Below are 56,172 nucleotides of genomic sequence, written 5' to 3'. Positions count from 1 at the left end.
CGAGCGTCATCTCCTCGTTGCCGGTCAGATACAGCAGCGCGTAGAGCAGCATCGACCCGTGGCCGGCCGACAATACAAAGCGGTCGCGGTCCGGCCAGGCGGGCGCGGCCGCATCATATTTCAGCACGCGGGTGAACAGCACGGTGGCGACGTCGGCGGCGCCCATCGGCAGGCCGGGATGACCCGATTTCGCCTTTTCGACGGCGTCCATTGCGAGCGCGCGGATGGCATTGGCCATGCGGGAGTGATCGACCTGCGTCATGCTGGAATCCGTCCAAACGTGAAATGCTGATGACAGGAGAGCCGCCGGTATCGCTGGCGGGCCGGGATTTTGCGGCTGATTAGCACCTCAGTTCCGGGAATCAAAGGCAATGCAACGTCCCGGGCGTCCCAAAAGTTGCTTAGTAGTGCATAGTTTCGGCCGAGCGTTGCGCTTGGCTCGCCCAGCACGTAAGATTCTCCCCCTAAGCGCTTGCCGGACAGCGGCTTTTGTCGCAATCCGGGCGTGGTGGAAGGGCCTCGCATCCGTGTCATGAACGATCACCCTGCCAATCTTGCCGGCCAGGTGGAACCCGGCGCTGCCGATCTGGAGGCGGCGACGCGGCGCCTCATGACGGCGCTCGACGCGCTGGAGAGCGCGGTCGAGCGGCGTCGCGAGGCCGATCGCGACGAGGACGAACTGGCGACGCGGATCCAGGCGCTCGGCGCCGACCGCTCGCGCCTCGCCGACGAGCTCGACGGTTCCCTGATGAAGACGCGCCGGCTGGAGCGCACCAACCGCGAGATCGCCGAACGGCTCGACACCGCGATCGGCACCATCCGCGCAGTGCTCAATGGCGCCGGGCAGGACGGCGCTCATGACGACGAGGATGACGAATGAGCCACATCAACGTCACCATCAACGGCCGCCAATATCGCATGGCCTGCGAGGAGGGCCAGGAGCTGCGGCTGCTCAAGCTCGCAGAGAGTCTCGAGACGCGCATCACCAATCTACGCGGCAAGTTCGGCGAGATCGGCGACGCGCGGTTGACGGTGATGGCCGCGCTCACCGTCTGCGACGAACTGATCGACGCCAATCAGCGTGTGCAGACATTGGAGCAGGAGCTCGAAAGCCTGCGCAACGTTCGCAGCCAGTCCGCCGACCGCGCCCGCGCCACGCAGGTCGCGGTGGCGAAGGCCCTGAACGCCGCGGCCGAGCGCATCGAGCGCACCACGCAGGTGCTGAACCGCACCATCGGCGGTGGGGTGGCGATCGGGTAGGGCAGGCGAACTAATAAATCTTGGTTTTGCGCGATCTCTGTCGACTTGCTCCGTCATTGCGAGCGCAGCGAAGCAATCCAGGGCCGAGCAAGGACTCTGGATTACTTCGCTGCGCTCGCAATGACGATCGTAGTCAGAGCTGCGCCTCGATCGCTGCCTTGTCGATGACCGACCACACTTGCGCGATCCTGCCATCGCGGAATTCGTAGAACACGTTCTCGCTGAAGGCGACGCGCCGGCCGTTCACGGGCAGGCCGAGGAATTCGCCCTTCGGCGTGCAGTCGAAGTCCAGCCGGCTCGCGATGCGCGGCGGGTCGGACAGCAGCAGGCCGATGTTGAAGCGGAGATCGGGAATGTCGGCGAAGTTGCCGATCAGCATGTCGCGATAGCCGGTCAGTCCGAGCTCTCGGCCATTGTGGATGACGCGCTCATGCACGACATCGCCAAGCGCCGGCCAGGCCTGCGCATTCAGGCAGACGATATAGGCGCGATAGTAATTGGCGAGCTCGGCTGCGGTCATCGGCTGCGCTTCATTCGGAACGAGAATGGGCCAACCTCTCGCAAGGGCAACGGTTCCGGGGACGTGATCAGAGACCTTCCAGGATCAGTGCGATCAGCTCCAACGGAAATGCTGCGGCCAGCGCGCCGATGACCAGGCCGACAAGGCCCAGCACCACCGCGCCGATCCAGCCGCCGGAGTGAAGGCCAACGGCGACGCCCACGAATGCTCCGGTGGCCACCGCACACACAGCCCAGATCGCGTGAACGACCCGTCCGATCGCCTTCAGCATGCGTGACCTCGCGTAGCAGCGGGCCTCACCCGTCCCCCAATCATGGGTCTTGCCACACGGCGATTGTGCAGCAGCGAATGCGATCACATCGGCGCGATGCGTCGTGTTGCGAGCGCTTGTCGTTCGCTGCGTGCTGCCCTACTCCTGAGGCAGGCGGACATCGTCGAATCCCGTGACCACAAGCGGGATCGTGTCCGCCTCAGGGAGGTGCTCTTGAACAGACTGATCCTCGCGGCGGCCGCCGCGGCCGTCACCGCGCTCGCCACGCCGCTCGCCGCCGCGCCGCTGCCCGAAGCCAAACCGGACGAGGTCGGCTTTTCGCAATCCGGCCTTGCCCGCATGGACGATTTCTTCGCCCGCGAGATCGCGGCCAAGCGTGTGCCCGGCGCGGTCGTCGCGATCGCCCGTGACGGCAGACTGGTGCACTACAAGGCCTATGGCCAGCTCGATCCGGTCAAGGGCACGCCGATGCCGCTGGACGCGATCTTCGCGCTGGCGTCGATGACCAAGCCGATGGCGGCGGTGGCGGGGCTCACCCTGATGGAGCAGGGCAGGCTGCCGCTGCAGGCGAAGCTCGCCGACTACTATCCCGCGTTCACCGACATGAAGGTCGGCGTGGTGCAGGAGAACGGCGCGCTGCAAATGGTGCCGCAGGCGAGGCCGATCCTGATCCACGATCTCTATCGCCACACCTCGGGCCTGATGTATGGCGGCCGGCCCGACAGCGCGAGCCCCGTGGCGCGGCTCTATCCAGACGGCATCGCGCCGGCGATCGAGGGCGACACCCAGGCCTTCATCGAGCGCCTGACCAAACTGCCGCTGGCGCATCAGCCGGGGACGCAGTTCGAATATGGCTTCTCGATCGACGTGCTCGGCGCCGTCGTCGAGAAGGTCAGCGAGCAGCGGCTCGGCGAATATCTGTCGAACAACGTCTGGAAGCCGCTCGGCATGCAGGACGCGACGTTCGCGCCGACAGACGCCCAGCGGCCGCGTCTGGCGCGGCCGTTCCCGAACGATCCGCTGACCGGCAAACCGCAGGCGATCAGGCTTCTGGACGTCACGACGAAGTCGGACTGCGGCGGCGCCTGCTCGTTCGCCACCATCGGCGACTACATCCGCTTCGGCCAGATGCTGCTCAATGGCGGCGAGCTCGATGGCGCGCGGATCCTCAGCCCGAAGACGGTGCACCACATGACCTCGAACCATCTCGGGCCCGAGATCAAGAACACGGTGGCCAACATCGAGCCGCATCGCGCCGGCTTCGGCTTTGGACTGAGCGTCGCCGTGCGGACCAGCGAAGGCCTGTCGGCGGTGCCCGGCAATCCCGGCGAGTTCAGCTGGAATGGCGCCTTCGGCACGCAGTTCTTCTGCGATCCCAAGGAGCGGCTCGTGGTGGTGGTCGGCACGGCCGCTCCCGGCGATCTGCGCAAATATTATCGCGAGCAGGTGCAGGACATCGTCTACGGCGCCATGGTAAAGTAGCGCATGCTCACCGTACATCATCTCGGCAAGTCCCAATCCGAACGCATCGTCTGGCTCTGCGAGGAGCTGGAGATTTCCTACGAGTTGAAATGCTACACGCGCGACGCCAGGACCATCCTGGCGCCGGCGGAGTACAAGGCGCTGCATCCGATCGGCGCCGCGCCGGTCATCACCGATGGTGATCTCGTGCTCGCCGAATCCGGCGCCGTGGTCGAGTACATCCTCGCGAAATACGGCCAGGGCCGGCTGCGGCCGGGGCCCGAGGATGCGAACTTCGCGGCGTATCTCTATTGGTTCCACTTCGCCAACGGCACGTTGCAGGCCGCGATGGGGCGCGTGATGATCCTCAACCGGCTCAACCTGCCGGACGACAATCCGCTGCTCGGCGCCATGCGCGCACGGCTCGGCCTCGCCTTCGCCGCCGTCGAGACCCGCTGCGGCGAGGCCGACTATCTCGCGGGCGACGCGCTCACCGCCGCTGACATCATGTCGGTGTTCTCACTCACCACCATGCGCTACTTCCTGCCCTACGATCTCGGACCCTATCCCAACATCCGCGCCTACCTGTCGCGGATCGCCGCCCGCCCGGCCTATCAGCGGGCGATGGCGAAGGGTGACCCGGGGATGGAGTTGCTGTTGAGCTGATCGAGCACGGCCGCACCTCGCTTCTGCACGGCGACTATCTGTGACTCTTTCTTGCAGGGCGACGCAGAGCGCGGCACGACCGGTCAGCTCCCTCTCCCTGTGAAGAACGGGGAGAGGGAGCTGACTGCCCGAGCCGCTGTTACCGTCTACTCCTCACTTCTGCCGCTTGCGGCTCCATTCCAGGAATGAGCGGTACAGCTCCTCCTTCTCGGCCTTGGAGGTCGGCGCCTTCGCCTGCGAGGCGAGGAAGGCTTCGAAGCGCTCCTGCTGCGCGAGGCTGCCGGGCGCGGCCGGGGTGAGGCCGACATCGGCTTCCTTCCGCATCCGCTCCAGCACGGTGTCGACGTAAGGATAGCGCTGCCAGCCCGGCACCTGCGCCTCGAGATTGAGGTCCTTCCAGCCGGGATGGAACGGCGGCTGCTGCAGCCGCGTGAGGTTGGTGAACAGCGTGTCGACGAAGCGGTTGACGCGGTCGGCGCGGTCGCTGCCGGGCTTCCAATTGTACACCGCCAGCACCGAGGGGACGGCGATGGTCTCCACCGCGGTGTCCGGCGCCACCAGCCCGGGATAAGTCTCCGCCTTGATACTGGTCGGATAGTAGAAGTCCGCGAACTGCTGCGTATACGGCACCGGCACGAAGTGGAATCCCGGATCGGACTTCTTGCCGCTGAACAGCTCGCCTGGCTTGGAGGCGACATACACCATCGCGGCGATCTCGCCCTTGTGCAGCTTTTCCAGCGCGACCGGACCGCCGACGGGCACGGTCTCGATGTCGATGCCGAGCCGCCGGAAGATCAGCGGTCCGGTGTGCGCGGCGGCCACCCCCGAGGTGCCGACCGCGATCTTCTGGCCCTTGAGATCCTGCAGCGTCTTGAACTCCTCGCGCGCATAGATGTGCACGTCGGAGATGAAGAAGCGCAGCACGTAGCGGATGCGGTCGTTGATGTTCGAGAGCCCGGCCTGCTTGGCATAGAAGTCGAAGGCGTCGGCATAGGTGATGCCGACATCGACGCCGCGCAGATACAGGAGGTCAGCGATGTTCGACGTCGTCCCGCGCGTCACCATCGGGATCAGGCGCATGTTGTCGCCGTCATCCATCGTCCGCGCCATTTCGCTGGCGAAGCGGACGAAGCCGCCGTCCGGCAGGCCGGCGGCGAGTCCCACGGTCCATTGATTCATCCGCGCCTTGATCGCGACCTCGTCCGACGCGCTGCGCGGCTCGGCCGCGCGGGCCTCGATGATCCGCGGCTCGACGGCACGCCGGTCCGGCGCGCGCGCGGGCTTCAGCGACAGTGGCGCCGCAGGCTGGTCCTGCGCGAGCGCGACGGTCTGGGCGGTGAACAGGACAGCAGAGGTCATTGCCAGCGCCATCAGCGCTGGGCCAGCGAACGTTCGACGCATGATGTTAGTCCCCGATCGCGTCTGCCCCCGCGAGCAGACTGGCTTTAGATTTTCAATCTAAGGTCGTATATCTGTGCGACATAAACCTGGCGGATTTGGGGCGACAACTACCTAGGGTTTCAGGTAGCTCCAGCCGCTCTCCTGCAGCTCCATCAATCGCACGGCGCCGGACGGCACCAGGCTCGCCTCAGAGACGATCGCGATCGGATGCCCCTCGCGCTTCTCCATGCCGCGCTTGGTGATGTTGCAGGCGGAGAACCTGATCTTGGCGGGAAAGCTGAGCTCGGCGATCTGCTTGACCCGGTCTTTCACCGGCGACGTGTCTTCGCGCAGCATGTTCAGGCCGGGTCCGTAGGTGACGAGCTCGATCTCGACCTCCTCGCCCTTCTCCTTGAACGTCTCCATGATGTTGGTGGCGTTGTTGAGCGCCAGATTCATCACCGCGGGATCGTTCTGATCGACCTGAATCGCGACGCGGTGAATCTTGACGTCGGCAGCGGGGCTCGCACCCGCCGATGCGATCAGCAGCACGCAGGCCGCCGTGAGAGCTTTGAGTTCGAAGCGCATGCCAGGACTCCAGTGTACGCAACAGGAATGCACGATAACAGGCATTGGATGTAGTTAAGATTTTCTACAACCTCCGCTGCCAACCGATGAGCCCCAATCATGGCGAGACTATGCGCAATCGACGCGGCGTTGCCGCGTGGGCGCCGCGATGATGCTGGCGGGTGATCACGCGCGATTGCCCAGGGCTGGGGAATGTCGTGTGTGCCACCGCCCTCGCCATGCACACGCTGTCGTCAAGGCGGGCGCAGGGACCCATATCCACCGCTATTAGTTGGCTGCACTCAACGACTGCCATCGTGCCATTATGGATGGATTCCGCGGTGATCCGGCGTTCGCCGGGATGACGGCGGAGTGTTGGAATCCGTCATGGACGATCAATGCACGCAGCTCATCTCCCGACGGCCCGTCGGGCCATCTGCGCATGTCGGTCATGCGCCAACTGCCCGTCGCGTTACGATGTCGCAGCCGGCCTCACTTGTCGTGTCGGGCAAATCAGGTCGATGCTCTCGCTCGTCCTGCTGTCGCATGAGGGGCGTGTCGCGACCGTCACGAGACGTTGGCAGTGGGATGCGATGGGCGTGGGTCGACGCAGCGTGAAGCGATTTGCGCGGACGAACGGCGAGGCACGACCGGTCAAGTCGCGTGGTCCTGACACCCCGATGCTGGTGTCCAGCATGATGCGCGTGAGCGCGTCGTGCGACATGGTGGCCAACAAGCCCGGCGCACCAGGGAGATCGCGAAGCAGCCGTTCAACCATCGCGCAGGGGAGGCCGGGCGAGTCCGGCTGCACCTGTGGTACCTGCCGCCTGCATTTTTTTCGCAGGCGGGCCATGGGCGTCAGCCGACGCCCGGCCTTCCCTGCGCCCTCTGTTGGAAGAGGGCGATCTCGATGACCCACTCGGACGCAAAGCGCCGCGAGAGTGCGAAGCCATGCCTGAAGCGGTCATTGGGATGTGCCCGTCGGAGGACGCGGAGATGATGAGGTCGAACGGTTTCGCCCAGTCCAGTGCCCGCGCCAGCGGGGCCTCATGGTTCGAGACGCGCCGCCGCGGGCACCTGTCGCGAGGCGGGCTACGGAGCACGGCGCTCCTCACCATGAGGGTCTGGCACCCAGCGGCGTCCTGCACACCGACCATGAACATGCCGAGAGAGGCGTTCGTGGACAGCCGCGTTATTCGGTCTCATGCTCCTTCGTCCCGCACGTTCTTGACCCTCACCCTGAGGAGCCCGCCGGAGGCGGGCGTCTCGAAGGGCGAGGCCCACGTCGTGGCCTCATGGTTCGAGACGCGCCGCAAGGCCGGCGCTCTTCGCCATCACGGGCAAGCGGTGAGGGCGGCTGTCGCCCCTCCATCCCGTCCCGTGGCTTCACAGAAGCTGGCAAAATCACCGCACCATGGTTACATTGCCCCGGCGAGGCTGCGACGCGCGTCCGGAACCAACATATCCCCGGGGCCTTATCGATCCTTAAGGGAACTGTCCCTGGCCAGGTCCGTGGACCTGGACATATGGTGCCCACCTACTTTCGTAGGGAACTCCGGGATCGAGCGTTTCAACGGCGATTGCGGCTTCGCTCTGATCTCTTGTCCAGTCCTCCCCGGTTGCCGACCTGCCGCGTTTGACGACAACGTCCGAATGCCCGCGCCCGCGCGTCCCAACGGAGGTCGCCTCGCATGCCGATGAAGGCCGCTCAGCATACCAAGCAGCAGCTTCGCGCGGCCGCCCTCGCCGCGCGTGACGCGCTCAGCGAGGAGGCCAGGTCCGCCGCCGCGGAGGCCATCGCCGCTCGCGGCCTGCCGTTCGCGCTCAAGCCGGGCGCGGTGGTCTCCGGCTACGCGCCGATTCGCAACGAGCTCGATCCGATGCCGCTGATGCGCGCGCTGGCCGGGCAGGGGGCGCGGCTCGCGCTGCCGGTGGTGCTGGCGCGCGGCCATTCGCTGTCGTTTCGCGCCTACGCGCCGGGTGACCGGTTGACGCTCGGCGCGCTTGGCATCCCCGAGCCGTCACCCGTCGCGGCCGAGCTGGTGCCGGACATCATGCTGGTGCCGCTCGCCGCGTTCGACCGCACCGGTCATCGCATCGGCTATGGCGGCGGCTATTACGATTACACCTTTTCGCACCTGCGGAAGTCGCATCACGTGATCGGCGTCGGCCTCGGCTTCGCCGTGCAGGAAACCGAGGAGGTCCCGGCCTTGGCCCACGACGCCGCGCTGGATTATGTGCTAACCGAGCGCGAGACCTTGGATTTCCGGAGCATTTGAGTTGCGCATTCTCTTCGTCGGCGACGTCGTCGGCCGGGCCGGCCGCAGCGCCGTCACAGACCATCTTCCTGGCCTGATCCGTGACTGGCGGCTCGATCTCGTCATCGTCAATGGCGAGAACGCGGCCGGCGGCTTCGGCATCACCGAGGCGATCTATCAGGAGCTGGTCGATGCCGGCGCCGACGCCGTCACGCTCGGCAACCATTCCTGGGACCAGCGCGAGGCGCTGGTGTTCATCGAGCGCGCGCCACGCCTGGTGCGGCCTGCAAACTATCCGCCGGGGACGCCCGGCCGTGGTGCGGCGCTGGTCGAGGCCAAGACCGGCGCCCGCGCGCTGGTGGTCAACGTGCTCGGACGCGTGTTCATGACGCCGTTCGATGATCCGTTCGCGGCCATCGCGCGCGAGATCGGCGCCTGTCCGCTGCGCGAGGCGGCCGATGCGATCGTGGTCGATGTGCATTGCGAGGCCACGAGCGAGAAGCAGGGCTTCGGCCATTTCTGCGACGGCCGCGTCAGCCTCGTCGTCGGCACCCACACCCACGTGCCCACGGCCGATCACCAGATCCTGCCGGGTGGCACGGCCTACATGACCGACGCCGGCATGACTGGAGACTACGACTCCATCATCGGCATGCAGAAGGACGAGCCGCTGCGCCGCTTCCAGTCTGGCATCCCGTCGGCACGGTTCGAGCCGGCGATGGGCGAGGCGACCTTGAGCGGCGTCGCGGTCGAGACCGACGACAGGACGGGCCTGGCGGAGAGGATCGCGCCGGTGCGCATCGGCGGCCGGCTGTCACAGACCAAGCCGTCGTTCTGGGGCGCCTGAGGCAGTGCGAGCGAGGCGTGGGACCGATGCTTCGCCTCGTCTCACAATTTGTAGGCGGTGCGGAAGCCGCCCCAATGCCGGCCGCGGATGCGAATGGGGACATCGATCTCGCGCATCATGACGGTGTTGCCGTTGCCCATGTCGCGCGCGTAGCTCTGGATCAGATAGGGCCGCTGGTTGCGTCCGGCCGCAAGGCCCGCGGGATCGTTGAAGATGCGGCGGTTGCGGCTGTTGGCGGTGTTGAAGGCGACATCGCCCGGCCGCTGCGGATGCGAGTAGATTTTGTTGTGCACCGGCAGATAGCCGTTGCGATCGATCGCGACGCAGAACGCCATGCGCTGATCCCGGGCCAGGAACGCCTCCTGGAAGGCGGGCAGCGCGCGCTCGGCCCAGTCGAGGATGCGGCTGCGGTGCTGCTGCGGATTGGTGCCGGCGATCTCGACATAGTTGGTGTCGAACATGTCCTCGAGCGTGATCTCGCCGCGCGCGACGGCGCTCTCGAAGATGCGGTTGAGCTCGGTGCCGGCCTCCATGGCGCGGGCGACGAACTCGTTGTTCTCCTCGTGCAGCGCCCAGAGCTTGTCCTCGATCTTCTCGCGCAGCTCCGCGCCCGGCGCATCGAACCGCGCCTGCGCGCCGGCCTTGACATGCTCGGTGATAACAAGCCGGCACGGACCGACATCCTCCAGCACGGCGTCGAACCGTTCGTTCACGGGCAATCGGCTCGCCTCGGACCCGGTGATCAGCACGCCGTCATTGGAGATCTCGTAGACCGGCGCGCTGATCGTGCGCCCGCCCGACTTGATCTCGAGCTTGAGATGGCAGGGCAGGCGCTCGCTGCCGCTGCGCGCGGTGCGGTCGCCCTGGCGGAGCAGCACGGCGCAGCGGGCCTTCAGCTTCTGGGCGTACATGGTCACCGCGCGGCCGGCGCTGGTGACGCGCTCGCCATAGCTCTCGGCCTGCTGCGTGGCGCTGCCGATGTCGGCGGCGCTGTCGACGACCGAGGAGATGAATTGCGAGGCCTGCGCGGCATTCTGCGACATCTCGCCGGTGGTCTGGTTCTGCTCGGCCACCGCGCCGTTGACATTGGTGAAGACCGGCCGGATTGCCTCGATCGCCTGCGCAATACGATGCACCGCATCGGCGGAGCCGGCCGCGTCCCGCTGCAGCGCCTCGATCTTGCGGGTGATCTCCTCGGTCGCGTTCTGGGTCTGCACCGCCAGCGCCTTGACCTCGGTCGCGACCACCGCGAAGCCGCGGCCGGCCTCGCCGGCCCGGGCGGCCTCGATCGTCGAGTTGAGCGCAAGAAGCGTGGTCTGGCGGGCAATCTGCGAGATCAGATTGACGACGTTGCCGATCGCGGCCGAGGATTCGCGCAGCCGGTCGACATTGTCGCGCGCCTCGCGGGCGGCGGCGCTGGCCTGGTCGGCGAGCTGGCCGGCGTCCTGGACCTGGGCGCGGATGCCATGGGCGGATTGGGTCACCTTCTCGGCGGCCTGGGCGAAGGTCGTGGCCGTGCCCTGCGCGGCGCTGCTGCGCCCGCTCAGCGCGTCGGCGCGCTGGCGGATGTCGGTCAGCGTGCCCGCGGTCGCCTCGGCGCCGCTGGCGACCGCATTGGCGGCGCGCTCAAGCTGGCGGATCATGCCGCCGAGCTCGAGCTCCAGGAGGTCGAGAATGGCCTTGGCCGAATCGTCCGGCGCTGCCGCCGGCTCGGGCGCGGCGACCGGTTTCGGCTCGACCACCTGCACGGGGGCAGGGGCACGTCTTGCAAGGAAAGCAAACGCCATTGGGGTGGACCCCTGGTCGCGCGTGAAAAGGTGCGGGTGCGCGGTATCCTTGCACTTGACAGTGAAGCCATGGTTAACAATTGGCTTATGGGGCAAGGTGGCGCAGGGATCCCCCGGGGGACCGCTCACCCCCCTTGAAACCACCCCAAATCTTTGATTTTGACGATTCCCGGCCTATAAGGCCGCGCTTCCCCACTGACCTCCAGACGATTGCAAGAGATCTCGCATGGCCGGCCATTCCCAATTCAAGAACATCATGCATCGCAAGGGCCGGCAGGATGCGATGAAGTCCAAGCTGTTCGGCAAGCTGGCGCGCGAAATCACCGTCGCCGCCAAGCTGGGCACGCCGGACCCGGCGATGAACCCGCGCCTGCGCGCCGCCGTGGTCGCCGCCCGCGCCGAGAACATGCCGAAGGACAATATCGAGCGCGCCATCAAGAAGGCGCTCGGCGGCGAGGGCGAGAACTATGCCGAGATCCGCTACGAGGGCTACGGCCCGGGCGGCGTCGCCGTGATCGTCGAAGCGCTGACCGACAATCGCAACCGCGCCGCCTCCGACATCCGCTCCTTCTTCACCAAATCCGGCGGCAATCTCGGCGAAACCGGCTCGGTCTCGTTCATGTTCGACCGCGTCGGCATCATCGAGTTCGAGCGCAGCGTCGCCTCCGACGACGCCGTGCTGGACGCCGCGATCGAGGCCGGCGCCGACGACGTCATCTCGGGCGAAGGCGGCCACGAGGTCTATGCCTCGCCGGACAGTTTCCACGAGGTCGCCAAGAACCTCGAGGCCAAGTTCGGCGAGCCGCGCAAGGCGGCGCTGACCTGGAAGCCGCAGAACACGGTGGCGGTCGACGACGAGACCGGCGAGAAGCTGGTGAAGCTGATGGACCTCTTGAACGAGCACGACGACGTCCAGAACGTCTATGCCAATTTCGAGATCTCCGACGCGCTGATGGCGAAGATGGGCGGTTGACGGACGGTTAACCACGACGCTCCGGCCGTTCCGTTTATGTTTCCACCAGGGCGGCGCGAGGCTATCTCTAACCCATGAAAGCCCAGCCGATTCGCGCAGCCATCCGCATCATCGGGATCGATCCCGGTCTCCGCCGCACCGGCTGGGGCGTGATCGAGAGCGAGGGCAACCGGCTGATTTATGTCGGCTGCGGCTCGGTCGAGCCGCCCGACGACCTGCCGCTGGCGAACCGGCTGCTGGCGATCCACGAGGGGCTGGCGAAGGTACTCGCGGATTTCCAGCCGCTGGAAGCCGCCGTCGAGCAGACTTTCGTCAACAAGGACGGCGTCGCGACCCTGAAGCTCGGCCAGGCCCGCGGCATCGCCATGCTGGCGCCGGCGATGTTCGGAATTTCGGTCGCCGAATACGCCCCCAATCAGGTCAAGAAGACCGTTGTTGGAGCGGGTCACGCCGACAAGGGCCAGATCGCGGTCATGCTGAAGATCCTGCTGCCCAAGGCCGAGCCGCCCTCGGCCGACGCGGCCGATGCGCTGGCCATTGCCATCACCCACGCCCATCACCGCCAGGGTCAGGCGCTGCGCATGAAGGTGGCCGGCCTATGATCGGCAAGCTCAAGGGCCTGATCGACTCATACGCCGAGGATTTCGTGATCCTCGATGTCGGCGGCGTGGGCTATCAGGTGCACTGCTCGGCGCGCACGTTGCAGGCCTTGCCGTCCCCCGGCGAAGCCGCCACATTGTCGATCGAGACCTATGTGCGCGAGGACCAGATCAAGCTGTTCGGTTTTCGCTCGGATGTCGAACGGGAATGGTTTCGTCTTTTGCAGACCGTGCAGGGCGTCGGCGCCAAGGTCGCTCTTGCCGTTCTCGGCACTTTGCCGCCCGCCGATCTCGCCAACGCGATCGCGCTGCGCGACAAGGCCGCGGTGGCGCGCACGCCGGGCGTTGGCCCGAAGGTCGCCGAGCGCATCGTGACCGAGCTGAAGGACAAGGCGCCGGCGTTCGCCGATGTCGATCCCGGCGTGGTCAGGCTGTCCGGCGCGATCGAGGAGTCCCGCGCGCCGCAGCCGATCGCGGATGCGATCTCCGCGCTCATCAATCTCGGCTATGGCCAGCCGCAGGCCGCCGCCGCGATCGCCGCAGCCTCGCGTGCCGCCGGCGACAAGGCCGAGACCGCGCAACTCATCCGCCTCGGCCTCAAGGAGCTGGCGAAATAGCCGCGCGCCGCTGTGACGGGCGCGCAGAAGGACAATCATCTCGACCATGGTGAGCAAGAAGGACAAGGAGCTGATCGAGGCTGCGAAGTCGGCGGTAAAGAGCCGCTACCGCAACGATTGGCAGGAGGTCGGCGCGGCGATGCGCACCCGCGACGGCCGTATCATCACCGGCGTCAACATCGACGCCTATCTCGGCCGCAATGCCGTCTGCGCCGAAGCCATCGCCATCGGCCGCGCCATCACCGAGTTCGGCGACCATGGCATCGAGACCATCGTCGCGGTGCGTCATCCCAAGCCCGGCGAGCCCGGCGAGGTCGCGGTGGTCTCGCCCTGCGGCACCTGCCGCGAGCTGATCCACGACTATGATGCCAAGGCGCGCGTGATCGTGCCGTCCAACGGCAAGGGGCCTGCGACGGTGACCATCGGCGAGCTGCTGCCGAACAAATACCGGCGCGGCAACGAATGAAGCCGCCTGCGCGCATGGTGAGCCCGGAGCGGCGCTCCGACGATGTCGGCGACACCGCGCTGCGGCCGCAGCAGCTGTCGGAGTTCGTCGGCCAGCAGCAGGCGCGCGCCAATCTATCGATCTTCATCGAAGCGGCGCGCAAGCGCGGCGAAGCGCTCGACCACGTGCTGTTCGTCGGCCCGCCCGGGCTCGGCAAGACGACGTTGGCGCAGATCGTGGCGCGCGAGCTCGGCGTCGGATTTCGCGCGACATCCGGCCCCGTGATCGCCAAGGCCGGTGATCTCGCCGCGCTGCTCACCAATCTCGAAGAGCGCGACGTGTTGTTCATCGACGAGATCCATCGCCTCAGCCCGGCGGTCGAGGAGGTGCTCTATCCGGCGATGGAGGACTTCCAGCTCGATCTCATCATCGGCGAGGGCCCGGCGGCGCGGTCGGTGAAGATCGATCTTTCGAAGTTCACGCTGGTGGGCGCGACGACGCGCGCGGGTCTGCTCACCAATCCGCTGCGCGACCGTTTCGGCATTCCGATCCGGCTGAACTTCTACACGGTGGAAGAACTGGAAGGCATCGTCACCCGCGGCGCCCGCGTGCTCGGCGTCGGCATGACGCCTGATGGCGCCAACGAGATCGCCCGCCGCGCCCGCGGCACCCCGCGCATCGCCGGAAGACTGCTGCGGCGCGTGCGCGACTTCGCCTCGGCCGCCAATGCCAGCGCCATCGATCGCGCGATTGCCGATCACGCGCTGAGCGCGCTGGAGGTGGACGCCGCCGGGCTCGACGCGATGGACCGGCGCTATCTTTCGACCATCGCGCTGAACTACGGCGGCGGGCCGGTCGGCGTCGAGACCATGGCGGCGGCGCTCTCCGAGCCGCGCGACGCCATCGAGGACATCATCGAGCCCTATCTCATCCAATGCGGCTATCTGCAGCGCACCCCGCGCGGCCGGCTGCTGACCTCGCATGCCTTCAAGCACCTCGGCATGGCCGAGCCCGCGAACCGTGATCAGAGCCAGATCGGTCTGTTCGGGAATGACGATGATTAACGAATCTGCTGACAATCTGCACAGACGCACCCGAAATCGGTTGCAATGACCATCGAGAAGGGAGCCGCTGCGAGGAGTTCATCCATGCTGTCGCGCCGTCGCTTCCTGTCGTTCTCGGGCGGTCTTGCTGCCGCCGGTTTTTCCACCGCCACATATGGCGTCGGCGTCGAGCCGCTCCGCCTCGGTGTCACCGACTATCACATCCGCCCGCGCAATTGGCCGGCCGGCTTGAAGCTGAAGATTGCCGCGATCGCGGACATCCATGCCTGCGATCCCTGGATGTCGCTGATGCATATCGATGGCATCGTCCAGCGAACCAATGCGCTGAAACCGGACCTGATCGTCCTGCTCGGCGACTACGTGGCGGGTCATCGTCATCACCTCGGCCGCATCGACGCCGCGGCGTGGGCGCCGGTGCTCGGCGGCCTCAAGGCGCCGCTCGGCGTCCATGCCATTCTCGGCAACCACGACTACTGGGACGACAAGGCGGTGCAGCGCGACGGGCATGGCAAGCCATACGCCCAGAGAGCGCTCGAGGCCGCCGGCATTCCGGTCTACGAGAACGAGGTCGTCCGACTCACCAAGGATGGCCATGCCTTTTGGCTGGCCGGCCTCGGCGATCAACTCGCCTACATGGCCGCGCGGCGGTTTCGCCCGGTGCCGCGGATCGGCATTGATGATCTTGCTGGCACGCTACGCAAGGTCACGGACGGTGCGCCGGTCATCTTGCTGGCGCATGAGCCTGACGTCGCATTGCGCGTCCCGTCGCGGGTCTCGCTGCAACTGTCCGGTCATACGCATGGTGGCCAGGTGCGCGTGCTCGGCTGGTCGCCCGCCGTGCCGGCCCGCAACGGAGTCGACCTTGCTTATGGCCACATCCGCACGCAGTGCGACGTGATCGTCTCCGGTGGTCTCGGCTGCAGCCTGATGCCCGTGCGGATCGGGATGCCGCCTGAGATCGTGCAGGTCACCGTCGGCGGGGAACCGATGGAGGTGACCTCTTGAGCTTGCGCTCGCGGCTCACTTGCGCGAAACGATCGCATTTCCGGCGATCGAGGATTTCCAGTGACCCAACCCCATCTCGACGGCGAGATCCGCGACGGCCGCCACCACATGCAGGTGCGCGTCTACTACGAGGACACCGATTTTTCAGGCATCGTCTACCACGCCAATTACCTCCGCTTCATGGAGCGCGGCCGCACCAATCACCTGCGGCTGATGGGCGCGGAGCAGCATGCCCTCTTTGCGGAGGCCGCCAGCGAAGTCCCGGGCTTCGCCTTCGTCGTGCGTTCGATGACTTTGGACTTCCTGCGCCCGGCGCGGATGGACGATGTGCTCGATGTCGTGACATGGCCGATCGCGGTCAAGGGCGCGTCGATCACGCTGGCGCAGGAGGTGCGGCGGGCTGAGGAGGTGCTCGTCAAGGCCGACGTCCGCGTCGCCTTCATCAGCGGCGGCAGGGCGCAGCCGATCCCGAAGGCGCTGCGCGACCTGATGAAGGCGGACCTCGCTTAGCGGATCACGCCGGCGAGGCTTCCGGCTTGGTGAGCAGCGGTCCCTCGCGCCGCAGACGCCCCGCCTCGAGAAGATCCTCGAGGCTGCCCTGCACCGCCTCGCGCAACTGGGCGCTGGTTGCTCCGAACCCGAACAGGCGGGCCACCGCCTGGATCAGCTGGTCCTCCTCGGCGCCAAAGTTCTGCTCGACGACCTGCAGGATGGCCGCCTTGATCTCCTCCGGCGGCAGCATCTCGGGCTTCCGCAAAGTCGTCGACTGCACGTCCTCGCGGTTGCGTACGACGATCGGCTGACCGGGCACATGATAGAACGGACCGCCCGCGATCTGTCCGTTCGCGACCGCCGCGTTCAGCGCCGCCTTCACCGCGTCGCGAATGCGGTTGCCGGCGCGGGCGAGGCCCCAGGACGATCGGATCCGGACGATGATTTCCGATTCATGCACCGGCCCCTCGACGGCGACGATCTCGACGACGTGCTTCGTCATGGTGGCCAGCGACGTCTCGTGCGGCTCGGTCTCGCGCCGCACCCGCAGCTTCGCCTCCTCGTAGGCCACAGCTGCCGGCGCCTGTGCGATAATCTCTGGGTGCCGGGCCTCGGACGGCTCCGGCGATGGCTCGGTTGGCTGCGCCGGCGGCTCGGGTTGCTCCTCGGTGGCGCCTTCGTCGATCTCCTGCCAGTGCGCCTTGGCGGCATCGATGGCGCGCAGCACCTTCTCGGTCTCCTCCTTCGGACGGAGAAACCAGTCCGTCGACCAGATCCGATGCAGTACCCAGCCATGTGCTTCCAGCACGTTCTGCCGCAGGCGATCGCGATCCCGCGCCGAGCGCGAGGCGTGATATTGCGCGCCGTCGCATTCGATGCCGAGCAGGAAGCGGCCAGGCTTCTCAGGATCGACGATCGCGAGATCGACGAAGAAGCCGGCGGTGCCGATCTGCGTCTTCACATCATGGCCGAGCGCCCGCAGCCTGGCCGCGACCTGCTCCTCGAACACCGAGTCGGGATCGCGGCCGGTCTCCTGCGCGATCCCGAGTTGGCCGGTCTGCGCGAAGGTCAGGAACGTCTTCAGCGCCGCGATGCCGTGGCCCTTGGCGCGCGACAGGTCGATGTCGTCGCCGGTGATCGAGGAGAACACCTCGCACCGCAGCTTGGCGCGGGAGATCAGCACATTGAGGCGGCGTTCGCCGCCGTCCGAGTTCAGCGGGCCGAAGCTCATCGAGACGAAGCCTTCCTTCGTCCGGCCGTAGCCGATCGAAATGAAGATGACGTCGCGCTCGTCGCCCTGGATGTTCTCGAGATTCTTGACGAAGAACGGTTCGCTCGATCCGCGAGAGAAGAACTCCTCGGTGTCGGGGCTCTCCTTGCGCAGGATTTCGAGCTGGTCCTGAATGGCCTGGCGCTGCGCCACCGAGAAGGTCGCGACTCCCAGGCTTTGCTCCGGAGTCTCACGCGCGTGGCGCATGACGGCCTCGGCCACGAGTCGCGCCTCGTGGGGATTGGTCCTGCTGCTGCCGCGCTCGTAATGCGCATCGGGGTTGTAGTTGAACTTCAGCCCCATGCCCGCCACGGCGTCATAGGGGCTCGGCACGATGAACAGCCGGTTGTCATAGAACTGCTTGTTCGATACCGCGATCAGCGACTGGTGCTTGCTGCGGTAGTGCCAGTTCAGCATGCGTTGCGACAAGCCCTTGGCGAGGCAGAGGTCGAGGATGCTCTCGGCGTCCTTCACCTGGAAGGTCGGCTGATCCTCCTCGTCGGCATCCTCGTCTTCGTTCCCGGTCAACTTCGCGAAGAAGCGCGTTGGCGGCAATTGCCGCTCGTCGCCGACCACGACCATCTGCCGGCAGCGCGCGACCGCGCCGAGCGCGTCGACCGGCTCGATCTGCGAGGCCTCGTCGACGACCAGGAGATCGAATGCGATCGTGCCCGGCTTGAGGAACTGGGCCACCGACAGCGGGCTCATCAAAAAGATCGGCTTGATCTGCTGAACGACCGGACCGGCACGCTCAAGCAACTGGCGGATGGGCAAATGATTGCGCTTCTTGGCGAGCTCGCCATTGAGCACGCCGAGCGGGCCGATGCCGCCGGCGTTGCGTGGCAGCGCCGCAGCGTGCTCATAAGCGATCTGATCGCGGGCCAGCTGCATGCGCTCGACGTCGAGCTTGCGGAAGCCGTCGACCAGCCGGTCATGCGACTCGCCGTCAAAGCGCTTCAGCTGCGGATGCTGGGCGAAGATCACGCTGCGCATCGCGTCGTAATAGGAATTGTCGAAGGTCTGTTCCAGGGCGTCGCCCGGCAGCGAGCCATCCAGCGCGCGATCGACCAGCGCCGCGAGACCGTCCGCACGGGCGAGTCGGATCCGCTCCATGAACGCGATCCAGCGGGTCAGGCGCTCGGTGGAGTTCTGCCACTCGGCCACCGTCTGCGACAGCTCGCCGAACCGCAGCTGATCGACTGCGTCGAGCGGGATTCGCTCGGGCTCCAACTGCAGGAATGCGGTCAGGTGCCGAAGGCCAGAGCCCAGGCTCGCGAGATCGCTCCTGAATTGATCGATCGCTTGCCTGTCGTCAGAGGACAGCGTGAGATGCGTCAGGCGCTGACGCATGCCTTCGGTCGCAAATGCTTTCGGAAAGGCGATCCACCAGGCCGTCAGTTTTGCGAGGGCATCCCAGTCCGACTGCTCTTTCTGCCACGCGGTTCCAAAGGCCGCGCGGCCGGCACTCTCCACCTCCGCGAAGGATTTGCGCGCGGCTTGGGCTGCGATGAGGCCGTCGATCAGCAGAAGCCGCTGATCGAGCGACTTTGGCATCGGCACCTTCAGGTACGAATCCAGCAGCGCCATCTGTCCGCGATAGCGGGCGCTGAGAAAGCGCAGCCAGGAACCGCCTTTCTCCGCGATCACCTTGCGGCAATCCACCATCGAGGACTCCCAGGCCGACTCGACGAAGGCGGATTCGAACGCAGCTTTCAGCTTGGCGTAGCGGAGTCCCTTGTCGACGATATCGGTAACTTCCTGCGGCCTGCTCCAGATCGGATCGCAGAAGGCAGTCTTGTCGCATTCCGGCATCGCGGCTGTGGCTTCGGCGAAGGCCAGCAGTCCCGCGGCGTCAGCGAACGTGACCGGTGGCGGCTCGTCGAGCGGTGTACTCACGCGCGCGGCACCTGCCGTCACTTGGCCGAGAACGCTTGCGACGTCGTCCAGCGATTTCCGCAGCTGCGCCATCTCGGCCGGGTCGAGGGCGTCACGGCCCACACCGCGCCACGGGTGCAGATGGGGTCCCCCATCGGCTGCAATCCGCTCGGCGAGCTCTGCGATCAGCTCGCGTCGCCGCTCCAGGTTCAGCGGTGTCCAGGACGGCGCGCCTTGCAATGGAAGCGCAGGCTGTGTCGAGGTCTCGCCGCAGCGTACGAGATGGCCCAGCAACCGGAACGGCGTGAGCTCGCTCGGCTGATGCGGCTGGTGCATCATGTCGGCGTGGCTGTTGAGACTGTCGCGACTGTCGGTCAGGCGCTGCACCAAGGTTGCCTCGGCACGCGGCGCTTGAGCTGATGCTGATTTGCTGCGCTTCAGCTCCTCGAGCAGGATTCGTTTGTTCGCCTTGTTGGAGTGCAGTTCGAGTGCGAGGGACCCGAGCCCCACGGCTTTCAGCCGCCGATGCACGACGTCGAGCGCCGCCATCTTCTCGGCTACGAACAGCACCGTCTTCCCCTCGGCCGCAGCCGAGGCGATGATGTTGGTGATGGTCTGCGACTTGCCGGTGCCTGGCGGTCCCTTGACGACGAGATCGCGGCCGCGGACGACTTCCTCGATCACCACGGCCTGCGACGAATCCGCATCGACGACGTGGTTCATCGCGATCGGCTGGATCACGGGATCGATCTTGCCGTTCTCGGCAACGATCGGCGCAGACGCTTCGAAGCCGTTCTGCAGCAGCGCCGTGATCAGCGGATGGCGGTCCAGTGCGCCGTCTGACGGCCAGTTCTCCGGATCGAGGTCGCGATACATCAGGAACTTGGAGAAGGAGAAGAAACCGAGGACGACTGCGTCCGTCTTCACCTCCCATCTCTTCTTGTTCGCGACCGTCTCGGCGACGCCGGCCAGATATCCCGCGATGTCGACATCGTCCTCGTCGCCGAAATCCGCGAGCTTCAATCCGAACTCGGCGTCGAGCTTGGCCTGCAGGGACAGATTCGGCGAGGGTGGCTCGGCGCGCGAGACCAGATGAAACCGATCAGCCGCGCTGCTGCGTTCGAGTCGGACGGGAAGAAGGACGAGCGGCGCGAAGCGCTCGGTGTCGGACTTGTCGTCCTCGAACCATTTCAGCAGTCCGAACGCGAGATAGAGGATATTGACGCCCTGTTCCTCTTCCAGCGTGCGCGCGTCGTACCAGATGTCGAGGAGACGCTTCTGCAAGGCCTCGGACGACAGGCGGGTCTGCAGGCGCGTGTCGGCTGGCCGAGGCTGTGTCTCCGAAACGTTGTCGGTCTGGCCTGTGGTTGCGGGCGGCGTGCTGGGTGGGGGCAGCGGGAGAGCCGGAGCGGTGTCCGGCGTTTCGGCAGGCCGTTCCACCTTGTCTGCAGGCATCTCCGCCTTCGTCGGCAGGAATGTGAAGCGCTTGCCCTCGCCGAGCAACTCGAACAGTACAGCAGAGCGTGCGCCGACGATGTCGATCGTGCGGGTGGTCTTGGTCTTCAGCGGGATGTGCACGAGCCGGTTGCGCGTGCCCAGATCGAGCAGCGCGCGCCGGTCCGCCAACAATCGTTCTCGTACGGATGGGCCTGCCACGTGCAATCCTCCTGCGATTCGAGGATTGCAACTCGGCATGACCGCGGTCAAGCATCGCGGCTAGGCAGCCGCCTTGTGTCGCGCGAGTTCCGCCTTGTAGAGCTCGAACTCCTCGGCGATCGCGCGTGCAATCGACGGCCGCGCACGCAGGCGCTCGTAGTAGGCTTTCACGGCGGGCCATTTGGCCAGCTCGATCGGCGGTGTGGCCATCGTCCAGTTGATCACGGTGACGAGATAGGCGTCGGCGACGGTGAAATGGTCGAGCAGGAACGCGCGATCGCGCAGATGGTTGTCGAGATGGTCGAGCCGCGTCAGGTTCTTCTTCAGGACATGGACCTTCATCTCCTCGGGCGCGGTCCTGTCGAGGATCGGGATGAAGAGTCCCTTGTGCAACTCGGTGCCGATGAAGCAGAGCCATTGATGCAGCCGGCTGCGGTCCATGCCGGGGCTCGTGCCGAGCTTCGCGTCGGGGAAGCGGTCCGCGACGTACTGAAGGATGGCCGCATTCTCGGTGAGCAAGTCGCCGTCATCGGTGCGCATTGTCGGGACGAGGCCGAGCGGGTTCACGGTGCGGAAATCCGAGCCGTCTTTGAGGACGATCTTCGTCTTCGGGTCGACCTCGAGATAGGTCGCGGCCGCGCCGGCCTCGTAAAGCGCGATGCGGGTGGCGAGCGAGCAGGCGAGCGGTGAGAAATAGAGATCCATGGACGTTCTCCCTGGAGGCTCCGACCCGGAGCGTTGATTGATTTTTATACTGTCTCGCATAATATATGGCGGGTCAAGGAATTTAGTGCGAAATGGTACAAAAAAAGAAAGGGCCGCCGCAGGGCGACCCACCGGCCGAAAAACCCGCGGCGCTGGCCGAGCCGAAGCGGCGCGGACGGCCGCGGGCCTATGAGCCGGAGGTCGCGCTCGGCAAGGCGCTCGATCTGTTCCGGACGACCGGGTTTGCCGCGACTTCGCTCGACGATCTCAGCGCCGCCACCGGCATGAACCGGCCGAGCCTTTACGGCGCGTTCGGCGACAAGCGTGAGCTCTACATCAAGAGCTATCAGCGCTACCGCGACAATGCCCGCGCGCTGATGGGCGACATCTTCCGCCACGACTGGCCGGTGCGCCGTCAGCTAGAGCAGATCTTCGCCACCGCGCTCGACATCTATCTCTCCGGAGAAGAAGGGCCGCGCGGCTGCTTCACGGTGATGACGGCCGGCTCCGAGGCGGTGGCCGACCCGGACATCCGCGCGATGGTGCAGAACGCGCTGACCGAGCTCGACAAGGCGTTTGCGCATTGCTTTCGCCGCGCCAAGGAGAAGGGCGAGCTGCCGGAGCAGGCCGACCCCATGGTGCTGTCGCAAATGGCGTCGGCGACGATCCACTCGATTGCGGTCCGCGCCCGGGCGCGGGAGCCGCGTGAGAAGCTGGAAGCGATCGTCGCCGGCGCGATCGATGTGATGCTGGGCGGCAAGTAACGTCTCAATACCCCCTGACGCGGTCGACCAGATTGCGCAGCGTGCCGCCGGCCTCGAACGTCGCGATCTGTTCGCCAACATAGCGCGAGATCGCGTCGGCATCGGTGTCGGCGGCGTTGTGCGGCGTCAGCACCACCTTCGGATGGGTCCAGAACGGGCTGTCCGTCGGCAGCGGCTCCTGGCCGAACACGTCGAGCGACACCGCCCCCAGCGTGCCGTCATCGAGGCAAGCCAGAATGTCGGCCTCGTTCTGCAGGCCGCCGCGGCCGGCATTGATCATGATGGGCGCGCCGAGCGGCGAGGAGCGCCGCAGACCAGCGAACATCTTGCGATCGAGAATGCCGCGCGTGTCCGGCGTCAACGGCAGCAGCGACACCAAAATGTCGGTCCGGGCCAGGAACGCGCCGAGCTGCGCTGCACCGTGGAAGGTCTCGATGCCATCCACCTGCTTGTCGCTGCGGCTCCAGCCGGCGACCTGGAAGCCGATCCGCTTGAGCACCTCGGCCGCGTCGATCCCCAGCGTGCCCAATCCGAGAACGCCGACGTTGATCGCCGCCGCGGGCCATTGATATTTCGGCGCCCAGCGCTTCACCCGCTGCGACTCGCGCAGATAGAGCTCCTGGCGATGGTGCATCAGAACATGCAGCACGACCCATTCGGTCATCCGCTGCGTGAGGTCGTCAACGGCGACGCGCACCAGCGGCACGCTCGGCAGGGTCTTGTCGGCCATCAGCGCATCGACGCCGGCGCCGAGATTGAAGATCACGCGCAGGTTCGGAAAGCCGGCGAGCTCGCCGGGGACCGGTTTCCACACCGCCGCGTAGTGCACGTCAGCCGGATCGAGCCCGGCATCGGGCAGCAGCACCACCGGACGGTCGGCGCAGACATCGTTGAAGCGCGCCTTCCAGCGCTGCGGCGACCAGTTATCGGTGCCGCCATGGATCAGGAGCGCCAGCGCGCCTTTGGTCATCGGATCGTCCTCGAAGCGTGAGTGATCTGTTCCACATACCAGATCGCGCGCGGTCGCCAATCTCCGGCCATCATCAAGGAGACATCCCCATGCGCAAACTGCTTCTCGCCGCCGCTTTTCTGGTGACCGCCACCGCGTCCCAGGCCCAGACCGTCGACGTCGGGTCGATCCTGTCGTCCAATGGCATTTCGATCGGCAAGGGCGGCCAGCCGCAGGCCGGCCAAGGCCAGGGCGGGATGTCGCAGGCCGCCAACAGCCAGGGCGCTGCGGGCCAGGGACCGTCGCAGCGTCGCGCCGTGCGCGCCAAACAGCCGCGCGAAAGCGCCGCGGAGACGCGTGCGCGCAACATCGCGGGCAAGTACGGCATCTCCTGGTAGGCGGTCGTTCCGATCGCCGGAACCGGTGAAAATTCTTCGCCGGCCTGTCGGCTGCGGGCATACTCCCCCGTCTTGATAAACGAAGGGAGAGGGTCGCCGATGCTGTACGCGCTGCTTTGCTATCACGACGAGGATGTCGTCTGCGCCTGGAGTAAGGACCAGGATGCCGCCGTCATGGCCAAGCTGGCAGTGATCCAGGAAAAGCTCGCGAAGCAGGGGAGGCTCGGGCCGGTGGCCCGGCTGCTGCCGACCACGGCGGCGACCACGCTGCGCAAGGAAGATCCGCCGCTGGTGCTCGATGGTCCCTACGCGGAGACCAAGGAGCAGCTGCTCGGCTTCTATCTCGTCGACTGTGCCAATCTCGACGAGGCGCTGGAGGTTGCGCGCGAGCTCGGCGAGGCCAATCCCGGCGGCTCCTATGAGATCCGTCCCGTCGGCACGTTCAGGCCGGGCGGAGCGCTGGCATGAGCGACGCGGCCTGGATCGATGCGACCCTGACATCAGCACGCCCCCAGGCCGTCGGCGCGCTCCTGCGCTATTTTCGCGATCTCGATACCGCGGAGGAGGCGTTTCAGAACGCCTGCCTGCGCGCGCTGAAGAGCTGGCCGCAGAACGGACCGCCGCGCGATCCCGCGGCGTGGCTGATCATGGTCGGCCGAAATGCGGGAATCGATGACGTCAGGCGCACCAGGCGCGAACAGCCGCTGCCGGAGGACGAAGCGATCTCTGATCTCGGCGACGCCGAGAGCGCGATCGCCGATCGGCTCGACGGCTCGCATTATCGCGACGACATTCTCCGCCTGCTGTTCATCTGCTGCCACAAGGAGCTGCCGGCGACGCAACAGATCGCACTGGCGCTGCGCGTGGTGTCCGGCCTGACGGTGAAGCAGATCGCCCGCGCCTTCCTGGTCAGCGAGGCTGCCATGGAGCAGCGCATCACCCGCGCCAAGGCGCGCGTCGCGCAGGCGAACGTGCCGTTCGAGACGCCGGGCGCGGTCGAGCGTTCCGAGCGGCTGCTGGCCGTCGCGGCGATGATCTACCTCATCTTCAACGAGGGCTATTCCGCCAGCGGCGAGACGGCCGCGCTGCGTCAGCCGCTCTCCGAGGAGGCGATCCGCCTGGCGCGGCTGCTGCTGCGGCTGTTTCCGGGCGAGCCGGAGATCATGGGGCTGACGGCCTTGCTTCTGCTGCAGCACGCCCGCAGCGCGGCCCGCTTCGATGCGGAGGGAATGCCGATCCTGCTCGACGACCAGGACCGCAGCTTGTGGAATCAGCCGCTGATCGCCGAAGGCCTGGCGCTGATCGACAAGGCGATGCGGCATCGCCGCAGCGGGCCTTACCAGATCCAGGCGGCGATCGCGGCGCTGCATGCGCGCGCGGCGCGGCCCGAGGACACCGACTGGACCCAGATCGATCTGCTCTACGGCGCGCTCGAAGTGGTGCAGCCCTCGCCGGTGGTCACGCTGAATCGCGCAGTGGCGGTTTCCAAGGTGCGCGGCGCGCAGGCCGCGCTCGACCTGATCGCGCCGCTCGAGACCCGGCTCGGCAATTACTTCTATTTCTTCGGCGTGCGCGGCGCATTGCTGATGCAGCTCGGGCGCAATGACGAGGCGCGGACCGCGTTCGATCGCGCCATCGCGCTGGCGCACAGCTCGGCGGAAGCGGCCCATATCCGCATGCAGTTGGATCGGCTGATGCGCGACAGCGCGACCGCGCAGGTCCGAGCAGGGCAATGACATCGGACTGAGATCGGATCGAAAATGATCTGCTTCAGTGTCGGCGGAGCGATGCTTCCGGCGTCCTTGGAACGGCCTGATGGGGAGGAGCTTGGAATGTCGACGATCACCTTGGAGCAGCCGGTCTCGCGCGCCGAATTGTGGGGCGGCCGCATCCTGAGCGGACTGGTGATCCTGTTCCTGCTGTTCGACGGCGCGATCAAGCTCGTGCCGCTCGCTGCGGTCACGCAGACGATGGATCAGATGGGCTATGGCGGCAGCGACGGCTTGGCGCGCGCGCTCGGGCTGATCACGCTGTTCTGCACCGTGCTCTATGCGCTGCCGGCGACCTCGCTGCTCGGCGCGATCCTGCTCACCGGCTATCTCGGCGGGGCCATCGCCTCGCATGTCCGCATCGGCAGCCCGCTGTTCAGCCACGTGCTGTTCGGCCTCTATCTCGGGCTGATGGTGTGGGGCGGCTTGTGGCTGCGCGACCGCCGTCTGCGCGCGCTGCTGCCGCTGCGCTGATCTTCTCAACCAAGGAGGATGTCGATGATCTGTCCCTATCTCACCTTCAACGGCGATTGCGAGCAGGCGCTCAAGCATTATGGCGAGGTGCTCGGCGCCAAGGTCGACATGATGATGCGCTATGGCGAGGCTCCGCCGGAGATGCCGTCGGCGCCGGAGCACAAGGACAGGATCATGCATGTCCGCTTCTCGATCGCCGGCGATGTCATCATGGCCTCGGACTCGCCGCCCGAATATTATCAAGGCAAGCCGAACGGCATCTCGGTGTCGCTCCAGATCAAGGACGCGGCCGAGGCCGAGCGCAAGTTCAACGCGCTGATCGCGGGCGGCGCCGTCACCATGCCGTTCGGCAAGACGTTCTGGTCTAAGGGCTTCGGCATGGGCGTCGATCGCTTCGGCATTCCCTGGATGATCAACTCCCCGGCTGACGGCTACGAGGCCTGACTTCGCTAAAGCGCGATGAGATCTGGACGAATCGTCATCGCGCTTTAGATCTTTGTTTGCGCATGATCTTTTCGGAAAACCGCTGCGCACTTTTCCGGATCATGCTTCAGCGGCAGGAGGCGTACATCGCCTTCAACTCGCGCCCGCGCAGCACCAGGAGCCGCGACGTCAATCCGCCGCGGCGCTCGATCCAGCTGCGCACCGGCGCAGGATAGGTGCGCAGCACGATCTGCGAAGCCTCCGGCTCGGCATAGACGCGGCCGCGGCGGTCGACCGAGCGCGCTGCGTGGAAGCCGAGCGTGGCGCGTCGCGTGACGCAGATGCGCTCCTCCGGCACGATGCTGAGCACGAGCGTGCACGCCGACAGGCAGGGACCGTCGATCACGACGCGCTCGCCGGAGGCGCGCACCTTCTCGAACAATTCCAGGAACGGGCCGACTTCGCCGCCGGGCGAGGAGATGATGCGGACATCGGCGCGCGCCAGCATGGTCGCGATCCCCCAGAGGACCACCGCGAGCAGCAAAGTCAGAATGATGCGCACCCGGCTCGGCATCGTCGCCTCACGCGTTTCTCGTCAAGCGTTCCTGCGCTGCCCTCGCAACGTCGGCAGCCCGATTCCGGCAGCGTCGAAGCCTCCGTCGACGGCCAGCACCTGACCTGTGATGTAGCTCGAGCGCTCCGAGCAGAGGAAGAAGATGGCTTCGGCCAGCTCTTCTTCAAGGCCGTAGCGGTTCAGCGGAATGGCATCGTGATAGTCGGCGCGGATCTCCGGCGTATGCACCGCCTTGGCCATCGCCGTCTCGACGGGACCCGGCGCCACGGCGTTGACGCGGATGCCGGCGGAGGCGAGCTCGACTGCGAGCTGCTTGGTGAGATGCGCCAGCGCCGCCTTGCTGGTGCCGTAGGCGGAGCGCAAGGTCGAGGCGCGCACGGCCGAGATTGAGGTGATGTTGACGATCGCGCCGCCATGCTCGCGCATCAGCGGCACGGCCGCGCGCGTGCACAGGAACGGGCCGGTCAGGTTGACGTCGAGGATGCGCTGCCAGTCGGTCTCGCTGGTCTCCATGATCGGCGCGAAGCGCGCGACACCGGCATTGTTCACGAGCGCGTCGAGCCTGCCGAACCTCTTGGCAATGTGCGACAGCGCGTCGGCGACCATCGCCGCATCCGAGACGTCGCAATGCAATGCCAGCGTTCGTTCAGGCGATCTGAGCGCGACGGTCGCATCGTCGAGCAGCTTTGTCTCGATGTCGAGCAGCGCGACGCGCCAGCCCTCCAACAGGAATCTCTTGGCGGTCGCCAGCCCGATGCCGCGCGCGGCCCCTGTGATCAGGGCGACCTTGTCGTCCGGCGTCGTCCTCAGTGATTCCGTCACGGCGATCGGCTCCTCCGGCCGGCGGCCCGGCTCTTGCTCGTTGTGAGTCCTATCACGCGCTGCGCAGGGTAGCTGTGAAGACCGTCACAATCCCTCACGTGCGTTAAATCCAACTTATGGAATACAGACAGGGCACCTAAGTTCGCGTGCGTTGTCAAACAGCCAACGGTAGTAATGGGCGCGGCAGTTCGCGTTCCCGCGGCACCGAAGCGCCCGAGTGTTACTGGTATCCTCGTCCCTCACCAACCGGAGGGCGCAGGGAAGACCGGGAGCTCGCCGCCCCCATGGCCCCCGTGCGGACAAGAATGCACGGGGCAGGAACCACAGGTTTGGCTGGGACATCCCGGCCTTCCCTGCACGATGGTCTGACGGCTTATACGTGATCTCCCCGGGGACCGGCTGTCTTGCCCCCGTTTCCGCCACAATGCATTCACGCACTGGACACGACATCAGCATCGGGATGCCAGGACCACACGATTTCGCCGTACGCGCCGCGTTGTTCGTCTGCGTGTCTACTTCTGAGCATGATCTCGTCAGAAAGCTGTGGCGCAATGAGCGTCAACAGTCTCCCGGTTCCGAATCATGCTCCACGCTGCAACATCGTCGCGTCCACCGCATCCCGCTCCCCACGTTCGTGACGACCGCGAAACGTCCCTCTCGATCGGGAACAGGACGGGTATAAAAGAGCATGAATTCTGGAAAAAAGAAAGAAGAGTTTTTTAACGGGAAGGACTGGACAAGGGTGATCGACTTGAAAGTCTTCACGAAAAAAGATCCTCCGCGCGATGGTTCGGTGCGTGCGCCGAAGCGGTCAAGGGTGGCTTCCACGCCGCGCGCGAGCCGTTCCCCGGCGGCTGATTCGCCCGTCGGGCCGCGTGGTCGTGTCCCGTCTTGGACGACTCCTGTCCTGGTAGCGTAAAGTCTCAGAGCCTCGGTAGAATCGATATGCGCGGTCACGTCATCAGCCAGCGAATCACATCCTTTTCGTTGAACACGGCGCTGCCGCGCGGCGTGCTGCGCGCGCGCCGCGCGTTGCTTCTGTCCTGCGTCGTTCTCGGGCTCGCAACGAATGCTTGTGTGCTGGCCGCCGAGGGCACGGAGACGAAGTCCCCCGCGGTGGAACCGGTCGCGCCGCCGTCACCATCGCCGCAGGCCCAAAAGCCGGAGGTGCCGAAGACGGAGGTTCAGAAGGCGGAGCAGCAGAAGGTCGAGCCGCAGAAGGCCGAAACCGGGACGGTCGGACGTCCGGCGGAGCCGCAGGCGCCCGCTCCGAAGGTCGTGGTCGCCCCGGCCGAGCCTCAGAAGCAGGGCGGCAAGGGCGCGCGAACGGCCAAGGACGCGAAGAATCTCACCGTGCCGCAACGCGTGTTGCCGGCTGATGTCGCGCAGATGATCGGGCGCAAGATCTGGCTCAACGAGGCCGGCGGTCGGCGCGATGCGATCACGTCGTGGAACGCCGGCGAGGAATTTGCCTCATTGGGCATCGGGCACTTCATCTGGTACCCAACCACCGCGAAGCCGCCCTATGAAGAAGGCTTCCCCGGGCTGGTCGCGTTCCTGCGCAAGGGCAAGACACCGCTGCCGGCCTGGCTGGACAAGACTCCGATCCCGGCCTGTCCGTGGACCAGCCGTGCGGACTTCAAGCGCAATTTCAATTCGCCGCAGATGAAGCAGCTGCGACAGTTCCTGCTCGACACGATGGCGGAGCAGACCCAGTTCCTGGTGGCGCGCGCGCAGGGCGCGATGGACAAGATCCTGGCCAATACGCCCGACAGCGCCGAGCGCGAGCACATCGTCGCGCAATATGCGCGCGTCGTGCGCGCCTCGGAGGATCTCTATCCGCTGATCGACTACATCAACTTCAAGGGCGAGGGCACCAATCCCTCCGAGACCGCCGTCGACAAGGAGACGGGCCAGCGCCAGGGCTGGGGCCTGAAACAGGTGCTGCTGAAGATGAACGGCTCCACCATCGAGCCGAAGGCCGTGCTCGCCGAATATTCCGAAGCCGTGCAGGTCGTGCTGCAGCAGCGCGTGCGCAACCTGCCGTCCAACCGCATCTGGGAGGCCGGCTGGCTGCGCCGCGCGGAAACCTACCGCCGGCCGATCGCACAACTGGAGCCGATGCCCGAACGTGCGCCGCGCAAGTCGTCTCGCTACAGAGCGGACAATTCGGCGTATTGACGGTTGTGGCGCGCGCGTCCGGGCGACGCTGTTTCAACAACTGCCGGGAGCCGAGCTGCAGCTTCCGCGCCGTCACCCGGAATCTCGAGATTGCTGAAATGAACGCCAGACCAGACCGAGATTCCGGATTCAAGGCCTGCGGCCTTGCCCCGGAATGACCGTGTCTGTGGCGCCAGCAAGGACACACGGAGATCGACGAGCAGGGATCACTTGCCCGCTGCAGCTTTCCTCTCGGCAACCACCTTCTGATAAGCCGCCTGCAGCCTCTCGCCGACACTCGGGCTCGGCTTCCTTCGCTTCTTCACGCCGAGATGGATCTCGCGCAGCTCGTCCATGAACTCGGCCCACATCTTCGGCCCGCCTTCCATCAGCAGCTTGGCGCGAATGCCGAGCTCTTCCGAGACCGGCAGATATTTGTAACCCCAGCCGGCCATCTGCGCGAGGATCGGCAGCAGCTCGATGCCCTGCTCGGTGAGAGAATAGATTCCCTTCTGCTTGTGGCTCGGATCGTCCACGCGGCTGATGATGCCGGCGGCAAGCAATGTCTTCAGCCGGTCGGCCAGAATGTTGGAGGAGATGCCTTCCTCGGATCCGCCGAGCAGCTCGCGATAATGGCGACGGTTGCCGAACATGATGTCGCGGATGACGAGGAGACTCCATTTGTCGCCGACAACCTCGAGCGTGAGGTTGATCGGGCAGCCGGAGCGCTGAAGGTCTGACATCGAAAAATTCCCGTAACCGTCGTCACGAATAACCGCTTGCAATATTGCACCAGTAGCGGCATCCTCAAACCGCTTGCAAAGCAAAAGCAGTCAGGGAGGCGCGTGCATGGCACGGCTGGTGTTGTGGAACATGATGACGCTCGACGGCATGGTCGCGGGCGCCAACGGCGAGCTGTCCTGGCATGAGGAGGTCTGGGGGCCCGAGCTCGAGCAGTTCTCGGAAGCTCAACTGAAGGAGGCCGGAGGGCTGCTGTTCGGGCGGGTGACCTACGACCTGATGGCCGGCTATTGGCCGGCGCAGCAGGGCGTGATCGCCGAATTCATGAACGCGATCCCGAAGCATGTCGCCTCGCGCAAACTGTCGGAACTGGCCTGGTCGAATGCGCATCTGCTGGGTCAGCAGATTGCGACCGAGGTCGAGACGCTCAAGAAGGACAGCGCCAAGGATCTGTTCCTGTTCGGCAGCGCGGACTTCGCCGCGACGCTGATGGCGCATGATCTGATCGACGAATACCGGATCGCGATCAATCCGCGCGTGCTCGGCAACGGCGCGCCGCTGTTCAAGCCGGGGCATACGATGAAGCTGCGGCTGATCGACAGCCGCGCCCTGTCGACCGGTGTTGTGATCGTGCGTTATGTGCCGGTGCGGGATGCGTGAGCGGACGGCCGCGTGCTCCGCCTTTGGCTTGTGAGGAGGCGCACGATTGTACAGCGTGCTCGGTGTACCTCGCCCCGCTTGCGGGGAGAGGTCGGATTGCATCGCCAGATGCAATCCGGGTGAGGGGGTACAGGTCCATCCACGAACACTCCCCGTGCGGCTGCCCCTCACCCCAACCCTCTCCCCGTGAAGAACGGGGAGAGGGAACGCACCGGCGCCGTCGCGCTGGCATCGATTCGAACTAACTCTCTTCACGTCAGCCCTGAGGAGCGACCCATGTCTCTCACCCTCTACTATCACCCTCTCTCGTCGTTCTGCTGGAAGGTGCTGATCGCACTTTACGAGAACGACATTCCGTTCACGCCGAAGCTGATCAATCTGGGTGACGTCGACGATCGTGCCGCATTTCTGAAGCTGTGGCCGGTCGGCAAGTTTCCGGTGCTGCGCGACGAGCAGCGGCAGCGCACGATCCCGGAGTCGAGCATCATCATCGAGTATCTCGATGAGCACTTTCCAGGTGCGACGCGCTTCATTCCGGGCGAGCCCGATCTCGGCTTACGGACACGCCTGCGTGATCGGGTTCTCGATCTCTATCTGCACATGCCGACGCAGGCCGTGGTGTTCGACCGGCTGCGGCCGAGCGATGCGCGCGATCCGTTCGGTGTGACCGAGGCGAGGGCGCGGCTGCAGACGTCCTACGCGATGCTCGAGGCGGAGCTGCCGTCCGCGGGCTGGGCGATGGGCGAGCCATTCACGCTGGCGGATTGCGCCGCGCTACCGGCGCTGTTCTACGCGCAAAAAGTGGAGCCGTTCGGTGCCGAACTGAAAACGGTTCCAGCCTATCTCGAGCGTCTCAAGGCGCGACCGTCCGTCACGCGCGTTCTCGCCGAGGCCGAGCCTTATTTCCACATGTTCCCGGGCGAGCCTGGCTGAGCGGGCTTTTCCGCGAAAATAATCGCACAGCCGTGTCGGATTGCATGGTTGCCGATCGTCTTTCTGAGGAGAGCAGGGAGCCCTGCCGCAGGATCAGGGAGAGGGACCATGCGGTTCATGGTGATCGTGAAGGCAACGCAGGACTCGGAAGCGGGCGTGCTGCCGACCTCCGAGGAATTCGCCGAGATGGGCCGGTTCAACGAGGGACTGATCAAAGCCGGCATGATGGAGACGGGGGAGGGCCTGCATCCGACCGCCCGGGGCGCGCGGATCGATTTCTCGGACGGCGAGCCTCGCGTGGCGCGCGGCCCGTTCGAGAACAGCGGCGATCTCGTCGGCGGCTACTGGATCATCAAGGCGGATTCGCTCGATCAGGTGATCGAGGCCATGAAGTGCGCGCCGTTTCCGAGCGGCCAGGTGGAGATCCGGCGCATCTATGCCGCGGAGGATTTCGGCGAGGCACTCGCGCCTGAACTGCGCGCGCAGGAAGATCGCCTGCATGCGCTGGCGGCGAAGAGCTGACATCTCAGCCCATCAGACCGGGAGCAGACACGATGCGATTCATGATGCTGATGATTCCGCTCGGCTATGAGAGCGCCCCGCCGGACGTGAAGCTCGATCCCGAACGGGTCGCGGCGATGATGCGCTACAACGAAGCGCTCAAGGAGGCCGGCGTGTTGATCACCTTGGAAGGGCTGCATCCGCCGTCGATGGGTGCACGGGTGTCGTTCCCTGGCGGCAAACCCGTCGTCACCGATGGTCCCTTCGCCGAGGCCAAGGAGGTGCTCGGCGGCTTCTGGATGATCGAGGTCGGATCGCGCGACGAGGCGATCGCCTGGGCCAAGCAATGCCCGGCCTCTGAGAATGAGATCATCGAAATCCGCCAGGTGCAGGAGATGGCCGATTTCTCCGACGATGTGCGCGAGGCGCTGGCCGGCTTCGGCGAGCTGCCGCATGCCGGCCGTGCCTGAGCCATTCAATTCATCAGGGAGGAAGTGCAATGAGCGACAACAGCAACACCTATCTCGCCGTGTTCCTCGGCAGCAGGACGAGCCCGGCCTGGAAGGAATGGGAGGCGCTGCCGGAAGCCGAACGCAACGCCAGGGGACGGCAGGGCATGACGGCGTGGCAAGGCTGGGTCGAGACGCACAAGGACGCGATCGTCGCGATGGGCGGGCCGCTCGGCAAGACCAAGCGGGTCGACAAGACCGGCATCAACGACATCGCCAACGAGATGGGCGCGTTCACGGTGGTCCGCGCGGCCTCGCACGAGGACGCGGCGAAGATGTTCGAGAACCACCCGCATTTTGCGATCTTCCCCGGCGAGCGGGTCGAGATCATGCCGGTGTTGCCGATCCCGGGTGGTTAGCGCCCGTACCTAGCGGCGAGCCGCGGTGCCACCCTCCCCTGAAGGGGGAGGGTCGGCTCGAATCCGCGCAGCGGATGCGAGCCGGGGTGGGGTGACAGACTGTCGGCGTGTGCGATGCCGACGTTCGGCTGGGCACCTTGTGCACTCGTCCGTTGACCCCGCGCTGACCTCGCCCGGGGCTCACCCCACCCCGCTTGCCCGCTGCGCGGGCGATCGACCCTCCCCCTCAAGGGGAGGGTGGCAGCCGTGGCTGCTGGTCGAGCGCTCAAAAGTCTCTGGTGTGTTTCACCCCCGCTCATGTAAAAGCCCTTCACATGAGCTGGCGCAAGGAGCAGCGCCGCGCTGAGCGCGGCTATCATCACGGCAACCTCAAGGAGGCGCTGCTGCAGGCGGCGCTCGACCTGATCGCGCAGAAGGGAGCTGCCGGGTTCACCTTCGCCGATGCTGCGCGCATGGCCGGTGTCAGCCCGGCCGCACCCTACCGCCACTTCCGCGATCGTGATGAGCTTCTATCCAGCATCGCGCAGCGCGGCTTCGAGCAGTTCGAGGCGCGGCTTTCGGCCGCGTGGGACGACGGCCGGCCGGAGACCGTCACGGCATTCGAACGTGTCGGCAAGGCCTATCTCGCCTTCGCCCGCGAGGAGCCCGCGTTCTACTCGGCAATGTTCGAATCCGGCGTGCCGGCCGACTCGACCCCAGGTCTGCTCGCCGCTGGCGAGCGTGCGTTCGGCGTGATCCGCGCCGCCGCGGAGCGGCTCGCCGCGCTGGCTCCTCCTGGTGTGCCGCGGCCGCCGGCGATGATGATGGCACTGCACATCTGGTCAATGGCGCATGGCATCGCGTCCTTGTTCGCGCGCGGCGACGCAGCCCGGCGCAAGCTGCCGATGTCGCCGGAGGAACTGCTGGAAGCCGAGGTGCTGATCTATCTGCGCGGTCTCGGGTTCAGCACCGATCGTGCACCGACCGCCAAGCCCGGCGGCGAGCCACCGCCATTGCCCGACGACAAGCCGGCTGGGACGCCAGCGGGGCCCTGGGGCCGGCCGAAGTAAAGGTTCAACGCCAGACGAAAAATATTCCGGGCGGCGCGTCAGGCGGCCGCCTTGACAAAATCACGGGTTGAGCTAGCTATGTAAATGTTATTTACATTCACACGGCATGGCGCCGCGAATGGAGAGGGAGATGGCCTACACCGCAGATGTCAATCGATGGCGCGGTTCGGAGGAGGAGCAGAGGTACCGGCCCCACATGATGGAGTCGCCCTGGCATCCCGGCTGGATCGCGGTGACCGTGCTCGGCTTCATCATCTGGTGGCCGATCGGACTTGCCCTTCTCTTTTTCACACTCGGGAGCAGAAAGATGGCGTGCTGGAACGGTAGCGATCGCTGGTCGAACAAGATGGAACGGATGCAGTGGAAGATGGACCGCATGCGCGACAGGATGGAGCGCCGCGGCTTTGGTTTCGGCTTCTCGCAGCCGTCGTCGAGCGGCAACCGCGCCTTCGATGAGTACCGCATGGAGACGCTGCGCCGGCTCGAGGAGGAGCAGCAGGAGTTCCGCGACTTCCTGAGCCGCCTGCGTCACGCCAAGGACAAGGAAGAGTTCGACGCCTTCATGGCGCAGCACAAGCAGCGGCCGCCGACGCCGCCGAACGACCAGCCCCAGAGCTGATCGCGAGGCAGGTCGACGAACTGATCGACCGATCCTGACGCCGCAGGGCTTTCAGCCCCCGCCCTGACGGCACAAGACGCCCGCCCGCGGTTCCCCGCCGGCGGGCGTTTTGCGTTCCTAATTACCTTTCCCTGCGGCGCCTCGCCGCTGGCTGCGGGCGGCCAGAACGGCCGCGACGTCACAATGGCCTGATCACAAAGGCTCTATCTGGCTGTCCCGGCAGGGCCTTTGACCTCCGCAAAACTCCGCGGTAACCCCGCCTTAACCCCGGAGGGGGTTTGGTTAAGGGGCGCTTACGGGCGCCGAGCCCTTGTTTTGACACGTTGGCGGAGGAAGCAGGCCACTTATGGCTTCGGCGGGCCTCTTAAAGCGATCAGTTCAGGGCTTTGTTGCGTAGGCGCTTTGCGCCGCGACGGCATCCGGCGTGGAACGGCGGATGCATGGTCCCGGGTGTCCCGGGCTGTTGGTTGAGAGGATACTGCGGATGGAAGGCGACTTCTCCCTGATCGCGCTGTTCTGGCAGGCGCATTGGGTCGTGAAGGGCGTGATGCTCGGCCTCATCACCTGTTCGGTCTGGGTGTGGGCGATCGCGATCGACAAGCTGTTCCTCTATTCCCGGACGCGCCGCTCGATGGACCGGTTCGAGCAGGCGTTCTGGTCCGGCGAGTCGATCGAGGAGCTCTATCGGGTGCTGTCGGCCAAGCCGACGCAGTCGATGGCGGCGTGCTTCGTGGCGGCGATGCGCGAGTGGAAACGCTCCTTCGAGGGCCATGCGCGGTCGTTCGCCGGCCTGCAGATGCGGATCGAGAAGGTGATGAACGTCTCGATCGCGCGCGAGGTCGAGCGGCTGGAACGCCGGCTGCTCGTGCTGGCCACGGTCGGTTCCGCCGGCCCCTTCGTCGGCCTGTTCGGCACCGTCTGGGGCATCATGACGAGCTTCCAGGCGATTGCAGGCTCGAAGAACACCTCGCTCGCGGTGGTCGCGCCCGGCATCGCGGAAGCGCTGTTCGCCACCGCCATCGGCCTGATCGCGGCCATTCCGGCGACGATTTTCTACAACAAGTTCTCCTCGGAGGTGAACCGGCAGGCCCAGCGCCTGGAGGGCTTCGCAGATGAATTTTCGGCCATCCTGTCCCGTCAGATCGACGAGCGGGGATGAGGGCGGGTATAATGGCGACCGGATCGTGAGTATCGCAGCATGGGCATGAGCATGGGTAGCGCGTCCGGCGGCGGTGGTCGCCGCGGTCGGAGCAAGGCACCGGTGATGTCGGAGATCAACGTCACGCCGATGGTCGACGTCATGCTGGTGCTGCTGATCATCTTCATGGTCGCAGCGCCACTGCTCACTGTGAATATCCAGGTCGACCTGCCGCAGGCACAGGGCGGCTCGGCCTCGACTGCCGACGCCAAGCCGCCGCTCGAGGTGACCGTGAAGAAAACCGGCGGCGGCTGTGCGTCGAAGGTCGATGTCTACATCGGTGACTCCCCGATCGGGATCAACGAGCTCGGGCCGAAGATCAAGGCGATGAAGGAGGCGGGTGCCGGCGGCGGCGACAACGTCGTCAAGATCCGCGGCGATCGCGACGCCTGCTACTCCGACATGATGAAGGTGCTGGGCATGGCACGTGACGCCGGCTATCGCGCCAGCATCGTCGTGCTGCCGGAACAGGGCTCATGACGGCAAAGGACCTCATCCAGTTCGCACGTCAGCGCAAAGGCACGGTGCTCTCCGTGGCTCTGCACGTGCTCGTGCTGGGCTGGGGTCTGTTCAGCTTCTCCGCCCGCTCGATGGTGGCGCCGCCGGAGGACCTGGTGCCGGTCGACGTGATCTCGGAGGACAATACCTCGAAGGCCAAGGCCGGCGCGCTCGCCGGCAAGAAGGAGTCGCAGAAGCTGCTCGCCGACAGGATCGGCGAGAAGAAGCCGACCGAGGACATCGTCGGCAAGGTCGACACCAAGCAGGTGACCGAGACCGACGCCGCGCCGGAGCCGAAGCCCAAGCCGGAGAAGCCGGTCGAGAAGAAGCCCGACCCGCCCAAGCCGGTCGAGAAGCAGCCGGATACGCCGAAGCCGATTGCCGAGAAAAAGCCGGATCCGCCGAAGCCTCTGCCTGCCGAAAAGCCGAAGCCGGAGGAGAAGAAGCCCGATCCGTTCAATCCGGACCAGATCGCGAGCGTGCTCAACAAGGACAAGCCGAAGCAGCCGCCGAAGCCGCAGCAGACCGCGGCCGCCACGCCCGAGCCGCCGAAGCACAAGAGCGAGCGCAAGTTCGACGCCGAGAAGATGGCGAGCCTGATCAATCAGAAGGACCCAACGCGGCAGGCCGTGACGGGAGCGGAGCTAAACGCGAACGCGGCGCTCGGCGCGGTCCAGGGAACAGCCGAGGCCAACGTGGCGAGTTGGCAGGGCGCGTTCCAGGAGGCTGTGACGCGCTGCTTCAACGCGCCCTACAGTGGTGTCGACGAAGACAAGATCTCGGTCGACCTCGACATTCAGTTGCGTTCCGACGGCTCCCTGCTCGCAACGCCCGTCGTCTCCGGCGTGACGGGCCCGAATCGGGCGGTCAGCCTCGCCGTGGCGGAGAACGCGAAGCGGGCGGTCGAGAACTGTGCGCCTTATGCGTTTCTACCGAAGAATCGTTACAACGAGTGGAAGCTCATCCTGACGCGATTCAATCTCAAAACGATGAATTCGATGCGAGGCCGAACTTGACGAATCCTCCCGACCGCACGACCGGATTTTTCACGCGGCGCCAGCTGTTGGCGACGGGAGGCGCTGCCGTCGCGGCGCTGGGCGCCGGTCCCGCGTTGGCCCAGCAGAAAGACCGCCTGGAGATCGTGCCGACGAGCTTCAAGCCGCTCCCGATCGCGATTCCGCCGTTCGTTCCGGGGGGCGCCGGCGATGCCGATGTCGGCAACGGCATCTCGCAGGTGATCACCAACAATCTGAAGCGGAGCGGCTTGTTCGCGCCCGTCGACCCCGCTGCATTTCCCGAGCGCATCAGCAATTTCGAGGCGCCGCCGCAATTCGCAAGCTGGAAGCCGTTCGATCTGCGCGGCATCGTCACCGGCCGCGCCACGCGCCAGCCCGACGGCCGCCTGAAGGCCGAGTTCCGGCTGTGGGAGCCGAATACGGGCCAGCAGCTCGCCGGCCAGCAATATGTGACGGCGCCGGAATATTGGCGGCGCATCGCCCACATCATCTCGGACCAGATCTATACGAAGCTCACGGGCGAGAAGGGCTATTTCGACAGCCGCGTCGTGTTCGTCGACGAGAGCGGGCCATCGGAGCGCCGCGTCAAGCGGCTCGCGCTGATGGACCAGGACGGCGCCAATGTCCGCTATCTCACCCGCGGCGCCGACCTCGTGCTGACGCCGCGGTTCTCGCCGTCGAGCCAGGAAATCACCTACATGGAGTTCGGGCAGGGCGACCCGAAGGTCTATCTGTTCAATATCGAGACCGGCCAGCGCGAGATCGTCGGCAACTTTCCGGGCATGTCGTTCTCGCCGCGCTTCTCGCCCGACGGCCAGCGTATCATCCTGAGCCTGCAGCAGGGCGGCAACTCCAATCTGTTCGTGATGGATCTGCGCTCGCGCGCGACCACGCGGCTGACCGACACGCCGGCGATCGATACCTCGCCGTGCTACTCGCCGGACGGCAGCCAGATCTGCTTCGAGAGCGATCGCGGCGGCAAGCCGCAGATCTACGTGATGTCGGCGAGCGGCGGCGCCGCGCAGCGCATCTCGTTCGGCGAGGGCAGCTACTCGACGCCGGTGTGGTCGCCGCGCGGCGACTACATCGCCTTCACCAAGCAGGGCGGCGGCCAGTTCGCGATCGGCATCATGAAGACCGACGGCTCCGGCGAGCGCATCCTCACCTCCGGCTTCCACAACGAAGGCCCGACCTTCGCTCCGAACGGCCGCGTGCTGATGTTCTTCCGCGATCCCGGCGGCAATGCCGGTCCTTCGCTCTATACGATCGACGTCTCCGGCCGCTTCGAGCAGAAGGTGCAGACGCCGGGCTTCGCCTCGGACCCGGCCTGGTCGCCGCTGCTGTCGTGAGGGATAGATGGCCCGTCGATGCTCGCTCACGCTTGAGTGGACGCGTCGCCGGCGGGTCGCGCAATGCGTGTTTTCGGTCGAAATGGAACCATTCGTTGCAGGGCCGGAGTAGTGTTTCCCTAGTTTGCTGAAATCTCGGGGAAATCCGCCCGTTTCGCGGCTGCGGCAACGCTCCGCTAACGATGTTCGCTCAGAAAGACTTCACTTGCGAACGGTATTGTTGCGCACTGAACAGGACGCGTGCGCACGAATGCAGCTTGCCAGCCAAAGCGGAGAAGACGATCGAAAGCTGTCGCCCGGTATCCAGGCGGCGCTCGTCGACTCCCTCTTCCAGGATCCCGGCCCGATGTTTGCCGGCGCACTCTGCGCCGCCGTCGCGGCCGTCATGACCGCGATCAAGAGCGGCGACACCAGTCTCTGGCCCTGCGCGATCCTGCTGATCGTGGCCGGCGCGTTTCGCTCGCTCGACATGCGCTACTACCGGCATCTCCGTGACGGCGGGCGCTTGACCCCCGAGGCGGTGGCGCGCTGGGAGATCCGCTACCAGGTCGGCGCGATGATCTACGCGCTGGTGCTCGGCATCTGGTGCGTCGTCGCCGTGTCCGGCAACAGCGATCCGGTCGTGCACCTGATCGCGATCACGGTGACGCTCTGCTACATGTCGGCGGGCGCCGGGCGCACCTATGGACGCCCCTGGATCTTCCACGTCCAGATCCTGCTCGCCTGCGGGCCGCTCGCACTCTCGCTCGCGCTGAACGGCAGTCCCTATTACATGGGGATGGCGGCGTTCTGCGTGCTGTTCTTCATGTCGTTGAAGCACATCTCGACGAACCTGCAGCGGATCTTCGTCCAGGCCTTCGTGGCGCGCGAAGGCGAGTCGGCGCTGGCCAAGCAGTTCGATACGGCGCTCAACAACATGCCGCACGGCCTGTGCATGTTCCGCGCCGACGGGCGGCTGGCGGTGATGAACCACCGCTTCGGCGAGATGATGAGCCTGCCGGAGGATATCCTGCAGCGCGGCGGCAAGGCCGCCGACATCATCAATGCCTGTGTGGTCGCAGGGTCGATCTCGGCGGCGAGCGGCCGGCTGATCCTGGCGGAGATCGAGCACACCAAGACCCACAACGTGATCACCAGCGATCCCGACGTGGTGCGCGACCGCTCGCTGTCCTGGACGTTCCAGCCGATGGCCGATGGCGGTGCCGTGGTCCTGCTCGAGGACATCACCGAGCGGCGCCATGCGGAGGCGCGTATCTCGCATCTCGCGCGTTACGACGAACTCACGACCTTGCCGAACCGCGTCAGCTTCCGGGACGAGATCGAGCGGCTGCTCAGGATCCCGCAACGGAACGGCGAATTGTCCGCGCTGCTGTTCGTCGATCTCGACCGCTTCAAGCAGGTCAACGACACCCTCGGCCACCCCTGCGGCGACCAGTTGCTCTGCGCCGTGTCCGAGCGGCTGCGCGACATGCTGCGGCCGGAGGATTTCGTCGCCCGCTTCGGCGGCGACGAGTTCGTCGTGTTCCAGCGCAACATTCGCTCCAACGACGACGCCGCCGTGCTCGCGCGCCGGATCGTCGATCAGCTGAGCGAACGCTACAAGATCGACAATCATCTGGTCGAGATCGGCGCCAGCGTCGGCATCGCCATGACCGCGCCGGGCATCAGCGCCGACACGCTGCTGAAGAATGCCGACATGGCGTTGTATCGCGCCAAGGCCGAGGGCAGGGGTACCTTCTGCTTCTTCCGCGACGAGCTTGCCCAGACCGTGGAGGCGCGGCGCATCCTCGAGCTCGATCTGCGCAAGGCGCTTGCCAACGAGGAATTCGAGCTGTTCTACCAGCCGCTGGTCAATCTGAAGTCCGGCAAGATCTCGACCTGCGAGGCCTTGCTGCGCTGGAACCATCCGGTGCGCGGCACCGTCTCGCCGGTGGACATCATCCCCGTCGCCGAGGACATGGGCCTGATCGTCGATCTCGGCCGCTGGATCCTGCGCAAGGCCTGCCTCGAATGCATGAAGTGGCCGGAGGCGGTGAGCGTCGCCGTCAACTTCTCGCCGCAGCAGTTCCACCAGCGCGACGTGCTGAGCGAGGTGCGCTACGCCCTCGAAGTCTCCGGCCTGCCGCCGCACCGGCTCGAGATCGAAATCACCGAATCCTCGCTGTTGCGCAACACGCAGCTGACGCACGACGTTCTTTCGCAGCTCCATATGCTCGGGGTCCGCATCTCGCTGGACGATTTCGGCACCGGCTATTCGAGCCTCAGCTACCTGCACAATTTCCCGCTCGAGAAGGTCAAGATCGACCGCTCCTTCCTGGAGGGCATCGACAGCGACCGGCCGCTGACATTGCTGCGCGGCGTCGCGCGGCTGTCGGCCGATCTCGGCATGTCGGTGGTCGTCGAGGGCATCGAGACCAACGAGCAGCTGGAGCTGGTCAGTGCCGATGGCACGGTCACCGAAGCCCAGGGCTATCTGTTCAGCCGACCGGTCCCCGCCGTGCGCATCCGTCAGCTTCTGAATGCCTCGCACGGCCGACGGCCGGCGGAAGAGGCGATTGCGGTCGCCGGAGGCAATCGGTCGATCGCCTGATCGCCGTCTCGCCCGCGTCTCCGACGGTCCGGCAGCATCGCTGGGGCTCGTGCGGACACGCACGCCCATGTGAACGCTAAAGTGACAACCCCACGTCGCATCATCCGGGCTGAGAACACGCGTATGCCACGCGCACAGGTTTCGGATAGGCACGGAAGTGATCCGTAGCGATACCTGAGTCACTCCGTTTCATTTCTGTAAGTCGCAGTCATGACGCCCGATTTCCCGCACCGTTAACTCTGTACCGCCGAAAGCTTTGCGTCTGAATTAACGCACTGTTAAGCTCATTAGGTACTCGTAAGGGTTGTGTGTGAAAAGGGGTTGCGAATGAAGTCGGCGGCTCGAGTTACTGCCGTTGCTGACCAGAAGTCGGATGCGCTCGAAAATGTCGATTATCGGCTGGCGCTGACTGCGGAAGACAAGGACGAGATTTACCGGCTGCGCTACCGCGCCTATCTGCGCGAAGGAGCCATCCTCCCCTCGGCGAGCGAACGCGTCACCGACGAGTATGACGATCTTCCCAACAGTTTCATCTTCGGCGTCTATGTGCATGGCGAACTGTACAGCTCGATCCGCATCAGCGTGCTGAACTCGCAATGGCGGCGGTCGCTGTCGGCGGACATGTTTTCCGATCTGCTGCATCCCGAGCTCGACCGCGGCCAGGTGATCGTCGATCCGACGCGTTTCGTGGCCGATTACGAGAAAGCCCGGCTGTTTCCAGCGCTTCCCTACGTCACCGTCCGGCTCGGCTATGTTGCCTGCGCGCATTTCAACGCCAATATTGGCCTTGCCAACGTCCGGCCGGAACACCGCGCTTTCTACAAGAAGGTCTTCCTCCAGGAGCCGTGGGGCGAGCCGCGGCTCTACTCCGGCCTGACCAAGCCGGTCGGCCTCGTCGCCGCGCATTACCCCAAGATCCGCGAGCGGGTGTTCCAGCGCTTCCCCTTCATGCGCTCGAGCGCCTTCGAGCGGCGGATGCTGTTCGACCGTCGCGCGCCCGACGCCTTCTCTGATTCGTTTCGGCTTCAGCCTGTCGCGAAGGCCGGCTGAGCAAAGTCGGTCTTGTTCCCGGATTCAAGCCGGCGCAGCCCCCTGCGCCGGCTCAATTTCGTGGCCTTGGCGCAAATATCGGCGAAAAGCGCCGTGCTCCCGGCGGGCCGCCGCTTGCCTTCACCCTGGCGCCACATTTACAACCCATTAACCATCGCGGTCGCTTTTTCGGGTTTCGTTAGCATTTGACGGGGTTCGGCAAGACCCCATCAAGGTTGACGGAACGTTCGCTTAACCATCGACCTGTAGACCGGATGGCAGTCTAAGAACGTGAGCGTGGAGGCTCCGGGAATGAAATATCACATGCGTATCCTCCAGGGATTGAAGTTGGCTGCCGTGCTCTCGGTCGCGCTGTCGATGGGCGCCTGCGCCAACAAGAATCTCACCGGGGCCGACGGAGCGATGGCGAGCGCTGCAACTCCAGGCAGCCAGCAGGACTTCGTGGTCAATGTCGGCGATCGCGTCTTCTTCGAGAGCGACCAGACCGATCTGACGCCGCAGGCGATCGCGACGTTGGAAAAGCAGGCGCAGTGGCTGCAGACCTATCCGCGCTATCAGTTCACCATCGAGGGCCACGCCGACGAGCGCGGCACCCGCGAGTACAACATCGCGCTCGGCGCCCGCCGCGCCCAGTCGGTCCGAAACTTCCTGGCCTCGCGCGGCATCGACCAGAGCCGCATGCGCACCATCTCCTACGGCAAGGAGCGCCCCGTCGCGGTGTGTAACGACATCTCGTGCTGGTCGCAGAACCGCCGCGCGGTCACCGTGCTGAACGCCAGTTCATGAAGCTGAACGACGTCGTCTCATGACGGGTCGTTGATGAAGCCGGCGTCGCCATCGACGCCGGCTTCATCATTTCGTCTTCGCTTGAACGTCATTTGTCTCCATCTCAATTCTACTTTACAGCCTCGCTCATCAGGCTTTTTCAACCTCTCGCCGATCCGGTCGTCAGGGCAGCATGTCGTTCATGTCTCTTCCTCGGAGCGCCGCAGCGATGCTCGCAGCGCTCGTCGTTTTGTCGTGCCAGTCAATGTCGTCGCGGGCGTTCGCCCAGGTCGACGAGGATCCCGAGATCAGGATCGAGCGGCTGGAGAATCAGCTGCGACAACTGACCGGGCAGAACGAGGAGCTGCAGTACCGCAATCGCCAGCTCCAGGAGCAGCTGAGGCAGTTGCAGAGCGGGGCGCAGACGGCCGCGCCGGCTGCCCAGCCGGGCGTTTCGCCGGCACCGGCGCAGGTCAATCCGGGTTACGCCCAGCCCGCACAGCCCGCCTATGGCCAGCAGCCCTATGGACAGCCCCAGCAGCAGGCCTATCCCACGCCGCAGCAGCCTCCCGTCTACGCCCAGCCGCAGGCCGGCGCACCCGCCCCGATCGCGCTGGATCCGCCGGCCCCGGGCGGGCGGACCCGTCGCGGCGACGCCTTCGATCCGAGCCAGAACCCGACCGCGCCCGGCGCGCCGCAGGCGCTCGGCGGAGGGCCGCTGCCGATCCAGCCCGGTGGCGGCCAGCCGGTGGCCCGTGCGCCGGATCCCGTCAATCCCGCGAGCCCGCCGCCCGGCCGCTATCCCCAGGCGGCGGCCCCTGCCGCCGCCGGCGGGCTGGATACGGCGCCGCCGCGGCAGACGCCGCGCGATGAATACGACCTCGGCATCGGCTACATGCAGCGGCGCGACTATGCGCTGGCCGAGCAGACAATGCGCAACTTCACCCAGAAATATCCCAACGATCCGATGATCGGCGATGCGCAATACTGGCTCGGCGAAAGCCTGTACCAGCGCCAGCAATACCGCGATGCCGCCGAAATTTTCCTGGCGGTGACCACCAAGCACGACAAATCGTCGAAGGCGGCCGACGCGCTGCTGCGGCTCGGCCAGTCGCTGGCGGCCTTGAAGGAGAAGGAGGCGGCCTGCGCCGCGTTCGGCGAGGTGACGCGGAAGTATCCGCGCGCCTCCGCGGGTGTGAAGGCGACGGTCGACAAAGAGCAGAAGCGGGTGAAGTGCTGAGCCGCGCGGCGTGAGATCGTAGGGCTCTCGCCCCCGGGCAGCGAGGCGGGTAGGCTGCCGCGCCATGGCGAACGCACGCTCCGAAGCCGATCTCCCGGTGTCCGCCGCCGAGGCCGAGCGCCTGTTCGCGCCGCTCGCGGCGGTGCCGGCGCTCGTGCTCGCGGTCTCCGGCGGTCCGGACTCCATGGCGCTGATGTGGCTGGTGGCGCAGTGGCGGGCGTCTCTCGTGACGGGCCCGCGGCTGCTTGCCGTGACCGTCGATCATGGTCTCAGGCGTAGCTCGGCGGGCGAAGCCCGGTTGGTCAAGCAGATCGCGCGCAGCCTGGGTGTTCAGCACCGCACCTTGCGCTGGACCGACGACAAACCGGGGGCCGGAATTCCCGAAGCGGCGCGGCTGGCGCGCTACCGGCTGCTGACGCGCGCGGCGCGGCAGCTGCGTGCCGGCCATATCCTCACCGCTCATACGCGGGATGACCAGGCCGAGACGGTGCTGATGCGGCTGCTGCGCGGCAGCGGCATCGCCGGGCTTGCGGCCATGACGCCGGTCAGTTCGCGAGATGGGCTGCTGCTGGCGCGGCCGCTGCTCGACATCCCCAAGGCCAGGCTGCTGGCGACGCTGCGCGCCGCGGGGCTTCCTCACGCCGATGATCCGACCAATCGCGATCCGTCCTTCACCCGGCCGCGCCTGCGCGCGCTGATGCCGGCGCTGGCGGAGGAGGGCGGCGATGCGCGCACGCTGGCGACGTTGGCGCGCCGGCTTGGACGGGCCAATGCCGCGATCGAGCGCATGGTGGACGGTGCCGAGCGCTATCTCGCCCTCCAGGCCGACGGCGGCAGTGGCGAACAGCCGGCCCAGGGCCACAGCTTCGACCCGCGCGCGTTTGTCGCACTTCCAGCAGAAATCAGGCTGCGGCTGTTGATGCGCGCCATCGATCGCGTGGGAACCGAAGGGCCCGTGGAACTTGGCAAGGCCGAAGCGCTGCTCGACCGGCTGGACCGGACTCTTGCGGGGATCGTAGATAGTGGTAGGTCTGCTCCAGGCAGGCTAAAACAAACCCTGGCTGGTGCGCTGGTAAGCATGACGAAAGAGTCGATCCGCATCACGCCCGCGCCGCCACGGCGATCGCGCGGGACTTGAGCGGGCGGCAGCTTCGCGGACGCTTAACCACCTGCATGGTCGGCGCTTTCCCGCGCCATTTTTTAAGCGGGAATCGGGCTAGGATGCGTTAAATAGTCCTGTCTGGTTCCCTTGGCATTGCGGCGAGTGGTACCTAGATTACGAGACGGTCGACCGGGGGATTCCCTCGTGGCTACCCAGGGATAAGTCTGAGGACAGACGGCCGCGATCCGCGCGACCACGAAGGAAAATCGATGAACGCCAATCTGCGCAATTTCGCCCTTTGGGTCATTATTGTCCTATTGCTGTTGGCACTGTTCACCCTCTTCCAAAATCCCGGGCAACGCGCGTCGTCGCAAGACATCACCTTCTCGCAGCTGCTGACGGAGGTCGATCAGGGCAATGTGCGCGACGTCGTGATCCAGGGCCCCGAGATTCACGGCACCTTCAAGAACGGCTCCTCGTTCCAGACCTACGCGCCGAGCGATCCGACGCTCGTGACTCGTCTGTACAACGGCAAGGTCTCGATCACCGCGAAGCCGCCGGGTGACAACGTGCCGTGGTTCGTGTCGCTCCTCGTCTCCTGGTTGCCGTTCATCGCGCTGATCGGCGTCTGGATCTTCCTGTCGCGACAGATGCAGGGCGGCGCCGGCAAGGCGATGGGCTTCGGCAAGTCGCGTGCGAAGATGCTGACGGAAGCGCATGGCCGCGTCACCTTCGAGGATGTCGCCGGCGTCGACGAGGCCAAGCAGGACCTACAGGAGATCGTCGAATTCCTTCGCGACCCCGGCAAATTCCAGCGCCTCGGCGGCCGCATTCCGCGCGGCGTGCTGCTGGTCGGCCCTCCCGGCACCGGCAAGACGCTGATCGCCCGCGCCGTGGCCGGCGAAGCCAACGTGCCGTTCTTCACCATCTCCGGTTCTGACTTCGTCGAGATGTTCGTCGGCGTCGGCGCCAGCCGCGTCCGCGACATGTTCGAGCAGGCCAAGAAGAACGCGCCCTGCATCATCTTCATCGATGAAATCGACGCCGTCGGCCGTCATCGTGGCGCCGGCCTCGGCGGCGGCAATGACGAGCGCGAGCAGACCCTCAACCAGCTGCTGGTCGAGATGGACGGCTTCGAGGCCAATGAGGGCGTGATCCTGATCGCCGCCACCAACCGCCCCGACGTGCTCGATCCCGCCTTGATGCGTCCCGGCCGCTTCGACCGCCAGGTCGTCGTCTCCAACCCCGACATCATCGGCCGCGAGCAGATCCTCAAGGTTCACGTCCGCAAGGTGCCGCTGGCGCCGGACGTCAATCTCAAGACCATCGCCCGCGGTACGCCCGGCTTCTCCGGCGCCGACCTGATGAATCTCGTCAACGAAGCCGCGCTGACCGCCGCCCGCCGCAACAAGCGGATGGTCACGCAGTCCGAGTTCGAAGAGGCCAAGGACAAGGTGCTGATGGGCGCCGAGCGCCGCTCGATGGTGATGACCGAGGAAGAAAAGATGCTGACCGCCTATCACGAGGCGGGCCATGCGATCGTCGGCCTCAATGTCCCGAGCCACGATCCCATCCACAAGGCGACCATCATTCCGCGCGGCCGTGCGCTGGGCATGGTGCAGTCGCTTCCCGAGGCCGACCGTCACTCGCATACCCGCGAATGGTGCGTCTCCAAGCTCGCGATGATGTTTGGCGGCCGCGAGGCCGAGGTGCAGAAGTTCGGTCCGGAGAAGGTGACCAACGGCGCCACCGGCGACATCCAGCAGGCGACCAACCTCGCCCGTGCGATGGTGATGGAGTGGGGCATGTCCGACAAGCTCGGCCGCGTCCGCTACCAGAGCAATGAGCAGGAGGTGTTCCTGGGTCATTCGGTGGCGCGCTCGACCAACATCTCGGACGACACCGCACGCCTGATCGACTCGGAAATTCGCGGACTGATCGAGGCCGGTGAGCAGGAAGCCCGTCGCATCATCACCGAGAAGCGCGAGGACTGGGAGACGATCGCCCAGGCGCTGCTCGAATACGAGACGCTGACCGGCGAGGAGATCCTCGACCTGCTCAAGGGCAAGAAGCCGAACCGCGAATCCGCGATCGAGCCGTCGACGCCGCGCGCCTCGGCGGTGCCGCCTGCCGGCAAGCCGCGTCCGCGGCCCGATCCGGGCCTGGAGCCGCAGCCGCAGGCCTGACCGGGAGTCTTAAGCGCAGACGAAAGATGGTTGCGGCGTCTGATGCAACGAACCGAATAAAGCAAAGGCCCGGCTGTCAGCCGGGCCTTTTGTTTGTTTGGATGGCCGGGTCGCCCTGGGGCACGACGTGTTTCTATGGGATCGATCATCGCGACCCAGCGCAGGTTCCCGATCGCGCAACGTACGGCTTAAAGATCAGCCCCGCTAACTACCCTCGCCTGGAGGGGGAGGGTCGGCTCAAATGGAGCGCAGCGCAATGTGAGCCGGGGTGGGGTGATCTCTCCGCGCACGCCGGCGTCAGCTGAGATCACCCCACCCCGCTCGCCCGCTTCGCGCGCGATCGACCCAGGCTATCGCATATGACGACGCAGCTTTGTGCACGTCTCTCTCCACGTCGTCATGGCCGGGCTTGTCCCGGCCATCCACGTCGTCCGGCATGCTGAGAACCACGTGGATGCCCGGGACAAGCCCGGGCATGACGGAGTAACTCATGTACCGGATTGCTCGCCGCGACAGCCCTGCATGTCCATATGCGTTAGCCCTGACCGTCCAGGGGAGGGTGAAACCGGGATTGCGGCGCCTGTTGTCGTCCTCCTCGGGAGGTTGGCGATGACGGCGGCATGCGTTTCTACGCGATCGCATCATTCTCAAGACGCTCGTCGGCGTCATCGCACCGAAGCGCCGTGTAGTCGTCTCGGATCAGGGCCTGTCGAACCAGGTCTTCCACTGCGGTACGGCAGTGGCGAAGGTGCCGCGATGGCTGGTCGGACCGGTCGAGACGGCTTCCACCTTGGGGTTGCCGGCGCCGATCGCCTGCTGATAGGTCATCGCCAGCCGGCCGAGGCCCGTCGAGATCGCCTCGTCGGTCTCGCCGTAATAGTTGCGCACCGGGCTCTTGATGATCCAGCGATAGGCCTGCGCCTGCGCCACCAGCCGGCCGTAGGCCGATGCCGCGAAATACTGCGCGTCGAAATAGTCCGGCTTCAGCAGCTTGTGCAGATCGGTCGGGACGTCGGCGACGTTGAACGGCTCGCGCAGATAGGCCTTGCGCGCGACATCGTAATAGCTGTCGCTGATCACCGAACGCGCCAGTCCGGGCACGCCATAATAGTTCTCGAACGCGAAGGCGGAGAGGATGAACAGCGAGTTGACCCAGGCCGCGTCGTTCTTGCGCGGGAAGCTGAGGAAGCCGTTCAGAGCCACGAAGACGTCGACCGGCGCACTGGCGGTCGCCGCGGCGGCCACCGTCTCGCCAGCGCTTTCGAGCTTTTCCAGAAACGCCATCGTGACGAAGCCGCCCTGCGACCAGCCGGCGATCGACAGCCTGGTCGCGGTGAGATGCAGGTCGTTGAGCACGGCGCGGCTGGCGAGCAGCATGTCATAGGTTGCCTGCTGGTGGCTCGCCTTCACCATGTAGCCTTCCGGCTCGGTCGAAGTCCCCATGCCGAAATAGTCGGCGCCGATCAGCAGATGGCCTTGCCCGGCAAACTGTGCGATCATCAGCTGCGTCTCCGGCGACTGCTCGGGGAACGACGGCACCTCCTGTTTTCCGTAGACGGTGCCGTGCTGATAGGACACCAGCGGCAGGCTGGTCTCGCTGATGTCAGGCACCGCCAGCAGTCCCGTGGCGCGGATCGGCTTGTTGCCGCGCTCGGGGATCACGGACGAATAGGTCACGCGGTACAGCCGCACGGCGTTCACGGCCGGCGTATAGGTGACCTGGACGCCGGCGAATTTCGGCGTGTCGACGGTCAGGATCTTGTTGAGCCGCTCCACGTCCCAGCGCGCCAGAAATTCATAGGAGACGTCCGACGTGACGCGCACGACGCCCTTGTCCTGAGCGCGGCTCGCTGCGGGCACGATCAGGAGGAGAGCAAGAAGGATGAGACGAATGGCCATGAGGACTCCCGTGGATCGGCCGCCAGTTGCATCGGAGTCCTGTGCTACAGATTGCGTGTAAACATTCGGTGCGATCCGCCGCATCTCGGGGCTGGCGGGGCGCTTAAGCCTTCTTCAAGCCTCCCGGCCTATCTCTCGACCAGGAGTGCGCCCCGCGTGGCGCCGGGCGAGGTCCTGATGGCCGACAATTCCGCTGCCGCGATTCCCTTACAGCGCCGTGGCGTACCGTTCGGCCTGTTCGCCGTCTGCTTCGCGCTCGCCTGCATCAATGCCGCGTTCTTCCCCGCCGGCCTGTTTTCCGGGATCTGGATCTGGGGCGCGGATGGGCTGGGCATCCCGACCGACTTCGTCAACGTCTGGGCCGCCGGCAAGCTCGCGCTGCAGGGCCATCCTGCGCTCGCCTGGGACTGGGACGTGCAGCGGAGGATCGAGCTCGACCTGCTCGGGCAGGATTTTCCCGGCTACTTCGCCTGGCACTATCCGCCGCCATTCCTGTTCGTCGCGGCGTTCCTGGCGCAGTTTCCCTACGTCACGGCCTTCGCCGGCTGGGCCTATGCAAGCTTCATCCCCTATGCGCTCGCGATGCGCGCCATCGTCGGCCGCGGCTTCGGCCTGCTGCTGGCGGCCGGCTTTCCGGCGCTGTTTTCCAACATGCTGGTCGGGCAGAACGGATGCCTGACTGCCGCGCTCGTCGGCGGCACGCTTTATCTGCTGCCGGTGCGGCCGGTGCTGGCCGGAATCTGCCTCGGCCTGCTGACCTACAAGCCGCAATATGGTCTGCTTTTCCCGATCGTGCTGATCGCCACGCAGCGCTGGACGACATTCATCTCTGCGAGCGTCACCGCGATCCTGCTCGCGCTCGTCTCCCTGCTGGCGTTCGGCATCGACAGCTGGCAGGCTTTCGTCCACTGGCTGCCGATGTTCTCACAGGCGTTCCTGACCGAGGGCAAGGCGACCTGGTGGAAACTGCAGAGCCTGTTCTCGATGGTGCGCTATTTCGGCGGCTCCGAATCGCTCGGCTGGGCCTTCCAATGGGTGCTGACCGCCGGCGTCGCCGTCGTGCTGGTGACGCTGTGGCGCAGCCCGGTGCGCTATTCGCTCAAGGCGGCCGCGCTCGCCGTCGGTCTCCTGCTGACGACGCCTTATCTGTTCATGTACGACATGATGGTTCAGGCCATCGCGGTGGCCTGGCTGGTGCGGATCGGGCTCGCCGAGGGTTTCCGCCGCTATGAACTGCCGGCGCTCGGGGTCATCGCAGCCCTTCAGATCACCTTCATGATGACCGGCATCCCGCTCGGTCTTGCCGCCAATCTGATCATGGCCGCGCTGGTGCTGGCGCGGGCCGGATCGTGGTGGCGGCGGCAGCCGGCCACCGCCGAAATTGCCCTCGCGCCCGCCTGATCAGGTCCGCAGCCGAAGCAGCGGAACCACTTCCCGCTTGCGTTCTTATCTGAACAGGTGTTCAGTTCTTCCGAGCGTTTGCGAGGACTTTCCTCCAAAAACACTGAACCAGCGTTCGCCGGGAGACCTGGACGAGCGCGTCCGGGGACTGGAAACGTCATGGTCTATCGGCGAACCCATCAAGTCGTGAAACGGCTGGCGGCCCGCCGCAGCGCGATTCTGGCCGCCGCGCGCGAAGCCGCAGCCGAAGGCGGCATGTCGGCCGTGCAGATCGCCCCCGTGGCGGTCCGGGCCAATGTCGCAGCCGGCACCGTCTACCGCTACTTTCCCTCCAAGGCCGACCTGATCTCGGAGCTGATCGCCGAAGTGTCGCGCGACGAGCTCGCCGCCGTCCGTCGCGCCGCCGATGCCGCGCCGGGGCCGTCTTCGGCACTGGCTGCCGCTGTCTCGACCGTCGCCGTCCACGTCCTGTCCCAGCGCAAGCTCGCCTGGGGCATCCTGGCCGAGCCGGTCGACGTCGATGTCAGCGCCTCGCGGATCGCGAGCCGTCGCGAGATCGTCGGCGAGATCGCCTCCCGGATCGATGCCGCGGTTCGCGCCGGTCATCTCCCGGCGCAGGACACCCAGCTCGCCGCCACGGCTCTGCTCGGCGCGCTGCACGAGGCGCTGGTGGGGCCGCTGGCTCCCGACACTCTCGACGATGCCGCCAAGCTTCGCGACACCGTCCAGGCGGTGACCCTGCTGGCGCTGCGCGCGGTCGGCGTCATGGACGCGCGCGCCCGCGGCCTCGTCGTCCAGGCCGTGCTGCCGGTCAGGAGCCTGGTCGGGGCGTAGAATATGATGTGATTCCGCGGAATCGCATCAAGGCAGCTTCGCGCGTGTCCGATGCCGCAGCGCGCGACTTTGAGATATGACGCGCTGCCACCCTCCCCTGGAGGGGGAGGGTCGGATCATAGGCGCGACGCGCCTGTGAGCCGGGGTGGGGTGATCTCTCCGCTTGCACCGGTTTCCGCGGCTTCACCCCACCCCGCTCGCCCGCTTCGCGTGCGATCGATCCTTCCCCTCTAGGGCAGGGCTATCGCATGTGGAAATTCCAGGCTGTCGCGACGAACGATCCTGCAAGTTAGTTACTCCGTCATGCCCGGGCTTGTCCCGGGCATCCACGTCGTTCTCAGCATGCCGGCCGACGTGGATGGCCGGGACAAGCCCGGTCATGACGACGTGGAGAGAGACGAGCACAAAACGGCGATCGCCACATGCGATTGCCCTGCCCTCTAGGGGAGGGTGAGACTGAGATCGCGGCGCCTGCTGTCGTCCTCGCCGGGAAGGTAGGGCTGAGAGCATGATGCGTTTCCACTCAATTGCAACAAGCTCTCGTCGGTGTGCGAAGGCATCGATGCGCGCCCGCGTTTAAGCAAGGATTCACCCGCTCCGGCGATGGTAAGGACGGCGCGCGCAGCAGCGCGCCTTGCCTCAATCCGGGTGCTTCCTCAGCCGATGCCGATCGCACGCAAGCCTCTGGCGACGTCGCTGGTCATCGCCGGATCGGTAGTGGCCGGCGCCCTCTATGCCTACTTCATTGGCGAAGACATCAACTGGGACTGGCAGAACTATCACGACTATGCCGGCTTCTCGCTGGTCAACGGCCGCTTCGATGTCGACGTCGCGCCCGGTGGTTTCCAGAGCTTCCTCAATCCGCTGATCTATCTGTTGCCCTACGTCGTCAGGCATTCATTGCCTGCGCCGTGGTGGGGCATCGCGCTCGGCGCGCTGCACGGGCTCAATCTCGCTGCGGTGTATTGGGTCACACGGGTTTTGCTGCAGCGGAGCGCCGATGCGGTCACGCTCGGTGCGGCACTGCTCATCGCAGCGCTCAGTCCGATGGCGCTGTCCGAGGTCGGCACGAGCTTTGCGGATATCGTCACGACGATCCCGATCCTCGCCGCGCTCGCGCTGATGTTCGAGCGCGACGACAATGAGGTGCGCGCACGCCATCTTCTCCTCGCGGGCCTTCTCATCGGCGCGGCCACCGGATTGAAGCTCACCAATGCGACGTTCCTGATCGGCGCCGGCGTCTCGCTGCTGCTGGTGGCGCGGCCGCTGCGCGCTGTCGTCACGTTCGGCGCGGCCAGCGCGGCCGGCGTGATCGTGACCGCAGGGCCTTGGGCATGGAAGATGGCGCGCGATTTCGGCAGTCCGCTGTTTCCGTTTTACAATACGATCTTTCGCTCGCCGGAAGCGCCGCTGGCCTCGATCGTCGACACGCGCTTCATGCCGCAGGGGCTGCTCGATGCGCTGGCCTACCCGTTCTACTGGGTGGTCGGCATCCATCCGTCGTCGGAATGGTCGTTCCGCGATCCGCGCTTCGCGATTGTCATCGTGCTGCTGATCGCGCTGGTCGCGACCGGCGTCTTGCAGAAGCGCGAGGTGCTGGCGCTGCGCGAGCGGCGCCTGATCATCTTCTTCTGGGTCAGCTATGTCCTGTGGATGCTGGCCTTCTCGATCCAGCGCTATCTGATGCCGCTTGAATTGCTGGCGGCGCCGCTGATCGTGCTGCTGCTCATTCGGCTCGTCGAGGCGTGGCGCGGGCGAACGGTTGCATTCCCATCGCCGCGCATGATGCAGGCCGTGACGATCGCGACCGCGCTCGCGATCGCAATGGCCTCGCAGCCGACCGACTGGATGCGGCGGCCGTGGTCGGATCCCTATCGGCCGCAACTGGCCGAGCCGCTGCAACAGCCGGCGACGTTCCTGCTGCTGCAGAAGCCGCTCGGCTACGTCACCTCGTTCGTGCCCCGAGGCTCGCGCGTCTATCAGTTGTCCGAACTGGTGGTGCCGATTGTCCCGGGGGGAATCCTCGACCGCCGTGTCCGCGATGGCCTCGCCGCGCCGCTCCCGGGCGGCATATGGGCGCTGTATTATGCGGACAGCCCAGCCGATAATCCGCCGCGGCTCGATGTGCTCGGCGACTACGATCTCAAGCTCGACGCTTCAAGAACCTGCGAACGCATTCAAGCTGCAGATGGTACCGACATCATGGCCTGTCCGGTGATCTCGGCCGCGGGACCCGCGGCGTCGACCGCGGGCCTCAAGCCGGATCACGGCGCCAACTGATCGTCAGATCTGGGCGTCGCTCGACGGCCCGACATAGGCGATGCGCACCATGTTGGTGGTGCCGGGCGTGCCGAGCGGAACGCCGGCGACGACGATGACGCGCTGGCCGGCGCGCACGAAGCCGTCGCGGAAGGCGATCGAGCCGGCGCGCTCGACCATGTCATCCTGGTCGCGTGCGTCCTCGGCCACCACGCAATGCACGCCCCACACCACCGAGAGCCGGCGTCCTGTGGCCAAGTTCGGCGTGATCGCGACCACCGGCGGCTTGGCCCGCTCGCGGGCGACGCGCACGGCGGTCGATCCGGACGAGGTCCAGCAGATGATCGCGGGAAGGTCGAGATTTTCGGCGATCCGACGCGCGGCTTCCGCGATCGCGTCGCCGGCGGTCGATTCCGGCTCGGGACGCTGGGCCGCGATCACCGAGCGATAGACGGCATCGCGTTCGACCTCCTCGCCGATGCGGTTCATGGTCGACACCGCCTCGACCGGAAATTTGCCGGCCGCGGATTCGGCCGACAGCATGATCGCGTCGGCGCCCTCATACACCGCGGTGGCGACGTCGGAGACCTCGGCGCGGGTCGGCACCGGCGACTGGATCATCGATTCCAGCATCTGCGTCGCAACCACCACAGGCTTGCCGGCACGGCGCGCCATCCGCGTCATCTGCTTCTGCAGGCCGGGGACGCGCTCGAGCGGCAGCTCGACGCCGAGATCGCCGCGCGCCACCATTAGGGCATCCGAGACGTCGACGATGTCGTTCAGCCGCTCGATCGCCTGCGGCTTCTCGATCTTAGACATCACGGCGGCGCGGCCGCGGATGATCTTCTTGGCCTCCAGCACGTCGTCGGCGCGCTGCACGAAGGACAGCGCGATCCAGTCGACGCCGGTGTTCAAGGCGGCATCGAGGTCGGCGCGGTCCTTCGGCGTCATCGCCGAGACCGGCAGGTCGGTGTCCGGCAGGCTGACGCCCTTGCGGTCCGACATCTTGCCGCCGATGACGACGCGTGTGACGGCCCGGGTGGGGGTGGTCTCCTCGGCGATCAGGCGGACCTTGCCGTCGTCCAGCAGCAGCGCGTGGCCGGGCTGCAGGGCGGCGAGAATCTCCGGGTGCGGCAGATACACCCGCGTCGCATCGCCCGGCGTCTTGTCGGAATCGAGCACGAAGCTCTGGCCGTTGTTCAACTGAACGGGGCCTCCGGCGAAGGTGCCGAGCCTGAGCTTCGGTCCCTGCAGGTCGACCAGGATGCCGATCGGACGGCCGTAGCTGGACTCGACGGCGCGGATCGTCGCCACCATCTCCCGCAGCTTGTCGTGCGGGGTGTGGCTCATGTTGATGCGGAAA

Annotated in this window: 54 protein-coding genes and 1 other RNA gene (2 of these 55 cut by a window edge); 41 read left to right on the top strand and 14 right to left on the bottom strand. The window is 65.9% G+C overall.

The genetic code is table 11. From position 1 onward, the window contains the following. A protein-coding gene (tkt, locus tag ACQR1Y_RS31825; protein ID WP_434856227.1) for a transketolase crosses the window boundary here: on the bottom strand, positions 1-262 show its 5' end (the start). It extends 1,724 nt beyond the left edge of the window; 262 of the gene's 1,986 nt are visible here — the first part of the coding sequence; the start codon lies at positions 260-262; its stop codon lies off the left edge, out of view. Between the two features lie 270 nt (positions 263-532). On the opposite strand from tkt, the gene ACQR1Y_RS31820 reads away from it, so the two are divergent. Continuing rightward, complete coding sequence (locus ACQR1Y_RS31820; RefSeq protein ID WP_257166433.1) at positions 533-880, top strand: DUF4164 domain-containing protein; 348 nt, start codon at positions 533-535, stop codon at positions 878-880. After that, positions 877-1,260 carry a cell division protein ZapA gene (locus ACQR1Y_RS31815; RefSeq protein WP_434856226.1) on the top strand — a complete coding sequence of 128 codons (384 nt, stop codon included), beginning with the start codon at positions 877-879 and terminating at the stop codon, positions 1,258-1,260. The genes ACQR1Y_RS31820 and ACQR1Y_RS31815 overlap by 4 nt, the downstream gene beginning before the upstream one ends. Before the next feature lie 133 nt (positions 1,261-1,393). Here the strand turns inward: ACQR1Y_RS31815 and ACQR1Y_RS31810 are convergent, their stop codons facing one another. Both ACQR1Y_RS31810 and ACQR1Y_RS31805 read right to left on the bottom strand, forming a co-directional pair. After that, positions 1,394-1,780, bottom strand: a complete 387-nt coding sequence (locus ACQR1Y_RS31810) for an ester cyclase (protein WP_434879950.1) — start codon at positions 1,778-1,780, stop codon at positions 1,394-1,396. A gap of 67 nt (positions 1,781-1,847) precedes the next feature. Beyond that, positions 1,848-2,051, bottom strand: a complete 204-nt coding sequence (locus tag ACQR1Y_RS31805; protein WP_434879949.1) for a hypothetical protein — start codon at positions 2,049-2,051, stop codon at positions 1,848-1,850. A gap of 207 nt (positions 2,052-2,258) precedes the next feature. On the opposite strand from ACQR1Y_RS31805, the gene ACQR1Y_RS31800 reads away from it, so the two are divergent. Further along, positions 2,259-3,533 (top strand): serine hydrolase domain-containing protein, encoded by a 1,275-nt coding sequence (locus ACQR1Y_RS31800; RefSeq protein ID WP_434879948.1) that lies wholly within the window; start codon positions 2,259-2,261, stop codon positions 3,531-3,533. A gap of 3 nt (positions 3,534-3,536) precedes the next feature. Next, complete coding sequence (locus ACQR1Y_RS31795) at positions 3,537-4,178, top strand: glutathione S-transferase family protein (RefSeq protein ID WP_434879947.1); 642 nt, start codon at positions 3,537-3,539, stop codon at positions 4,176-4,178. A 153-nt stretch (positions 4,179-4,331) separates the two neighbouring features. Here ACQR1Y_RS31795 and ACQR1Y_RS31790 read toward each other — a convergent pair whose 3' ends face one another. Together ACQR1Y_RS31790 and ACQR1Y_RS31785 are read right to left on the bottom strand one after the other, a co-directional pair. Next, positions 4,332-5,579 (bottom strand): TAXI family TRAP transporter solute-binding subunit, encoded by a 1,248-nt coding sequence (locus ACQR1Y_RS31790; protein WP_434879946.1) that lies wholly within the window; start codon positions 5,577-5,579, stop codon positions 4,332-4,334. A gap of 111 nt (positions 5,580-5,690) precedes the next feature. Further along, positions 5,691-6,146 carry a DsrE family protein gene (locus ACQR1Y_RS31785; RefSeq protein ID WP_434856220.1) on the bottom strand — a complete coding sequence of 152 codons (456 nt, stop codon included), beginning with the start codon at positions 6,144-6,146 and terminating at the stop codon, positions 5,691-5,693. Between the two features lie 1,410 nt (positions 6,147-7,556). On the opposite strand from ACQR1Y_RS31785, the gene ssrS reads away from it, so the two are divergent. The 3 genes from ssrS to ACQR1Y_RS31770 all read left to right on the top strand — a co-directional run bounded on the left by ssrS (position 7,557) and on the right by ACQR1Y_RS31770 (position 9,230). After that, positions 7,557-7,718, top strand: a non-coding RNA gene (ssrS, locus tag ACQR1Y_RS31780) — 6S RNA. A 104-nt stretch (positions 7,719-7,822) separates the two neighbouring features. Further along, a complete protein-coding gene (locus tag ACQR1Y_RS31775; RefSeq protein WP_434879961.1) occupies positions 7,823-8,404 on the top strand; it encodes a 5-formyltetrahydrofolate cyclo-ligase in 582 nt (193 codons plus the stop codon). A gap of 1 nt (position 8,405) precedes the next feature. Next, positions 8,406-9,230 carry a TIGR00282 family metallophosphoesterase gene (locus ACQR1Y_RS31770; protein WP_434879945.1) on the top strand — a complete coding sequence of 275 codons (825 nt, stop codon included), beginning with the start codon at positions 8,406-8,408 and terminating at the stop codon, positions 9,228-9,230. A 41-nt stretch (positions 9,231-9,271) separates the two neighbouring features. Here the strand turns inward: ACQR1Y_RS31770 and ACQR1Y_RS31765 are convergent, their stop codons facing one another. Further along, positions 9,272-11,017: a methyl-accepting chemotaxis protein gene (locus ACQR1Y_RS31765; RefSeq protein ID WP_434879944.1), complete on the bottom strand. Its 1,746-nt coding sequence runs from the start codon at positions 11,015-11,017 to the stop codon at positions 9,272-9,274. A gap of 226 nt (positions 11,018-11,243) precedes the next feature. On the opposite strand from ACQR1Y_RS31765, the gene ACQR1Y_RS31760 reads away from it, so the two are divergent. From ACQR1Y_RS31760 to ybgC, 7 genes are all read left to right on the top strand, one after another. Further along, on the top strand, positions 11,244-11,990 hold the full coding sequence (locus tag ACQR1Y_RS31760; protein WP_434856217.1) for a YebC/PmpR family DNA-binding transcriptional regulator: 747 nt from the start codon (positions 11,244-11,246) through the stop codon (positions 11,988-11,990). A gap of 74 nt (positions 11,991-12,064) precedes the next feature. Beyond that, the gene (gene ruvC / locus ACQR1Y_RS31755) at positions 12,065-12,592 is read left to right on the top strand and encodes a crossover junction endodeoxyribonuclease RuvC (protein WP_009026703.1); all 528 of its coding nucleotides are present in this window, start codon (positions 12,065-12,067) and stop codon (positions 12,590-12,592) included. Further along, the gene (gene ruvA, locus ACQR1Y_RS31750) at positions 12,589-13,206 is read left to right on the top strand and encodes a Holliday junction branch migration protein RuvA (protein WP_008961684.1); all 618 of its coding nucleotides are present in this window, start codon (positions 12,589-12,591) and stop codon (positions 13,204-13,206) included. Before ruvC ends, ruvA begins: the two co-directional genes overlap by 4 nt. A gap of 46 nt (positions 13,207-13,252) precedes the next feature. After that, positions 13,253-13,672: a cytidine deaminase gene (locus ACQR1Y_RS31745; protein WP_434856215.1), complete on the top strand. Its 420-nt coding sequence runs from the start codon at positions 13,253-13,255 to the stop codon at positions 13,670-13,672. Beyond that, on the top strand, positions 13,669-14,715 hold the full coding sequence (gene ruvB, locus ACQR1Y_RS31740; RefSeq protein WP_434879943.1) for a Holliday junction branch migration DNA helicase RuvB: 1,047 nt from the start codon (positions 13,669-13,671) through the stop codon (positions 14,713-14,715). Before ACQR1Y_RS31745 ends, ruvB begins: the two co-directional genes overlap by 4 nt. An 84-nt stretch (positions 14,716-14,799) precedes the next feature. Further along, on the top strand, positions 14,800-15,720 hold the full coding sequence (locus tag ACQR1Y_RS31735; protein WP_434879942.1) for a metallophosphoesterase: 921 nt from the start codon (positions 14,800-14,802) through the stop codon (positions 15,718-15,720). A 60-nt stretch (positions 15,721-15,780) separates the two neighbouring features. Further along, entirely contained in the window at positions 15,781-16,230 is a 450-nt protein-coding gene (gene ybgC, locus ACQR1Y_RS31730; protein WP_434879941.1) for a tol-pal system-associated acyl-CoA thioesterase, read from the top strand. Between the two features lie 4 nt (positions 16,231-16,234). Here the strand turns inward: ybgC and ACQR1Y_RS31725 are convergent, their stop codons facing one another. After that, the gene (locus tag ACQR1Y_RS31725; protein WP_434879960.1) at positions 16,235-20,986 is read right to left on the bottom strand and encodes a DUF3320 domain-containing protein; all 4,752 of its coding nucleotides are present in this window, start codon (positions 20,984-20,986) and stop codon (positions 16,235-16,237) included. Between the two features lie 87 nt (positions 20,987-21,073). After that, positions 21,074-21,718: a glutathione binding-like protein gene (locus ACQR1Y_RS31720; protein ID WP_434879940.1), complete on the bottom strand. Its 645-nt coding sequence runs from the start codon at positions 21,716-21,718 to the stop codon at positions 21,074-21,076. Between the two features lie 92 nt (positions 21,719-21,810). Between ACQR1Y_RS31720 and ACQR1Y_RS31715 the strand changes: the two genes are divergently transcribed. Then, positions 21,811-22,482, top strand: a complete 672-nt coding sequence (locus ACQR1Y_RS31715) for a TetR/AcrR family transcriptional regulator (protein WP_434879939.1) — start codon at positions 21,811-21,813, stop codon at positions 22,480-22,482. Between the two features lie 4 nt (positions 22,483-22,486). Here ACQR1Y_RS31715 and ACQR1Y_RS31710 read toward each other — a convergent pair whose 3' ends face one another. Continuing rightward, positions 22,487-23,452 carry a 2-hydroxyacid dehydrogenase gene (locus tag ACQR1Y_RS31710; RefSeq protein ID WP_434879938.1) on the bottom strand — a complete coding sequence of 322 codons (966 nt, stop codon included), beginning with the start codon at positions 23,450-23,452 and terminating at the stop codon, positions 22,487-22,489. 89 nt (positions 23,453-23,541) lie between these two features. Here ACQR1Y_RS31710 and ACQR1Y_RS31705 point away from each other — a divergent pair, with 89 nt between their 5' ends. From ACQR1Y_RS31705 to ACQR1Y_RS31685, 5 genes are all read left to right on the top strand, one after another. Further along, positions 23,542-23,829, top strand: a complete 288-nt coding sequence (locus tag ACQR1Y_RS31705) for a hypothetical protein (RefSeq protein WP_434879937.1) — start codon at positions 23,542-23,544, stop codon at positions 23,827-23,829. A gap of 99 nt (positions 23,830-23,928) precedes the next feature. Beyond that, positions 23,929-24,297, top strand: coding sequence for a YciI family protein (locus tag ACQR1Y_RS31700; RefSeq protein ID WP_431336946.1), 369 nt, complete (start codon positions 23,929-23,931; stop codon positions 24,295-24,297). Continuing rightward, positions 24,294-25,565, top strand: coding sequence for an RNA polymerase sigma factor (locus ACQR1Y_RS31695; RefSeq protein WP_434856208.1), 1,272 nt, complete (start codon positions 24,294-24,296; stop codon positions 25,563-25,565). The genes ACQR1Y_RS31700 and ACQR1Y_RS31695 overlap by 4 nt, the downstream gene beginning before the upstream one ends. A gap of 138 nt (positions 25,566-25,703) precedes the next feature. Beyond that, entirely contained in the window at positions 25,704-26,072 is a 369-nt protein-coding gene (locus ACQR1Y_RS31690) for a DoxX family protein (RefSeq protein ID WP_434856557.1), read from the top strand. 24 nt (positions 26,073-26,096) lie between these two features. Beyond that, positions 26,097-26,516, top strand: a complete 420-nt coding sequence (locus tag ACQR1Y_RS31685) for a VOC family protein (RefSeq protein WP_434879936.1) — start codon at positions 26,097-26,099, stop codon at positions 26,514-26,516. 106 nt (positions 26,517-26,622) lie between these two features. On the opposite strand, the gene ACQR1Y_RS31680 is transcribed toward ACQR1Y_RS31685, so the two are convergent. Together ACQR1Y_RS31680 and ACQR1Y_RS31675 are read right to left on the bottom strand one after the other, a co-directional pair. Continuing rightward, complete coding sequence (locus tag ACQR1Y_RS31680; protein ID WP_434856206.1) at positions 26,623-27,069, bottom strand: hypothetical protein; 447 nt, start codon at positions 27,067-27,069, stop codon at positions 26,623-26,625. Positions 27,070-27,090: 21 nt separating this feature from the next. After that, positions 27,091-27,891, bottom strand: coding sequence for an SDR family NAD(P)-dependent oxidoreductase (locus tag ACQR1Y_RS31675; RefSeq protein ID WP_434879935.1), 801 nt, complete (start codon positions 27,889-27,891; stop codon positions 27,091-27,093). A gap of 945 nt (positions 27,892-28,836) precedes the next feature. Here ACQR1Y_RS31675 and ACQR1Y_RS31670 point away from each other — a divergent pair. After that, the gene (locus ACQR1Y_RS31670; RefSeq protein WP_434879934.1) at positions 28,837-30,072 is read left to right on the top strand and encodes a hypothetical protein; all 1,236 of its coding nucleotides are present in this window, start codon (positions 28,837-28,839) and stop codon (positions 30,070-30,072) included. Between the two features lie 206 nt (positions 30,073-30,278). Here the strand turns inward: ACQR1Y_RS31670 and ACQR1Y_RS31665 are convergent, their stop codons facing one another. Beyond that, complete coding sequence (locus tag ACQR1Y_RS31665) at positions 30,279-30,794, bottom strand: winged helix-turn-helix transcriptional regulator (RefSeq protein WP_434879933.1); 516 nt, start codon at positions 30,792-30,794, stop codon at positions 30,279-30,281. Between the two features lie 106 nt (positions 30,795-30,900). Here ACQR1Y_RS31665 and ACQR1Y_RS31660 point away from each other — a divergent pair, with 106 nt between their 5' ends. The 17 genes from ACQR1Y_RS31660 to ftsH all read left to right on the top strand — a co-directional run bounded on the left by ACQR1Y_RS31660 (position 30,901) and on the right by ftsH (position 48,416). Continuing rightward, a complete protein-coding gene (locus ACQR1Y_RS31660; protein ID WP_434879932.1) occupies positions 30,901-31,452 on the top strand; it encodes a dihydrofolate reductase family protein in 552 nt (183 codons plus the stop codon). A gap of 276 nt (positions 31,453-31,728) precedes the next feature. Continuing rightward, a complete protein-coding gene (locus tag ACQR1Y_RS31655; RefSeq protein ID WP_434879931.1) occupies positions 31,729-32,385 on the top strand; it encodes a glutathione S-transferase family protein in 657 nt (218 codons plus the stop codon). A gap of 108 nt (positions 32,386-32,493) precedes the next feature. Then, positions 32,494-32,907, top strand: coding sequence for a YciI family protein (locus ACQR1Y_RS31650; RefSeq protein WP_434879930.1), 414 nt, complete (start codon positions 32,494-32,496; stop codon positions 32,905-32,907). A 32-nt stretch (positions 32,908-32,939) separates the two neighbouring features. Continuing rightward, positions 32,940-33,356, top strand: coding sequence for a YciI family protein (locus ACQR1Y_RS31645; RefSeq protein WP_434856201.1), 417 nt, complete (start codon positions 32,940-32,942; stop codon positions 33,354-33,356). A 29-nt stretch (positions 33,357-33,385) separates the two neighbouring features. Next, complete coding sequence (locus ACQR1Y_RS31640) at positions 33,386-33,754, top strand: hypothetical protein (protein ID WP_434856200.1); 369 nt, start codon at positions 33,386-33,388, stop codon at positions 33,752-33,754. A 314-nt stretch (positions 33,755-34,068) separates the two neighbouring features. Beyond that, positions 34,069-34,803 carry a TetR/AcrR family transcriptional regulator gene (locus ACQR1Y_RS31635; RefSeq protein WP_434856199.1) on the top strand — a complete coding sequence of 245 codons (735 nt, stop codon included), beginning with the start codon at positions 34,069-34,071 and terminating at the stop codon, positions 34,801-34,803. A 130-nt stretch (positions 34,804-34,933) separates the two neighbouring features. After that, the gene (locus ACQR1Y_RS31630) at positions 34,934-35,422 is read left to right on the top strand and encodes a DUF2852 domain-containing protein (protein ID WP_434879929.1); all 489 of its coding nucleotides are present in this window, start codon (positions 34,934-34,936) and stop codon (positions 35,420-35,422) included. Between the two features lie 484 nt (positions 35,423-35,906). Next, positions 35,907-36,581, top strand: coding sequence for a protein TolQ (gene tolQ, locus ACQR1Y_RS31625; RefSeq protein ID WP_050886856.1), 675 nt, complete (start codon positions 35,907-35,909; stop codon positions 36,579-36,581). 39 nt (positions 36,582-36,620) lie between these two features. Further along, on the top strand, positions 36,621-37,100 hold the full coding sequence (locus ACQR1Y_RS31620) for an ExbD/TolR family protein (protein ID WP_434879928.1): 480 nt from the start codon (positions 36,621-36,623) through the stop codon (positions 37,098-37,100). Next, entirely contained in the window at positions 37,097-38,134 is a 1,038-nt protein-coding gene (locus tag ACQR1Y_RS31615; RefSeq protein ID WP_434879927.1) for a protein TolA, read from the top strand. Before ACQR1Y_RS31620 ends, ACQR1Y_RS31615 begins: the two co-directional genes overlap by 4 nt. Positions 38,135-38,178: 44 nt before the next feature. Further along, positions 38,179-39,483, top strand: coding sequence for a Tol-Pal system beta propeller repeat protein TolB (tolB, locus tag ACQR1Y_RS31610; protein ID WP_434879959.1), 1,305 nt, complete (start codon positions 38,179-38,181; stop codon positions 39,481-39,483). Positions 39,484-39,733: 250 nt separating this feature from the next. Next, a complete protein-coding gene (locus ACQR1Y_RS31605) occupies positions 39,734-42,073 on the top strand; it encodes a putative bifunctional diguanylate cyclase/phosphodiesterase (RefSeq protein ID WP_434856195.1) in 2,340 nt (779 codons plus the stop codon). Between the two features lie 327 nt (positions 42,074-42,400). After that, positions 42,401-43,123 (top strand): N-acyl amino acid synthase FeeM domain-containing protein, encoded by a 723-nt coding sequence (locus tag ACQR1Y_RS31600; RefSeq protein WP_434856194.1) that lies wholly within the window; start codon positions 42,401-42,403, stop codon positions 43,121-43,123. A 291-nt stretch (positions 43,124-43,414) separates the two neighbouring features. Next, on the top strand, positions 43,415-43,909 hold the full coding sequence (gene pal, locus ACQR1Y_RS31595; protein ID WP_434856193.1) for a peptidoglycan-associated lipoprotein Pal: 495 nt from the start codon (positions 43,415-43,417) through the stop codon (positions 43,907-43,909). Between the two features lie 181 nt (positions 43,910-44,090). Beyond that, positions 44,091-45,128 carry a tol-pal system protein YbgF gene (gene ybgF / locus ACQR1Y_RS31590; RefSeq protein ID WP_434856192.1) on the top strand — a complete coding sequence of 346 codons (1,038 nt, stop codon included), beginning with the start codon at positions 44,091-44,093 and terminating at the stop codon, positions 45,126-45,128. Between the two features lie 64 nt (positions 45,129-45,192). After that, complete coding sequence (gene tilS / locus ACQR1Y_RS31585) at positions 45,193-46,266, top strand: tRNA lysidine(34) synthetase TilS (RefSeq protein ID WP_434879926.1); 1,074 nt, start codon at positions 45,193-45,195, stop codon at positions 46,264-46,266. A 233-nt stretch (positions 46,267-46,499) separates the two neighbouring features. Continuing rightward, complete coding sequence (gene ftsH / locus ACQR1Y_RS31580; protein ID WP_434856190.1) at positions 46,500-48,416, top strand: ATP-dependent zinc metalloprotease FtsH; 1,917 nt, start codon at positions 46,500-46,502, stop codon at positions 48,414-48,416. 699 nt (positions 48,417-49,115) lie between these two features. Here the strand turns inward: ftsH and ACQR1Y_RS31575 are convergent. Further along, positions 49,116-50,315, bottom strand: a complete 1,200-nt coding sequence (locus ACQR1Y_RS31575; RefSeq protein ID WP_434879925.1) for an acetylxylan esterase — start codon at positions 50,313-50,315, stop codon at positions 49,116-49,118. 177 nt (positions 50,316-50,492) lie between these two features. On the opposite strand from ACQR1Y_RS31575, the gene ACQR1Y_RS31570 reads away from it, so the two are divergent. From ACQR1Y_RS31570 to ACQR1Y_RS31560, 3 genes are all read left to right on the top strand, one after another. Next, positions 50,493-51,716 carry a glycosyltransferase family 87 protein gene (locus ACQR1Y_RS31570; RefSeq protein ID WP_434879924.1) on the top strand — a complete coding sequence of 408 codons (1,224 nt, stop codon included), beginning with the start codon at positions 50,493-50,495 and terminating at the stop codon, positions 51,714-51,716. 159 nt (positions 51,717-51,875) lie between these two features. Further along, positions 51,876-52,550 (top strand): helix-turn-helix domain-containing protein, encoded by a 675-nt coding sequence (locus tag ACQR1Y_RS31565; RefSeq protein WP_434856186.1) that lies wholly within the window; start codon positions 51,876-51,878, stop codon positions 52,548-52,550. 663 nt (positions 52,551-53,213) lie between these two features. Continuing rightward, a complete protein-coding gene (locus tag ACQR1Y_RS31560) occupies positions 53,214-54,830 on the top strand; it encodes a glycosyltransferase family 87 protein (RefSeq protein ID WP_434880033.1) in 1,617 nt (538 codons plus the stop codon). A 3-nt stretch (positions 54,831-54,833) separates the two neighbouring features. Here ACQR1Y_RS31560 and pyk read toward each other — a convergent pair whose 3' ends face one another. After that, on the bottom strand, positions 54,834-56,172 hold the 3' portion of the coding sequence (gene pyk, locus ACQR1Y_RS31555) for a pyruvate kinase (protein WP_434880029.1). 98 nt of this gene lie beyond the right edge of the window; only the last 1,339 of its 1,437 coding nucleotides appear in the window; its start codon lies beyond the right edge, outside the window; it ends in the stop codon at positions 54,834-54,836.

The organism is Bradyrhizobium sp. HKCCYLRH3099, from assembly GCF_051167855.1.
Classification (GTDB): Bacteria; Pseudomonadota; Alphaproteobacteria; order Rhizobiales; family Xanthobacteraceae; genus Bradyrhizobium.
This window is presented reverse-complemented; position numbering and strand designations above follow the sequence as displayed.

Coding starts and splice junctions, on each gene's coding strand:
- ACQR1Y_RS31820 (WP_257166433.1), top strand. CDS start 533: ATGAACGATCACCCTGCCAATCTTGCCGGCCAGGTGGAACCCGGCGCT.
- ACQR1Y_RS31815 (WP_434856226.1), top strand. CDS start 877: ATGAGCCACATCAACGTCACCATCAACGGCCGCCAATATCGCATGGCC.
- ACQR1Y_RS31810 (WP_434879950.1), bottom strand. CDS start 1,780: ATGACCGCAGCCGAGCTCGCCAATTACTATCGCGCCTATATCGTCTGC.
- ACQR1Y_RS31805 (WP_434879949.1), bottom strand. CDS start 2,051: ATGCTGAAGGCGATCGGACGGGTCGTTCACGCGATCTGGGCTGTGTGT.
- ACQR1Y_RS31795 (WP_434879947.1), top strand. CDS start 3,537: ATGCTCACCGTACATCATCTCGGCAAGTCCCAATCCGAACGCATCGTC.
- ACQR1Y_RS31790 (WP_434879946.1), bottom strand. CDS start 5,579: ATGCGTCGAACGTTCGCTGGCCCAGCGCTGATGGCGCTGGCAATGACC.
- ACQR1Y_RS31785 (WP_434856220.1), bottom strand. CDS start 6,146: ATGCGCTTCGAACTCAAAGCTCTCACGGCGGCCTGCGTGCTGCTGATC.
- ACQR1Y_RS31775 (WP_434879961.1), top strand. CDS start 7,823: ATGAAGGCCGCTCAGCATACCAAGCAGCAGCTTCGCGCGGCCGCCCTC.
- ACQR1Y_RS31765 (WP_434879944.1), bottom strand. CDS start 11,017: ATGGCGTTTGCTTTCCTTGCAAGACGTGCCCCTGCCCCCGTGCAGGTG.
- ACQR1Y_RS31760 (WP_434856217.1), top strand. CDS start 11,244: ATGGCCGGCCATTCCCAATTCAAGAACATCATGCATCGCAAGGGCCGG.
- ruvC (WP_009026703.1), top strand. CDS start 12,065: ATGAAAGCCCAGCCGATTCGCGCAGCCATCCGCATCATCGGGATCGAT.
- ruvA (WP_008961684.1), top strand. CDS start 12,589: ATGATCGGCAAGCTCAAGGGCCTGATCGACTCATACGCCGAGGATTTC.
- ACQR1Y_RS31745 (WP_434856215.1), top strand. CDS start 13,253: ATGGTGAGCAAGAAGGACAAGGAGCTGATCGAGGCTGCGAAGTCGGCG.
- ruvB (WP_434879943.1), top strand. CDS start 13,669: ATGAAGCCGCCTGCGCGCATGGTGAGCCCGGAGCGGCGCTCCGACGAT.
- ACQR1Y_RS31735 (WP_434879942.1), top strand. CDS start 14,800: ATGCTGTCGCGCCGTCGCTTCCTGTCGTTCTCGGGCGGTCTTGCTGCC.
- ACQR1Y_RS31720 (WP_434879940.1), bottom strand. CDS start 21,718: ATGGATCTCTATTTCTCACCGCTCGCCTGCTCGCTCGCCACCCGCATC.
- ACQR1Y_RS31715 (WP_434879939.1), top strand. CDS start 21,811: ATGGTACAAAAAAAGAAAGGGCCGCCGCAGGGCGACCCACCGGCCGAA.
- ACQR1Y_RS31710 (WP_434879938.1), bottom strand. CDS start 23,452: ATGACCAAAGGCGCGCTGGCGCTCCTGATCCATGGCGGCACCGATAAC.
- ACQR1Y_RS31705 (WP_434879937.1), top strand. CDS start 23,542: ATGCGCAAACTGCTTCTCGCCGCCGCTTTTCTGGTGACCGCCACCGCG.
- ACQR1Y_RS31700 (WP_431336946.1), top strand. CDS start 23,929: ATGCTGTACGCGCTGCTTTGCTATCACGACGAGGATGTCGTCTGCGCC.
- ACQR1Y_RS31695 (WP_434856208.1), top strand. CDS start 24,294: ATGAGCGACGCGGCCTGGATCGATGCGACCCTGACATCAGCACGCCCC.
- ACQR1Y_RS31685 (WP_434879936.1), top strand. CDS start 26,097: ATGATCTGTCCCTATCTCACCTTCAACGGCGATTGCGAGCAGGCGCTC.
- ACQR1Y_RS31680 (WP_434856206.1), bottom strand. CDS start 27,069: ATGCCGAGCCGGGTGCGCATCATTCTGACTTTGCTGCTCGCGGTGGTC.
- ACQR1Y_RS31670 (WP_434879934.1), top strand. CDS start 28,837: ATGCGCGGTCACGTCATCAGCCAGCGAATCACATCCTTTTCGTTGAAC.
- ACQR1Y_RS31665 (WP_434879933.1), bottom strand. CDS start 30,794: ATGTCAGACCTTCAGCGCTCCGGCTGCCCGATCAACCTCACGCTCGAG.
- ACQR1Y_RS31660 (WP_434879932.1), top strand. CDS start 30,901: ATGGCACGGCTGGTGTTGTGGAACATGATGACGCTCGACGGCATGGTC.
- ACQR1Y_RS31655 (WP_434879931.1), top strand. CDS start 31,729: ATGTCTCTCACCCTCTACTATCACCCTCTCTCGTCGTTCTGCTGGAAG.
- ACQR1Y_RS31650 (WP_434879930.1), top strand. CDS start 32,494: ATGCGGTTCATGGTGATCGTGAAGGCAACGCAGGACTCGGAAGCGGGC.
- ACQR1Y_RS31645 (WP_434856201.1), top strand. CDS start 32,940: ATGCGATTCATGATGCTGATGATTCCGCTCGGCTATGAGAGCGCCCCG.
- ACQR1Y_RS31640 (WP_434856200.1), top strand. CDS start 33,386: ATGAGCGACAACAGCAACACCTATCTCGCCGTGTTCCTCGGCAGCAGG.
- ACQR1Y_RS31635 (WP_434856199.1), top strand. CDS start 34,069: ATGAGCTGGCGCAAGGAGCAGCGCCGCGCTGAGCGCGGCTATCATCAC.
- ACQR1Y_RS31630 (WP_434879929.1), top strand. CDS start 34,934: ATGGCCTACACCGCAGATGTCAATCGATGGCGCGGTTCGGAGGAGGAG.
- tolQ (WP_050886856.1), top strand. CDS start 35,907: ATGGAAGGCGACTTCTCCCTGATCGCGCTGTTCTGGCAGGCGCATTGG.
- ACQR1Y_RS31620 (WP_434879928.1), top strand. CDS start 36,621: ATGGGCATGAGCATGGGTAGCGCGTCCGGCGGCGGTGGTCGCCGCGGT.
- ACQR1Y_RS31615 (WP_434879927.1), top strand. CDS start 37,097: ATGACGGCAAAGGACCTCATCCAGTTCGCACGTCAGCGCAAAGGCACG.
- ACQR1Y_RS31605 (WP_434856195.1), top strand. CDS start 39,734: ATGCAGCTTGCCAGCCAAAGCGGAGAAGACGATCGAAAGCTGTCGCCC.
- ACQR1Y_RS31600 (WP_434856194.1), top strand. CDS start 42,401: ATGAAGTCGGCGGCTCGAGTTACTGCCGTTGCTGACCAGAAGTCGGAT.
- pal (WP_434856193.1), top strand. CDS start 43,415: ATGAAATATCACATGCGTATCCTCCAGGGATTGAAGTTGGCTGCCGTG.
- ybgF (WP_434856192.1), top strand. CDS start 44,091: ATGTCTCTTCCTCGGAGCGCCGCAGCGATGCTCGCAGCGCTCGTCGTT.
- tilS (WP_434879926.1), top strand. CDS start 45,193: ATGGCGAACGCACGCTCCGAAGCCGATCTCCCGGTGTCCGCCGCCGAG.
- ftsH (WP_434856190.1), top strand. CDS start 46,500: ATGAACGCCAATCTGCGCAATTTCGCCCTTTGGGTCATTATTGTCCTA.
- ACQR1Y_RS31575 (WP_434879925.1), bottom strand. CDS start 50,315: ATGGCCATTCGTCTCATCCTTCTTGCTCTCCTCCTGATCGTGCCCGCA.
- ACQR1Y_RS31570 (WP_434879924.1), top strand. CDS start 50,493: ATGGCCGACAATTCCGCTGCCGCGATTCCCTTACAGCGCCGTGGCGTA.
- ACQR1Y_RS31565 (WP_434856186.1), top strand. CDS start 51,876: ATGGTCTATCGGCGAACCCATCAAGTCGTGAAACGGCTGGCGGCCCGC.
- ACQR1Y_RS31560 (WP_434880033.1), top strand. CDS start 53,214: ATGCCGATCGCACGCAAGCCTCTGGCGACGTCGCTGGTCATCGCCGGA.